The organism is Phenylobacterium sp. (genome assembly GCF_037968635.1).
Taxonomy (GTDB): Bacteria; Pseudomonadota; Alphaproteobacteria; order Caulobacterales; family Caulobacteraceae; genus Phenylobacterium.
The window spans coordinates 1-55,292 of record NZ_JBBKVV010000077.1; the positions used below are offsets into that span (position 1 = coordinate 1).

Annotated in this window: 53 protein-coding genes and 1 tRNA gene; 22 read left to right on the top strand and 32 right to left on the bottom strand. The window is 64.3% G+C overall.

The window, feature by feature from the left end; all coding sequences use genetic code 11:
* A partial coding sequence (locus AAC997_RS09130) for an outer membrane beta-barrel protein (protein WP_340645380.1) occupies positions 1 to 917 on the top strand: 917 nt, incomplete at its 5' end.
* A 64-nt stretch (positions 918 to 981) separates the two neighbouring features.
* Here the strand turns inward: AAC997_RS09130 and AAC997_RS09135 are convergent.
* Entirely contained in the window at positions 982 to 1,449 is a 468-nt protein-coding gene (locus tag AAC997_RS09135) for a 2TM domain-containing protein (RefSeq protein ID WP_340645381.1), read from the bottom strand.
* Positions 1,450 to 1,596: 147 nt separating this feature from the next.
* Here AAC997_RS09135 and AAC997_RS09140 point away from each other — a divergent pair, with 147 nt between their 5' ends.
* Positions 1,597 to 2,283 (top strand): HAD-IA family hydrolase, encoded by a 687-nt coding sequence (locus AAC997_RS09140; RefSeq protein ID WP_340645382.1) that lies wholly within the window; start codon positions 1,597 to 1,599, stop codon positions 2,281 to 2,283.
* On the opposite strand, the gene AAC997_RS09145 is transcribed toward AAC997_RS09140, so the two are convergent.
* Complete coding sequence (locus tag AAC997_RS09145; RefSeq protein WP_340645383.1) at positions 2,280 to 2,768, bottom strand: YdcF family protein; 489 nt, start codon at positions 2,766 to 2,768, stop codon at positions 2,280 to 2,282. The genes AAC997_RS09140 and AAC997_RS09145 overlap by 4 nt on opposite strands.
* Before the next feature lie 32 nt (positions 2,769 to 2,800).
* Positions 2,801 to 3,115 carry a hypothetical protein gene (locus tag AAC997_RS09150; protein ID WP_340645384.1) on the bottom strand — a complete coding sequence of 105 codons (315 nt, stop codon included), beginning with the start codon at positions 3,113 to 3,115 and terminating at the stop codon, positions 2,801 to 2,803.
* A gap of 254 nt (positions 3,116 to 3,369) precedes the next feature.
* Between AAC997_RS09150 and AAC997_RS09155 the strand changes: the two genes are divergently transcribed.
* From AAC997_RS09155 to AAC997_RS09170, 4 genes are read left to right on the top strand one after another with little or no spacing between them, the layout of a single operon-like run.
* On the top strand, positions 3,370 to 4,485 hold the full coding sequence (locus tag AAC997_RS09155) for an ABC transporter permease (protein ID WP_340645385.1): 1,116 nt from the start codon (positions 3,370 to 3,372) through the stop codon (positions 4,483 to 4,485).
* Between the two features lie 23 nt (positions 4,486 to 4,508).
* On the top strand, positions 4,509 to 5,315 hold the full coding sequence (locus tag AAC997_RS09160) for an ABC transporter ATP-binding protein (protein ID WP_340645435.1): 807 nt from the start codon (positions 4,509 to 4,511) through the stop codon (positions 5,313 to 5,315).
* Positions 5,315 to 6,253, top strand: coding sequence for an MlaD family protein (locus AAC997_RS09165; protein WP_340645386.1), 939 nt, complete (start codon positions 5,315 to 5,317; stop codon positions 6,251 to 6,253). The genes AAC997_RS09160 and AAC997_RS09165 overlap by 1 nt, the downstream gene beginning before the upstream one ends.
* The gene (locus AAC997_RS09170; protein WP_340645387.1) at positions 6,250 to 6,882 is read left to right on the top strand and encodes an ABC-type transport auxiliary lipoprotein family protein; all 633 of its coding nucleotides are present in this window, start codon (positions 6,250 to 6,252) and stop codon (positions 6,880 to 6,882) included. Before AAC997_RS09165 ends, AAC997_RS09170 begins: the two co-directional genes overlap by 4 nt.
* Before the next feature lie 12 nt (positions 6,883 to 6,894).
* Here the strand turns inward: AAC997_RS09170 and folD are convergent, their stop codons facing one another.
* Positions 6,895 to 7,791: a bifunctional methylenetetrahydrofolate dehydrogenase/methenyltetrahydrofolate cyclohydrolase FolD gene (gene folD, locus AAC997_RS09175; RefSeq protein ID WP_340645388.1), complete on the bottom strand. Its 897-nt coding sequence runs from the start codon at positions 7,789 to 7,791 to the stop codon at positions 6,895 to 6,897.
* An 81-nt stretch (positions 7,792 to 7,872) separates the two neighbouring features.
* Between folD and AAC997_RS09180 the strand changes: the two genes are divergently transcribed.
* The gene (locus AAC997_RS09180) at positions 7,873 to 8,355 is read left to right on the top strand and encodes a low affinity iron permease family protein (RefSeq protein ID WP_340645389.1); all 483 of its coding nucleotides are present in this window, start codon (positions 7,873 to 7,875) and stop codon (positions 8,353 to 8,355) included.
* On the opposite strand, the gene AAC997_RS09185 is transcribed toward AAC997_RS09180, so the two are convergent.
* Together AAC997_RS09185 and AAC997_RS09190 are read right to left on the bottom strand one after the other, a co-directional pair.
* Positions 8,352 to 9,365 carry a S1/P1 Nuclease gene (locus AAC997_RS09185; protein WP_340645390.1) on the bottom strand — a complete coding sequence of 338 codons (1,014 nt, stop codon included), beginning with the start codon at positions 9,363 to 9,365 and terminating at the stop codon, positions 8,352 to 8,354. The genes AAC997_RS09180 and AAC997_RS09185 overlap by 4 nt on opposite strands.
* Positions 9,366 to 9,405: 40 nt before the next feature.
* Positions 9,406 to 9,987 (bottom strand): glutathione S-transferase family protein, encoded by a 582-nt coding sequence (locus tag AAC997_RS09190; protein ID WP_340645391.1) that lies wholly within the window; start codon positions 9,985 to 9,987, stop codon positions 9,406 to 9,408.
* A 166-nt stretch (positions 9,988 to 10,153) separates the two neighbouring features.
* Here AAC997_RS09190 and AAC997_RS09195 point away from each other — a divergent pair, with 166 nt between their 5' ends.
* Positions 10,154 to 10,633 carry a 3D domain-containing protein gene (locus tag AAC997_RS09195; protein ID WP_340645392.1) on the top strand — a complete coding sequence of 160 codons (480 nt, stop codon included), beginning with the start codon at positions 10,154 to 10,156 and terminating at the stop codon, positions 10,631 to 10,633.
* Between the two features lie 29 nt (positions 10,634 to 10,662).
* Here AAC997_RS09195 and AAC997_RS09200 read toward each other — a convergent pair whose 3' ends face one another.
* Genes AAC997_RS09200 through cobA form a run of 6 tightly spaced genes read right to left on the bottom strand, consistent with a single transcriptional unit; the run spans position 10,663 to position 15,596 of the window.
* Positions 10,663 to 11,472 (bottom strand): ferredoxin--NADP reductase, encoded by an 810-nt coding sequence (locus AAC997_RS09200; protein WP_340645393.1) that lies wholly within the window; start codon positions 11,470 to 11,472, stop codon positions 10,663 to 10,665.
* Positions 11,473 to 11,503: 31 nt separating this feature from the next.
* Complete coding sequence (locus AAC997_RS09205) at positions 11,504 to 12,241, bottom strand: phosphoadenylyl-sulfate reductase (RefSeq protein ID WP_340645394.1); 738 nt, start codon at positions 12,239 to 12,241, stop codon at positions 11,504 to 11,506.
* Between the two features lie 2 nt (positions 12,242 to 12,243).
* Positions 12,244 to 12,747, bottom strand: coding sequence for a DUF934 domain-containing protein (locus tag AAC997_RS09210; RefSeq protein WP_340645395.1), 504 nt, complete (start codon positions 12,745 to 12,747; stop codon positions 12,244 to 12,246).
* The gene (locus AAC997_RS09215; protein ID WP_340645396.1) at positions 12,731 to 14,386 is read right to left on the bottom strand and encodes a nitrite/sulfite reductase; all 1,656 of its coding nucleotides are present in this window, start codon (positions 14,384 to 14,386) and stop codon (positions 12,731 to 12,733) included. Before AAC997_RS09215 ends, AAC997_RS09210 begins: the two co-directional genes overlap by 17 nt.
* A gap of 5 nt (positions 14,387 to 14,391) precedes the next feature.
* Complete coding sequence (locus AAC997_RS09220; RefSeq protein WP_340645397.1) at positions 14,392 to 14,751, bottom strand: DUF2849 domain-containing protein; 360 nt, start codon at positions 14,749 to 14,751, stop codon at positions 14,392 to 14,394.
* Positions 14,748 to 15,596: a uroporphyrinogen-III C-methyltransferase gene (gene cobA / locus AAC997_RS09225; RefSeq protein ID WP_340645398.1), complete on the bottom strand. Its 849-nt coding sequence runs from the start codon at positions 15,594 to 15,596 to the stop codon at positions 14,748 to 14,750. The genes AAC997_RS09220 and cobA overlap by 4 nt, the downstream gene beginning before the upstream one ends.
* A gap of 177 nt (positions 15,597 to 15,773) precedes the next feature.
* Here cobA and gcvA point away from each other — a divergent pair, with 177 nt between their 5' ends.
* Positions 15,774 to 16,730: a transcriptional regulator GcvA gene (gene gcvA / locus AAC997_RS09230; protein WP_340645399.1), complete on the top strand. Its 957-nt coding sequence runs from the start codon at positions 15,774 to 15,776 to the stop codon at positions 16,728 to 16,730.
* 107 nt (positions 16,731 to 16,837) lie between these two features.
* Here gcvA and AAC997_RS09235 read toward each other — a convergent pair whose 3' ends face one another.
* Positions 16,838 to 18,640: an NAD(P)/FAD-dependent oxidoreductase gene (locus tag AAC997_RS09235; RefSeq protein ID WP_340645400.1), complete on the bottom strand. Its 1,803-nt coding sequence runs from the start codon at positions 18,638 to 18,640 to the stop codon at positions 16,838 to 16,840.
* Between the two features lie 664 nt (positions 18,641 to 19,304).
* Here AAC997_RS09235 and AAC997_RS09240 point away from each other — a divergent pair.
* The 3 genes from AAC997_RS09240 (at position 19,305) to AAC997_RS09250 (ending at position 23,186) form a co-directional block, all read left to right on the top strand.
* A complete protein-coding gene (locus tag AAC997_RS09240; RefSeq protein ID WP_340645401.1) occupies positions 19,305 to 20,465 on the top strand; it encodes a tyrosine-type recombinase/integrase in 1,161 nt (386 codons plus the stop codon).
* A complete protein-coding gene (locus AAC997_RS09245) occupies positions 20,443 to 21,072 on the top strand; it encodes a hypothetical protein (RefSeq protein ID WP_340645402.1) in 630 nt (209 codons plus the stop codon). The genes AAC997_RS09240 and AAC997_RS09245 overlap by 23 nt, the downstream gene beginning before the upstream one ends.
* 392 nt (positions 21,073 to 21,464) lie before the next feature.
* A complete protein-coding gene (locus AAC997_RS09250) occupies positions 21,465 to 23,186 on the top strand; it encodes an AAA family ATPase (RefSeq protein WP_340645403.1) in 1,722 nt (573 codons plus the stop codon).
* A gap of 27 nt (positions 23,187 to 23,213) precedes the next feature.
* Here the strand turns inward: AAC997_RS09250 and AAC997_RS09255 are convergent, their stop codons facing one another.
* Positions 23,214 to 23,438: a hypothetical protein gene (locus AAC997_RS09255; protein WP_340645404.1), complete on the bottom strand. Its 225-nt coding sequence runs from the start codon at positions 23,436 to 23,438 to the stop codon at positions 23,214 to 23,216.
* Positions 23,439 to 23,513: 75 nt separating this feature from the next.
* Here AAC997_RS09255 and AAC997_RS09260 point away from each other — a divergent pair, with 75 nt between their 5' ends.
* Positions 23,514 to 24,002, top strand: a complete 489-nt coding sequence (locus tag AAC997_RS09260) for a hypothetical protein (RefSeq protein ID WP_340645405.1) — start codon at positions 23,514 to 23,516, stop codon at positions 24,000 to 24,002.
* Positions 24,003 to 24,007: 5 nt separating this feature from the next.
* Here AAC997_RS09260 and AAC997_RS09265 read toward each other — a convergent pair whose 3' ends face one another.
* Both AAC997_RS09265 and AAC997_RS09270 read right to left on the bottom strand, forming a co-directional pair.
* Positions 24,008 to 24,694 carry a hypothetical protein gene (locus tag AAC997_RS09265; protein WP_340645407.1) on the bottom strand — a complete coding sequence of 229 codons (687 nt, stop codon included), beginning with the start codon at positions 24,692 to 24,694 and terminating at the stop codon, positions 24,008 to 24,010.
* A gap of 825 nt (positions 24,695 to 25,519) precedes the next feature.
* A complete protein-coding gene (locus AAC997_RS09270) occupies positions 25,520 to 25,723 on the bottom strand; it encodes a helix-turn-helix transcriptional regulator (protein WP_340645408.1) in 204 nt (67 codons plus the stop codon).
* 128 nt (positions 25,724 to 25,851) lie between these two features.
* Between AAC997_RS09270 and AAC997_RS09275 the strand changes: the two genes are divergently transcribed.
* Complete coding sequence (locus AAC997_RS09275) at positions 25,852 to 26,298, top strand: hypothetical protein (protein WP_340645409.1); 447 nt, start codon at positions 25,852 to 25,854, stop codon at positions 26,296 to 26,298.
* Positions 26,299 to 26,334: 36 nt separating this feature from the next.
* Here the strand turns inward: AAC997_RS09275 and AAC997_RS09280 are convergent, their stop codons facing one another.
* From AAC997_RS09280 to AAC997_RS09305, 6 genes are all read right to left on the bottom strand, one after another.
* Positions 26,335 to 26,709, bottom strand: a complete 375-nt coding sequence (locus tag AAC997_RS09280; RefSeq protein WP_340645410.1) for a phospholipase D-like domain-containing protein — start codon at positions 26,707 to 26,709, stop codon at positions 26,335 to 26,337.
* Between the two features lie 179 nt (positions 26,710 to 26,888).
* Entirely contained in the window at positions 26,889 to 29,105 is a 2,217-nt protein-coding gene (locus AAC997_RS09285) for a hypothetical protein (protein WP_340645411.1), read from the bottom strand.
* A complete protein-coding gene (locus tag AAC997_RS09290; protein ID WP_340645413.1) occupies positions 29,098 to 33,447 on the bottom strand; it encodes a DEAD/DEAH box helicase family protein in 4,350 nt (1,449 codons plus the stop codon). The genes AAC997_RS09285 and AAC997_RS09290 overlap by 8 nt, the downstream gene beginning before the upstream one ends.
* Complete coding sequence (locus AAC997_RS09295; RefSeq protein WP_340645414.1) at positions 33,444 to 36,200, bottom strand: hypothetical protein; 2,757 nt, start codon at positions 36,198 to 36,200, stop codon at positions 33,444 to 33,446. The genes AAC997_RS09290 and AAC997_RS09295 overlap by 4 nt, the downstream gene beginning before the upstream one ends.
* Positions 36,193 to 37,716, bottom strand: coding sequence for an N-6 DNA methylase (locus AAC997_RS09300; protein ID WP_340645415.1), 1,524 nt, complete (start codon positions 37,714 to 37,716; stop codon positions 36,193 to 36,195). The genes AAC997_RS09295 and AAC997_RS09300 overlap by 8 nt, the downstream gene beginning before the upstream one ends.
* A 485-nt stretch (positions 37,717 to 38,201) precedes the next feature.
* Positions 38,202 to 38,277: transfer RNA gene (locus tag AAC997_RS09305), tRNA-Lys, on the bottom strand.
* Between the two features lie 92 nt (positions 38,278 to 38,369).
* Here AAC997_RS09305 and AAC997_RS09310 point away from each other — a divergent pair.
* Positions 38,370 to 38,720 (top strand): Hpt domain-containing protein, encoded by a 351-nt coding sequence (locus AAC997_RS09310; protein WP_340645416.1) that lies wholly within the window; start codon positions 38,370 to 38,372, stop codon positions 38,718 to 38,720.
* On the opposite strand, the gene AAC997_RS09315 is transcribed toward AAC997_RS09310, so the two are convergent.
* The 6 genes from AAC997_RS09315 to AAC997_RS09340 all read right to left on the bottom strand — a co-directional run bounded on the left by AAC997_RS09315 (position 38,717) and on the right by AAC997_RS09340 (position 43,594).
* Positions 38,717 to 40,150: a coniferyl aldehyde dehydrogenase gene (locus AAC997_RS09315; RefSeq protein ID WP_340645417.1), complete on the bottom strand. Its 1,434-nt coding sequence runs from the start codon at positions 40,148 to 40,150 to the stop codon at positions 38,717 to 38,719. The two genes, AAC997_RS09310 and AAC997_RS09315, sit on opposite strands and share 4 nt — an antisense overlap.
* An 83-nt stretch (positions 40,151 to 40,233) precedes the next feature.
* Complete coding sequence (locus tag AAC997_RS09320) at positions 40,234 to 40,833, bottom strand: glutathione S-transferase N-terminal domain-containing protein (RefSeq protein WP_340645418.1); 600 nt, start codon at positions 40,831 to 40,833, stop codon at positions 40,234 to 40,236.
* Entirely contained in the window at positions 40,830 to 41,876 is a 1,047-nt protein-coding gene (locus AAC997_RS09325) for a hypothetical protein (RefSeq protein WP_340645419.1), read from the bottom strand. Before AAC997_RS09325 ends, AAC997_RS09320 begins: the two co-directional genes overlap by 4 nt.
* A 71-nt stretch (positions 41,877 to 41,947) precedes the next feature.
* Positions 41,948 to 42,733, bottom strand: coding sequence for a sulfite exporter TauE/SafE family protein (locus AAC997_RS09330; RefSeq protein ID WP_340645420.1), 786 nt, complete (start codon positions 42,731 to 42,733; stop codon positions 41,948 to 41,950).
* Complete coding sequence (locus AAC997_RS09335) at positions 42,733 to 43,266, bottom strand: rhodanese family protein (protein WP_340645421.1); 534 nt, start codon at positions 43,264 to 43,266, stop codon at positions 42,733 to 42,735. Before AAC997_RS09335 ends, AAC997_RS09330 begins: the two co-directional genes overlap by 1 nt.
* Entirely contained in the window at positions 43,223 to 43,594 is a 372-nt protein-coding gene (locus tag AAC997_RS09340; RefSeq protein WP_340645422.1) for a metalloregulator ArsR/SmtB family transcription factor, read from the bottom strand. The genes AAC997_RS09335 and AAC997_RS09340 overlap by 44 nt, the downstream gene beginning before the upstream one ends.
* 72 nt (positions 43,595 to 43,666) lie before the next feature.
* Here AAC997_RS09340 and AAC997_RS09345 point away from each other — a divergent pair, with 72 nt between their 5' ends.
* Complete coding sequence (locus tag AAC997_RS09345) at positions 43,667 to 44,530, top strand: MBL fold metallo-hydrolase (protein WP_340645423.1); 864 nt, start codon at positions 43,667 to 43,669, stop codon at positions 44,528 to 44,530.
* Between the two features lie 7 nt (positions 44,531 to 44,537).
* On the opposite strand, the gene AAC997_RS09350 is transcribed toward AAC997_RS09345, so the two are convergent.
* Positions 44,538 to 45,563 carry a hypothetical protein gene (locus AAC997_RS09350; RefSeq protein WP_340645424.1) on the bottom strand — a complete coding sequence of 342 codons (1,026 nt, stop codon included), beginning with the start codon at positions 45,561 to 45,563 and terminating at the stop codon, positions 44,538 to 44,540.
* Positions 45,564 to 45,760: 197 nt separating this feature from the next.
* On the opposite strand from AAC997_RS09350, the gene AAC997_RS09355 reads away from it, so the two are divergent.
* The 4 genes from AAC997_RS09355 (at position 45,761) to AAC997_RS09370 (ending at position 49,631) form a co-directional block, all read left to right on the top strand.
* Positions 45,761 to 46,246, top strand: a complete 486-nt coding sequence (locus AAC997_RS09355) for an AAA family ATPase (protein ID WP_340645425.1) — start codon at positions 45,761 to 45,763, stop codon at positions 46,244 to 46,246.
* Positions 46,247 to 46,694: 448 nt separating this feature from the next.
* A complete protein-coding gene (locus tag AAC997_RS09360) occupies positions 46,695 to 47,756 on the top strand; it encodes a glycine zipper 2TM domain-containing protein (protein ID WP_340645426.1) in 1,062 nt (353 codons plus the stop codon).
* 157 nt (positions 47,757 to 47,913) lie between these two features.
* Positions 47,914 to 48,639 (top strand): glutathione S-transferase N-terminal domain-containing protein, encoded by a 726-nt coding sequence (locus AAC997_RS09365; protein ID WP_340645427.1) that lies wholly within the window; start codon positions 47,914 to 47,916, stop codon positions 48,637 to 48,639.
* Entirely contained in the window at positions 48,639 to 49,631 is a 993-nt protein-coding gene (locus tag AAC997_RS09370) for a 2-oxoglutarate and iron-dependent oxygenase domain-containing protein (RefSeq protein ID WP_340645428.1), read from the top strand. Before AAC997_RS09365 ends, AAC997_RS09370 begins: the two co-directional genes overlap by 1 nt.
* Before the next feature lie 96 nt (positions 49,632 to 49,727).
* On the opposite strand, the gene AAC997_RS09375 is transcribed toward AAC997_RS09370, so the two are convergent.
* On the bottom strand, positions 49,728 to 50,930 hold the full coding sequence (locus AAC997_RS09375) for an aspartyl protease family protein (protein WP_340645429.1): 1,203 nt from the start codon (positions 50,928 to 50,930) through the stop codon (positions 49,728 to 49,730).
* A 96-nt stretch (positions 50,931 to 51,026) separates the two neighbouring features.
* Entirely contained in the window at positions 51,027 to 52,679 is a 1,653-nt protein-coding gene (locus tag AAC997_RS09380) for an amidohydrolase (RefSeq protein WP_340645436.1), read from the bottom strand.
* Positions 52,680 to 52,892: 213 nt separating this feature from the next.
* Between AAC997_RS09380 and AAC997_RS09385 the strand changes: the two genes are divergently transcribed.
* Together AAC997_RS09385 and AAC997_RS09390 are read left to right on the top strand one after the other, a co-directional pair.
* Positions 52,893 to 53,537 (top strand): DUF47 domain-containing protein, encoded by a 645-nt coding sequence (locus AAC997_RS09385; protein ID WP_340645430.1) that lies wholly within the window; start codon positions 52,893 to 52,895, stop codon positions 53,535 to 53,537.
* A 4-nt stretch (positions 53,538 to 53,541) separates the two neighbouring features.
* The gene (locus AAC997_RS09390; protein WP_340645431.1) at positions 53,542 to 54,555 is read left to right on the top strand and encodes an inorganic phosphate transporter; all 1,014 of its coding nucleotides are present in this window, start codon (positions 53,542 to 53,544) and stop codon (positions 54,553 to 54,555) included.
* A 6-nt stretch (positions 54,556 to 54,561) separates the two neighbouring features.
* On the opposite strand, the gene AAC997_RS09395 is transcribed toward AAC997_RS09390, so the two are convergent.
* The gene (locus AAC997_RS09395) at positions 54,562 to 55,281 is read right to left on the bottom strand and encodes a sulfotransferase (RefSeq protein WP_340645437.1); all 720 of its coding nucleotides are present in this window, start codon (positions 55,279 to 55,281) and stop codon (positions 54,562 to 54,564) included.
* Positions 55,282 to 55,292: the final 11 nt, after the last annotated feature.

Consider the following 55,292-nt stretch of genomic DNA (forward strand, 5'->3'; position numbering starts at 1 on the left):
TTTATCGCATCTGCTCGCATCCGGTCTCCGTCGCGGCGCGTAGAGCCGTCTACAGCCGCCGGGTCCTCTGGCAGCGAAAGCTTGAGCGCAACGTCATGAAAAACCTCGTCTTCGCCACAGCCGCCCTGGCCGTGCTGAGCACCGCCGCGACCGCCCATGCCCAGGACAGCGACTGGACCGGCGCCTATGTCGGAGCCCACGCCGGCTGGGGCTGGCAGACCAAGAACGACAGCGAGACGATCACCTTCGACAACAATCTCGACGGAAACTTCAACAACACGGTCAACACCTCGACCGGCGCCAACGCTTTCTCACCGGGCTTCTGCGGCGGCGCGGCGGCGAGCTCCGTCCCGGCGGGCGGCTGTTCGGAAGAGGATGGCGGCTTCGAGTTTGGCGGCCGGCTCGGCTATGACTGGCAGTTCGGCCCCTTCGTCGTGGGCGCCCTGATCGAGGGTAGCCGCACAAATGTCGAGGACTCCGTCGCGGGCTTTTCCACCACGCCGGCCCAATACACCATGACCCGCAAGCTGAAGACCCTGGGCGCCATCCGCGCACGCGGCGGCTACGCCTTCGGCGACAATCTGATCTACGCCACCGGCGGCGTCGCGCAGGGTGAGGTCAAGCACAGCTTCAACACCACCAACACCGCCAACACCTTCCGTCTGACAGACGACGACAAGGCTTCGGGCTATCAGTGGGGCGGCGGCTTCGAGCGCAAGATCACGCCGGAGGTCACCCTTGGCGTCGAATACCTCTACACCAACCTCGAGGACGACGGCTTCGTGGTCCGGGCCGCCGGCCCGGCGGCCGCCACCAATCCTTTCCTGATCGCGAACGGCAACGGCGCCGACTTCCGCCGCGGCGAGGAAGACTTCGAAGTCCACAGCGTGCGTGTCACCGCCAGCTATCGCTTCTAGGCCCCAAGGGAGGCCGGCGATCCGCCGGTCTCCCACTTGGCTCGGCCGCCGCGCAGTTTCGAACTCAGAGCTTCCGGCCGAGGTGCTTCTCGACCTGACGCCGCTCCCAGCCGCCGTCGAGGAACGGGACGAACCCGAACACCGAGGCGCCGTGGGCCAGGACCCCCAGGCCCCAGCCCAGGGCGGGCCAGACGAACCAGAGGTACTGGGAGTACCCCACCAGATTGACGCCTGCGAGAATGGGGATGACGATCAGGTACTGGGTCAGGTGAATGTAGAAGCCCTTCACCTTGCGGACGTGGGCGAGGGCCAGGGCTTCGTCGGGTCGGATTTCGGATTGTCGGGCGTCCATGGAAGGCTCCTTGAGGCGGTTGAGATCAATCTCGAAGACGGCCGCCAGGGCCTTCATCGACTCAAGACTGCCGGGTTGGCCGCGCTCAAGACGCTGAACGGTGCGCACGCTGAGACCGGAGACTTCCGCCAGCTGTTCCTGGGACCAACCCCGTTGCAGCCGCAGCTTCTGGATCAACATGTGCGTCCTCCTTCAAGATCGCTCCAAACCTGGACCGACGCGCCATTCCGCCGCCACGTCAGCAACCCGTCAACTTGGCGACAGCACACCGACGTTCAGCCGACAGCAAGGCGACAGTGAGGGGCGCATGCCCTGCGGATGCATCAGATGCAGGCTTCCCCGGGGTTCACCCTTCCAGCGCCGCGCGCCACGGGCTACGAACCTGTCGTGGTTTATCGACTCGCAATATTCGACTTCGACGGCACGCTCGCGGATTCCTATCCGTGGTTCACCAGCGTCCTCGATCACATGGCGGTCCGGCATAAATTCCGGTCCATCGACGCCGAGGAGCGGGAATCGCTACGCGGGGCCAGCGCGCGCGTGATCATGAAGAGCGTGGGTGTTTCCACCTGGAAGCTGGCGCGGATCGCCAAGGATTTCCGGGCGATGAAGAAGCAGGCCTCTTCCGGCATCCCGTTGTTCCCAGGCATTCCCGAGTTGCTGCGGGAGTTGCATGCCAAGGGGGTGATCCTGGCGTTGGTGAGTTCCGACACGGAAGCCAGCGTGCGCATCGGCCTGGGGCCTGAGCTGGCGGATCTGTTTGTTCACTTCGACTGCGGCGCCTCGCTGTTCGGCAAGGCGCGGAAATTCCGCCGGGTGCTGCGCAAGCTGTCCATGACCAAGGCCAACACCATCTGCATCGGCGATGAGGACCGCGACGCGCGGGCCGCCGACAAGGCCGGGATCGACTTTGGCGCGGTGACCTGGGGCTATTCGACCCCGGAGAGCCTGATCGCCCACAACCCCAAGCTCACCTTCGCCGCTGTTCAGGACATCGCCGCCATCGCGGGCTAGCGTCGGGCGATCCGCGTCAGCGCCCAGTCATAGGGATAGGCCAGCACCTCGCGCGCCACCATCCGCAGCCGGTGGGAGCGGGTTCCAACGTACCCCTTGCTGATCGGCCCGGTCCGGCTGGCGACGCCCAGGGCGCGCAGCAGCATGCGGCAGCGGGGCGCATGATAGCCGTCGGTGCAAACCACTGCGCCCTCCAGGCCCTCAGCGCGGATGAACGCGGCGGCCGCGACGACATTTTCCATTGTGTCGCGGCTACGCTGATCGAGGGCGATGCGCGTGGGCGCGATTCCCGCCTCGATCAGCAAGTCGGCCATGAGGCTGGCTTCCGAGGGCCCGTATCGCCCGACCCCGCCGGAGCAGAAAATCAAAGCATGAGGATCGTCCAAGGCTGCCTGTCGGCCATACGCGACGCGCCGACGCAGAGCGGGGCTTGGTCCGCCGTCAGGCCAGACCGCCGCCCCGAAGATCACGATCGCCCATGCCATGACACCAGGATGACGGACGGCGAGGCGGCGAGCTAGTCAGCGTTCATCGGCGGACTGTGTTCCTCGATCAGGTCCTCGCGCTCGGCTTTGCGGACCGCCCCACGCACGTTCAGGCGCGTCAGCACCTCGGTGACGCCATAGCGGGCGTGAGCCTCATCCAGAGCAGCCTGCCAGTCGCGAGCCGACAGGCACTCGGTCTCGCCGGCATAGAGGATGTTCGCGCCCTTGGGCGTCACCTGGGCGATGACATAGTTGGCGCCGACCGGCGGCAAGGTGCGCTCCTCTTCCAGGGAGGAGTAGCGGTAGACCGAACCGGACTTGCCGGCGAAATCGATCTGGCGGGTCAACGGGACGCTCCCGGCAGCTGGACGACTGAACATCGCCCCCTGATACCCGACCGAATTGGGCAAAAGATAGGCTTCGCGCGTATTCGGCGATCACCAGAGCGCGAGCGGACCCGCGATCTCCCGCGGAGCAACGGAACAACCGGCGCCATAAGGCGTTCGGCGTGTGGGGTGGGCTCTGCTAGGCTCAGCATCTGATCCAGGCTCGACTCAATATCCGAGTGAGCCGCTCCAGGAAGGCGCAGACCAACCAGTCTATGGAACGACCGGCCGACTTCACCGTCAAGGATGCCCGCCACCAGGGTGTCATAGAGCTGACCGGCGACTGGACCGCTGGCCAGATCGGGCCGGCCGCCAGCGGCCTGCGCGACGAGTTGTCCGGCCGCAGCGCCGTGGAGCTCGATCTCACCAAGATTGGCCGCATGGACACCGCCGGAGCCTATGCCGTCATCCAGGCGTCGGGCGACAAATACGATGCCGCCCGAGTAAAGGCACGGCCCGAAACCCAGCGCCTGATCGAGTTGGTCAGCCATGCGGCCCTGCCCAAACCGGCGCCCAAGGCCAAGCCCCGCGGCTTCCACGAGCTGACCATTCGCATCGGCAAGGGCGTCGTCGATCTGGCCCAGGAAATCTTCGACACCCTGGTGTTCGCCGGTCATCTGCTGGTGGTGCTGTTCCGGGCGATCCTCAATCCCCGTCGTATCCGCTGGGCCGCCTGTGTGTCGCTCGCCGAGCGCGCGGGCCTTGACGCCATTCCGATCGTCGCCACCACCACCTTCTTCATCGGCGCGGTGGTGGGTCTGCTAGGCGCCAACATGTTGCGTCAGTTCGGAGCCGAGGTGTTCGCCGTCGAGCTTATCGGCATCGCCGTGCTGCGCGAATTCAACATCCTGATCACCGCCGTGCTGCTGGCAGGGCGCTCCGCCTCCTCGTTCGCCGCCGAACTCGGTTCGATGAAGATGAACCAGGAGATAGACGCCATGAAGGTCATGGGAGTCGATCCCTTCGAAGCTCTGGTCTTCCCCCGGTTCGCGGCCCTGCTTTTCACCATTCCGCTGCTCACCTTCGTGGCCACGCTGGCGGGGCTGGCGGGCGGCCTGCTGATCACCTGGTCGGTGCTCGACCTGGGGCCGTCGTTCTTCCTCCAGCGCATCGTCGACAATGTGGGCATCAGTCAGTTCTGGATCGGGCTTTCCAAGGCGCCCGTGATGGCTGCGGTGATCGCCGGGATCGGCTGCCGCCAGGGCCTTGAGGTCGGCGGTGACGTCGAGTCCCTCGGGCGGCGTGTCACGGCGGCGGTGGTGCACGCCATCTTCGCCATCATCCTGATCGATGCCGTGTTCGCGCTGGTCTATATGGAGTTCAACATTTGAGCGTCGAGGCCGAAGATCAGGTCCTGACGGAGGACGAACTGCCCGAAACCGGGCCCGCTATTGTGGTGAAGGGTCTGGTGTCGCGGTTCGGCGACAACGTCATCCACGACGACCTGGACCTGGTGGTCCAGCGCGGCGACGTGCAGGGGGTCGTGGGCGGATCCGGCACGGGGAAGTCGGTGCTGCTCAACACCATCATCGGCCTGAAGTCTCCCGACGGAGGCACGGTCCAAGTGTTTGGCCAGAACATCCAGAACGCCTCGCGCCGCAAGTGGTCGGCCGTCGAGCGCAGCTGGGGTGTGATGTTTCAGCAGGGCGCCCTGTTCTCCAACCTGACCGTGCGCGAGAACGTGGCGGCGCCCATGTACGAACACACCAACATGCCAAAACGGGTGATCATGGAGCTGGCTGAGCTGAAGATCGCCCTAGTGGGTCTGCAGCCCGAAGCCGCCAACCTGAAACCCTCCGAGCTCTCAGGCGGCATGCGCAAGCGCGCGGGGCTGGCCCGGGCGCTCGCCCTGGACCCCGAACTGCTGTTCCTCGACGAACCCACAGCCGGCCTCGATCCCATTGGCGCTGCAGCGTTCGACGAACTGATCAAGGACCTGTCGGACAGTCTGGATCTGACGGTCTTCATGATCACCCACGACCTGGACAGCCTCTATGCGATCACCGATCGCGTGGCCGTGCTGGCTGACAAACAGGTGGTGGCCAACGCCCCGGTGAAGGACCTCGAGAAGTCCGATCATCCGTGGATTCGTGAGTATTTCCTGGGACCCCGCGGCCGCGCCGCGACGGACTCGGCGAAGAGATCCAAGACGGTAGGCTGATGGAAAAAGACGCCAACTACGCCCTGGTGGGCCTTTCGACCCTGATCCTGTTCCTGGGCATGGTGATCTTTGGCGTCTGGCTGGCCAAGGTCCAGTTCAGCCGCGATTACCAACTCTACGACATCGTGTTCCAGGGACCCATCAACGGCCTGACCCAGGGCGGTGAAGTGCGGTTCAACGGCATTAAGGTGGGCGAGGTCACCAAGATCGAGCTGGCGCGAGACAATCCAAAGAACGTGGTCGCGCGCGCGCGCGTGACCTCCGACGTGCCGATCCGTATCGACTCCGTGGCTACCCTGGAGCCTCAGGGCATCACAGGTGTGAACTACGTGCAGATCAGCGCCGGAACGCCATCCAAGCCGCTGCTGCAGGATGTCACCGCCGAGGGCAAGGTGCCGGTGATCCGCAGCCAACGCAGCACTCTTTCGGACCTCCTTGAAGGCGGCGGAACGGTGCTGAGCCGAACCGTCGAGGCCCTGGACCGGGTCAACAAGGTGCTGTCAGACCAGAACGTGAAAATCTTCTCCGCCGCGCTCAGCGACACCCAGGCGGTGACCGCCGAACTGCGCGAGCGAAAGGCGGTGATCGCCGACGCCCAGAAGGCCCTTCAGAGCATCGACTCCGCAGCCCAGTCCATCGCTCAACTTGGCCAGTCGAGCCAGAATCTAGTGGATGGTGACGGCAAGCGGACCATGAAGAACGTTGCCGACGCCGCCGAGGAGGCCAAGGCGGCCGCCAAGGACCTGCGGCAGATCATGGGCAAGCTGGAGGGGCCCACCAGCGACTTCGCCACCACCGGCCTGCCGCAGCTGACCGCTGCGGCCGTGCAACTGCAGTCCACCGCCGAGGCGCTGGAGCGCCTGGCCAATGAAATCCAGACCAATCCCCGCGGCGCCGTCAGCAAGCCGGCCGCCAAGGAAATCGAGGTGAAGCCATGACCCGCCTGCAGCGCCTGATCCGGCTCTCGGCCGTGGCCCTGACCGCCGTGGCCTTGTCCGGCTGCATCTCGCTCTTCCCCAAGAGCAAGCCGGCCCAACTCTATCAGTTCGCATACACCGCGCCGACCGAGGCCTCTGACGCGACGGTGTCGCGGTCGGTGGGCGTCCTGAAGCTCTCCAGCAGCTTCGTGAAGGCTGCGGCCGGCGATCGGATCATGACGGTCACCGGAGCCAGCGACGTGGCCTATATCGCTGAGGCTCGCTGGGCCTCCCCGGCCTCGGTGTTGTTCGAGGAGGCCGTGAACGGGGCCTTCGACCGGGAAAACAGCGCCGTCCGCCTGATCAGCCGCGGCGAGATCGGCCAATCGAACCACATCCTGAAGCTCGACGTCACGGATTTCGAGGTCGTCTACACCTCGCCCAAGGCCCGCCCCCAAGTGCTGGTGACCGTGCACGCGACCCTGACCCGTTCGGGCGACCGGACCGTCGCCGCCGAGCGCACCTTCACGGAGAGGGTTCAGGCCGGCGAGGATCGCCAGGGCGCCATCGTCGGCGCCTTCAACGCCGCCACCAGCCAGGTGCTGAGCGACCTCGTCGCGTGGACGGCCAGCAGCACGGCAGACCGTTAGGAACGCTCTGCCCTAGCCGTCCAGGCCATTGATGCGCTTGGCCGCCGTCACGGTGTTGGCCAGCAAGCAGGCGACGGTCATCGGGCCGATGCCGCCGGGAACCGGGGTGATGTAGGCGGCGACTTTCTCGGCCTCCTTGAAAGCCACGTCCCCGACAAGCTTGGTCTTGCCGGCCGCGGCCTTGACCGGATCGCGGAACGGCACGCGGTTGATGCCGACATCGATCACTGTTGCTCCCGGCTTAATCCAATCCCCCTTGATCATCTGCGGGCGACCCACGGCGGCCACCAGGATGTCGGCCTCACGGCAGACGCCGGGCAGGTCCACGGTACGCGAGTGGGCGATTGTCACGGTGCAGTCGGCCTGCAGCAGCAACTGAGCGATGGGGCGGCCCACCAGAACCGAGCGGCCCACAACCACGGCGCGCTTGCCGGCCAGATCGCCGAGGGTTTGACGCAGCACCAGCATGCAGCCGAGGGGCGTGCAGGGAATGAGCGCGGGCATGCCGCTGGCCAGCAGGCCCGCGTTCACGACGTGCAGTCCGTCGACGTCCTTGTTGGGGTCGATGGCGGCCAGGATCATCTTCTCGTTGATGTGCCGGGGCAGCGGCATCTGAACAAGAATGCCATGGATCTTGGGGTCTTCGTTCAGCTGTTCCACCAGGGCAAGCAAGTCCTCCTGAGCGGTGTCGGCCGGCAGCAGATGAGTCTCGGAATGCATCCCGGCTTCGCGGGATTGCTCGCCCTTGGAGCGGACATAGACCTGACTGGCCGGATCCTCGCCCACGAGCACCACCGCCAGGCCAGGTTGGATGCCATGCTCGGCCTTCAGTTGGGCCACCTCGCCGGCGGCCTGGGCGCGCACCGCCTGGGCCAGGGCCTTGGTATCGATGACTTCAGCTAGGGACATGGGCGCTCCTCGGCGGTCCGGAACTCGCGCGTCCGACTATCCGTTCAGGCTGCGCCGCGCAATGCGGGCTGGAGCGTATGCATGTCCGGGTACACGGCTTTCTTCACCAAGTTCTCCACGGCGGTGTCCAAATGGACCGGTCGCCCGGTGGTCTTCGCCGTCTGCTGCGGCCTGGTGATCCTTTGGGCGCTGTCGGGTCCCCTGTTCGGTTTCTCAGACACCTGGCAGTTGGTGATCAACACCTCCACAACCATCATCACCTTCCTGATGGTGTTCCTGATTCAGAATACCCAGAACCGCGACAGCAACGCCCTGCACGCCAAGCTCGATGAGCTGATCCGCGTCTCGGACGGCGAGAACGGATTTATCGGCATCGAGAACCTCAGCGACGAGGAACTGGAGGCGATCCTGGCTGAGTGCGACAAGAACGCCACCGAGCTGCGGATGGAGGCCAAGAAGCGCGGCCGTAGCGGTGAGCTGCCCTCGCTGCATGCCAGCAAGGGCAGCGCCAAACGCGCGAAGCCCGTGGCCAAGGCCCCGGCGCGGAAGAAGACCGCCGCTTAGTCTGTCAGCTTGCCGTACAGTGAAGGATAGGGATCGACCTTTCCACTGATCACCTCGGCGACGCTGGCGGGAGGCCAGCCGATCTTGGTCTTGGCGCTGTCGATCCAGGCAAGCGCGATCAGGTCACGCAGCTCCGCAGCGCCGGCAGCCATTCGGGTCCGCGCGAATTCGACGCCCCGGGGATCGGCGGGCGCGAAGCCACCGGCCTTCTCAAGTTCATAGAACGGCACCACCTGCTGACCGCTCACCAGCAGATAGGCAGCCACTCGCGCCTCGATGGCGCAGTTGCAAGATGTGGCCCCCGGCATGCCCGATCGGATCATCTCGGTGGTCACGTACCTGGGCGCAAAAACATCCTCGAAGGGCCCGTGGACCCTGGCCGCGCTATAGCCCTGCGGATTGGGGTAGGCGCCCCAGCCGTTGTAGTGGGCGCTGACATGCAGGGGTTGGGCCCCGTCACCCACATAGTGACCCAGATAGCCGATGGTCATCAGCGCCTGCTGTTCACGGCGCAGGCGATCGGCCTGCAGCCAAGCCTTGCGGGTCGCGTCCTTCTCGCGCGGTTCGGCGGCCATCGCCATGCGCCAATACCCGAAATCGGTCACCAGTTGCTGGTACTGGTCGACGATGGCGTAGGGCAGATAGCCCGCCTTCCAGCTGTCCTGACCCGCGGCCTGCAGCGCGGCCTCGTACAGAGCGCGGGTGGGCGGCAGGGCGTCCAGGCGCGGACCGCCCAGGATGCGACCGTCCTCCTCGTAGTCGACGAAGTGGGCGGGATCACGGTTGCTGTCGTGGATCTTGCCCGACCCCTTGGACCGGTCTGGTTCCCGGGACAGTTCACCGATCGCCGCGATTCCAGCCGGTCCACGCACGAAGGACGGCAAGGTGTCAGGCAGCGCTCGGGCCGCCTCCTGACCGATCATGCGGTGGCCGTGGTTGCTCCAGGCCAGGGCCGGGGCCGGGGTGGCGACGAGCAGGACGGCGACGAGGTTCAGGGCAAGACGTTTCATGCCTCCGATTTGAAGCCCACCCCCGCCGAAGGCAAGCCGGCTAGATGATCTTGAGCGCCTTTTCAACTCGCCCGATCCAGGCCTGCACCTTCGGATAGTCCGCGAGGCGGAAGCCACCGTCCTCGGCTTCCCGCGTATAGGCCACCAGGGCGACATCGGCGAGGCTGACATGGTCGCCTACCAGGAAGGACGAGGCCGCCAGGCCGTCCTCGATCCGCCGCAGGGCCGCCTTGCCGCGCTCGACAATGCGGGGCTCCAGATCCGCCACCGACTTGCCCTGGAAGCGCACCTGGAAGCGGGCCACCGCCACATACGGTTCGTGGCTGTACTGTTCCCAGAACATCCACTCCAGCATCCGCGCCCGTTCATAGGCGTCGGCCGGGATCAGGGCCGAGCCCTCGGCCAGATACAGGATGATGGCGTTGGACTGCGCCAACGGCCGACCGCCCTCCAAGATTATGGCAGGGACCTGTCCTGCGGGGTTCATGGCCAGGAATTCCGCGGTGCGGGTGGCGGCCTTCAGGACATCGGTCTCGACCCAGTCATAGGTCAGGCCGAGATGATCGGCCGTCCACTTCACCTTCAAGCAGTTGCCCGAGATCGAGTCGCCAAAGATGCGCATGCGCCGTAACCCTGTTGTTGCAGGCGGCTTCATAGACCAAAGGTCCACAGGCGCAATGGATGCTGTCCACGGGGTTTTGCGACCCAGGCTATTCCCGGGGTTGCCCTGATGTCGGAGTCCCGCTACTCAGGCCCTCGCTGACAGATCAACGACGTAGGATCCCCATATGGGACGCCACCTCGCCGCCCTGGCCGCCCTTCCCCTTCTGGCTTTCGGAGGTGGAGCGCACGCCGCTCCTTCCGACCCCATCGGGGATCTTCTGATGAACGCTCTGACCGGCACTGTGCCCGGCTCGGCGGACTACCGCCTGCGCGCCACCCTCTATCATGCCGGGGCCAAGGGTGTGGGCGGGCTGGACTCACTCGGCTGCAAGGTGGTGGCCATGCGCACCGCCGCCATCGACAAAAGCCTGATCCCGCGCCGCACGATCCTGTTCATCAAGGAGACGGTCGGACTCTCGATGCCCGACGGTTCGGCGCATGATGGCTATTGGTACGCCTCCGACGTCGGCGGCGCGATCAAGGGCCAGCGGATCGACCTGTTCACGGGGTCCGGCTCCGGCTCGATGAAGCCCCTGCGGCCGCTGAACCTGTCCCACCTGACGGTGAAGAAGGCCGGCCAGTTCAAGGGCTGCCCCCCGAGCTGAGGCCCAGCCTTCCCGTCAGGGAGGAGAGATCACGTCTCGACGAAGGCCCGCTCAAGCACGTAGTCGCCGGGACTGGCCAGCGAGCCTTCCACATAGCCGCGGGCTTCCAGCAGGGTCTTCAGGTCAGCCAAGACCGAGGGGCCGCCGCAAAGCATCAGGCGGTCGACCGCCGGGTCGAGCGGTGGAAGACCCAGGTCCTCGAAGATCTTGCCGGAGGCGATCAGGTCGGTGATCCGGCCCTGGTGCTTGAACGGCTCGCGGGTGACGGTGGGGTAATAGCGCAGCTTGGGCGCGACGATCTCGCCCAGGATTTCATCCTGCGGCAGTTCGGTCTCAAACAGCTCGCGATAGTTCAGATCGGCCACATTGCGCACGGTGTGGGTGACGATCACCTCGTCGAAGCGGTCATAGACCTCCGGATCGCGGGCGAGGCTGAGCCAGGGGGCCAGGCCTGTTCCGGTGCCCAGCATGTAGAGCCGCTTGCCGGGCTTCAGGCCGTCCAGCACAAGGGTGCCGGTGGGCTTCTTGCCGATCAGCACCTTGTCGCCCACCGTGATCTTCTGCAGGCGCGAGGTGAGCGGCCCGCTCTCTACCTTGATGGAATAGAACTCCAGCTCGTCGTGCCAGGACGGCGAGGCGATGGAATAGGCGCGCAGCAGCGGCTTGCCGTCGACCTCCAAGCCCACCATCACGAACTGCCCGCTCTGGAAACGGAAGGCCGGATCGCGGGTGGTGCGGAACGAGAACAGGCTGTCGGTCCAGTGCTGGACCCAGGTCACGGTCTCATAGAGGAAGGCGCCGGCCTTCTTGGCCGGGGCGGCGGCGGTCACATCGGTCATGATCGGTCTGCTTAAGTTTTTAGGTCGCGGACTAGATATCGCCGCCGACGTTCGTCACGGCGTCGGGCGCGCGGGCGACATGTATGCCGCATTCGGTCTTTTCGGAACCCGCCCAGCGACCGGCGCGCACATCCTCACCCTCCTCCACGGCCTTGGTGCAGGGCCAGCAGCCGATGGAGGGGAAGCCCTGGGCCACCAGCGGGTGGGCCGGCAGATCATGCTGCGCCATATAGGCGTCGAGTTCGGTCTTGCCCCAGTTGGCCAGGGGATTGAACTTCACCTGGCCATCGGACGGCTCCACCACCGGCAGGGACAGGCGGTCGCCGCCGTGGAAGCGTTTGCGGCCGGTGATCCAGGCGTCGAAGTCCTTCAAGGCGCTGTCGAGCGGGATCACCTTGCGGATGTTGCAGCAGGCGTCGGTGTCGGTCTGCCAGAGGTTGGCCTTGGGATCGACGGTGGCCAGGTCGGTATAGAGCGGCCGCAGATCGCGCACGTCGGTCAGGCCCAGCTTGGCGGCGAGGTTGCGACGGTAGTCCAGCGTCTGGCCAAACAGCATGCCGGTGTCGAGGAACATGATCGGCATGTCCGGCTTGATCCTGGACACCATGTGCAGCAGCACCGCCGACTCCGCCCCGAAGGACGAGACCAGAGCCAGCTTGTCGCCGAAGGTCTCGACGGCCGATTCCAGCACCGTCACCGGGTGGGCGTGGCGCAGTTCGGCGTCGAGCCGCAGGGCGACGTTGGGACGTTCCAGGTTATCAAAGGCCATACTCAGGACTCCGCACGCTCGGTGAAGGCCGGGGTGCGGCCGTCAGGGGCGCGTTGATAGACGTGACGATGACGATTGGCGGCGTGGGCCCACTGTTCCGGGCTCGAGCCGTCGGCGGTTTCGAAAGAGTCGCAGCCGCAACGGGTGAGGAAGTTGGCCTCCTCGCGGAGAACCTCGCCCACGGCGCGGATCTCGCCCTTGAAGCCGAAGCGTTCGCGGACGAGGTGGGCTGAGGAGAAACCGCGGCCGTCGCGGTATTTCGGGAAGGCGATGACCACCACCGCCAGCTTGGGCAGGTCATAGGCAAGCGCCTCGACCTCCTCGTCCGGCTCGATGCGCACACCCACGGCGCGGCCCTGGGAGATCAGGGCGTCGCCTTCCGCAGAGAACCGGGTCAGCGAGATGATCACGTCGCCCAGGGGCATGCCCTCGTCATCGGCGACGTGGGTGAAGGGGTCGTCGGCCGAAACGAACTGGCCGTCGATGATCCTAATGAGCTTCGGCATAGACAGCCTCCTTGAAGGGGGCCGCGCCCGTGCGGCGGAAAGTGTCGAGGAAGCGCTCCCCGTCGGCGCGTTCGCGCAGATAGACCTCCACGATGGTGTCGATGGCGTCGGTCACGCGGTCGGCGGGCAGGGCCGGGCCCAACATCTTGCCGACCTCGGCGTCCTCGGCCCCGGAGCCACCCAGGGTGAGCTGGTAGAACTCCTCACCCTTCTTATCGACGCCCAGGATGCCGATGTGGCCGACATGGTGGTGGCCGCAGGCGTTGATGCAGCCGCTGATCTTGATCTTCAGCTCCCCCACCAGCTCGGCACGGTCCTGATCAGCGAAGCGGTGGGCGATGTCCTGGGCGATCGGGATGGCCCGCGCATTGGCCAGGGCGCAGTAGTCAAGGCCCGGGCAGGCGATGATGTCGGTGATCAGATTGATGTTCGGTGTCGCCAGGCCTGCGGCGGCAAGCGCCGTAAAGACCGCATGGGCGTCGTCCAGCTTCACGTGCGGCAGGACCAGGTTCTGCTCGTGGGTGATGCGGATATCGTTCTGGCCGTAGCGCTCGCCCAACTCGGCCACCACGTCCATCTGATCGGAAGTGGCGTCGCCGGGCGTGTCGCCGATCGCCTTCAGGGAGATCTCGACGATGGTGTAGCCGGGCCGCTTGTGGGGTTTCAGGTTGTTGCGGGCGAAGCGCGCGAAAGCCGGATCGGCGGCCTTGGCGGTCTCGAAGGCTTCCGACCGGTTCACCAGGGTGTCGAAGGTCTTGGGCGCGAAGGCCGCGCGGATGCGGGCGATCTCGGTGTCGGGCATGTCGGCGCCCGTACCCACCTTCTCCCACTCTTCCTCGACCTGACGGCGGAACTCGTCGGCGCCCAGGGCCGCCACCAGGATCTTGATGCGCGCCTTGTAGCTGTTGTCCCGGCGACCGTGGCGGTTGTAGACTCGCAGGGTCGCGTCCAGGTACGAGAACAGCCGGTTGGCCGGCAGGAATTCCTTGATGGTCGGGCCGACATAGGGCGTGCGCCCCATCCCGCCGCCGACGATCACCTCAAAGCCCATCGTGCCGTCACGGGCGCGGCGAACCACCAGGCCGATGTCGTGGACGCGGGCCGCCGTGCGGTCCTTCGGCGAGGCGGTGACCGCGAACTTGAATTTGCGCGGCAGGTGGCTGAACTCGGGGTGCAGCATCGACCACTGGCGGATCGCCTCGGACCAGACGCGCGGGTCGTCGATCTCTTCGGCGGTGGCGCCGGCATAGGGATCGGAGGTGACGTTGCGGATGCAGTTGCCGCTGGTCTGGATGGCGTGCAGGTCGACGGTGGCCAGTTCCTCCAGGATCGCCGGGGTTTCCCGCAGCTTGATCCAGTGGAACTGCAGGTTGGTCCGTGTGGTGAAGTGGCCGTAGCCCTTGTCGTAGCGGCGGCCGATATCGGCCAGCTTGCGCAGCTGTGTGGCGTTCAGCGAGCCATAGGGGATGGCCACCCGCAGCATGTAGGCGTGCAACTGCAGATACAAACCGTTGCGAAGGCGCAGCATCTTGAACTGGTCTTCGGTGATCTCACCGGCCAGGCGGCGGGCCACCTGTTCCTTGAACTCCGCGGCCCGGTCGGCGAGGAATTCCCTGTCGATGGTGTCGTACTGATACATCGGCCCTACTTACGCTTGATCAGGTTGACGCGGCCCGTGGACCGCGAGGCGCCGGTGGCGTGCATCAGGGCCTCGATGGCCGCTCCGCCTTCGGCCTGCTTGCCGTGCCCCGGGTGGTTGGGCGGACCGAGCGCCCGGATGCGCTCGCGATAGCTCAGCGGCGCCCAGAGGCCTTCGCTCTCGATCAGGTCGATTAGATAGACGTCGATGACGGTGTTGGGCTGGGACTTGCCCCGGCCCTCGGCGGCCTCGCCGCTGGCGTCGTCGGCGAACAACTCGGCGTCGGCGAGCCGTTCCACCCACTGTCCGGTTTTCCAGAAAACGACCTCGCCGTCGTCCAGTCGATTGGCGGTCAGCGCCTTCATGATCCCACTCCCCGCTCGAGACCCCGAGCTTCGATACTTTGGACAAACCGTGCGGTCCCCGCCTGAGCCAGGGCCATGGCCTCGCCCACGATCAGCAGGGCGGGACCGGAAACATTCGCTGCGGCGTCGGCCAGGCCGGCCAGATCGGTGACGACGCGGCGCTCATCGGCGCGGCTGGCGTTCTCGACGATCAGGGCCGGGGTCGAACCCGCGCGGCCAGCGGCCGTCAGGCGCTCGGCGATCTCGGCGGCGGTGGAGACGCCCATGTAGATCACCACGGTGTGGTTCGGCTTGGCCAGGCTCGCCCAATCCAGGTCCGGGGTCTCGCCCGTGGCCGCATGGCCGGTGACGAAGGTGACCGCCTGGGCCGCGCCGCGATGGGTCAGGGGCGCGCCGGCGTTAGCCGCCGAGGCCAGGGCGGCGGTGACGCCAGGCACCACGTGGCAGGCGACGCCGGCCTCGCGGCAGGCTTCCAGCTCCTCGCCGCCACGGCCGAAGATGAACGGGTCGCCCCCCTTCAGCCGGATGACCGTCAGGCCCTCCAGGGCGAAGGCGACGAGCATCTTGTTGATCTCACCTTGCGCGTAGGAGTGCCGCGACTTGCGCTTGGCCACAGAGATGCGGCGCGCGGCGACCGGCGCAAGATCCAGGATCTCGTCGCTGACCAGCCCGTCGTGAACCACCACGTCAGCGGTCGCCAACACCTTGAAAGCCTTCAGGGTCAGCAGTTCCGGGTCACCGGGGCCCGCGCCCACCAGCCACACCGATCCGGCCGCGCGCGCGCCCTCGCCGCCCAGAACGACCAGGCGGTTGGCGGTGGGGGCCTTGGGCGCGCGATGCGACATGGGCTTTAGGTTCTCTAACGACTAGACTTGAGGTTTGAGGCGGAAGGGGCTCCACGCCCGCCCCGCCCGATGTCCACCGATGAAAAGGGCCTATACACCGCCGGACGCTTGCAAACTGGCCTCGGAGGGCCCAATTCGCAAGCCAAGGACTTCTGCCGGGGCTGTCAGGAAAACTCCATGGAACGCGACGCGCCGCGCCGCAGGTTGCCGCCACTGAACGCCCTTCGCGCGTTTGAGGCCGCCGCCCGCCACTTGAACTTCTCGCGCGCCGCCGACGAGCTGTCGGTGACGCCTGGCGCGGTGAGCCAGCAGATCCAAAACCTCGAAGACTATGTGGGGGCGGCCCTCTTCAAGCGCACGCCCAAGGGCCTGCTGCTGACCGACGCGGCCCAGACCGCCCTGCCCGCCCTGCGCGAGGCCTTCGACCGGCTGGCCGAGGCCGCCTCCATGCTGACCGCCGCCGTGGATGGCCGTCGCCTGACCCTGACCGCCGCCCCCTCCTTCGCCGCCAAGTGGCTGGTTCCCAGGCTGGGCAAGTTCGAGGAACTGCATCCGCAGGTGGACGTCTGGCTGTCGGCCGGGCTGGAACTTGTGGACCTCACCGCCGGCGAGGTGGACGTGGCCATCCGATATGGCGCAGGCCGCTATCCTGGCCTGGAGGTCCGCCGGCTGATCGGCGAGACCGTGGTGCCGGTGTTGAGCCCCGAGCTCCAGGCCGCCAACCCGCTGAACTCGCCCGCCGACCTGACCGGCCACATCCTGCTGCACGACGGCTCGCCGGAGCCCGACGACAGCTGCCCCGACTGGACCATGTGGCTGGCCGCCCGCGGGGTGAAGGGCGTCGACGGCACGCGGGGCCCCCGCTTCAACCAGTCCAGCATGGTGATCGAGGCCGCCGCCAACGGTCGTGGCGTGGCGCTCGCCAAACGCACCCTGGCCCAGGCCGACCTGGACGCCGGTCGCCTGGTCTCACCGCTGCAGATCTCGACCGCCGTGGACTTCGCCTATTACGTCGTCCACCCCAAGGCCAAGGGCCGCCTGCCCCAGGTGAAGGCCTTCATCAACTGGATCACCGCCGAGGCCGAGGCCCACGAGCTGGCGCTGCAGGCGCTCGACAACGGCGCGGGGATCTAACTCAACGTCATCCCGGCCGCAGCGCAGCGGAGAGCCGGGATCCAGGGCCGCGATCAATCCCCCTGGGTCGCGGATCGCCTATCGGCGTCCGGGATGACGGGAGTTGTTTACCTGAAACTCAGCCCCTCGAACTGCCCCGACGTCCGCCAGGCTTCGATGTACTGGAAGAAGGCCGTGGCGCCCTGCGGGTAGCCGACATTGTACTTGGCCGCCGGGCCGGGGCTCTGGCCCTCGTTGTTGTAGTAGCCGGGCGTGCAGTCCGGAGCGCCCATCATGCGGCCGGCGCCGGTCAGCAGCAGGTCGACCCAGGCCTTCTGCGCCTCGGGCGTGACTTCCACTTCCTTGGCCCCCATGTCGAGGGCGTGCTTCACCGTCAGCGCAATGGTGCGGCCCGATTCCGTCAGGTTGTGCGGCACGTTGGAGATCAGGTTCGCCCCTTGCGTCGGCTGCACGAAGAAGGCGTTGGGGAAGCCGAGCACGTGGATGCCGTGCTTGGACTGCATGCCCTCCGCCCAGGCGTCCGACAGTTTCAGGCCATCGACGCCGGTCAGGTCGAAGCCCGCGCGGCGCTTGTACTCGGTGCCGACCTCGAAGCCCGAGGCGTAGATGATGCAGTCGACCTCGTACTCGACGCCGGCCACCACGAAGCCCTTTTCGGTGATGCGCTCGACGCCCTTGCCGTCGGTGTCGATCAGGTGAGCGGCGGGTTCGTTGAAGGCCTGCAGATAGGCGTCGTGGAAGCACGGGCGCTTGCAGAGCTGACGATACCAGGCCTTCAGCTTCTCGGCGGTGTCGCGGTCCTCGACGATGGAGACGGCGCGGGCGCGGATTTCCTCCATCTTCTCGAAATCTGAGTCCTCATAGGCGGCCAGCATCTTCAGCGGGGTCATGTCCTCGCGGGGCAGTTGCGAGATCTTGGCGCGGATGCGGCGCGAGAGGTCGGTCCAGCCGTCCATCACCAGGTCCTCCTCGGCGTTGCCGCCGGCTTGGTTGGCGGTGAAGTTTTCCAGCCAGCGCTTCTGCCAGCCGGGGGTGGAGATGGAGGCGAACCATTCCGGATCGATGGGCTTGTTGGCGCGCACGTCCACCGAGGAGGGCGTGCGCTGGACGACGTAGAGGTCCTTGCAGGCCTTGGCGAGATGCGGGACGGCCTGGACCGAGGTCGCGCCGGTGCCGATGATGGCCACTCGCTTGTCGGCGAGCTTCTCCATCTTGCCGCCCTTGGGATCGCCACCGGTATAGTCGTAATCCCACCGGCTGGTGTGGAACGAGTGGCCCTTGAAGGTCTCGATCCCCGGAATACCCGGCAGTTTCGGCACGTGCAGCGGTCCGGTGCCCAGGCCGATGAAGCTGGCGGTGAATTCATCGCCGCGGTTGGTCTTGATCACCCAGCGAGAGTTGGCGGCGTCCCAGCTCAGGTCCTCGACCTCGGTGTGGAACAGCGCGTTCTCATAGAGGCCATACTGCGTGCCGATCCGCTGGCACTGCTCGAGGATTTCCGGAGCGTGGGCGTACTTCTCGGTGGGCATGTGGCCGGTTTCTTCGAGCAGCGGCATGTAGATCATCGAGGCGGTGTCGCACTGGGCGCCCGGATAACGGTTCCAGTACCAGGTGCCGCCGAAGTCGCCGCCTTTCTCGATGATACGCACGTCGGTGACGCCCTGCTCCACCAGGCGGGCCCCGGTCACCAGGCCGGCGAATCCACCGCCCACGAAGGCGAAGGTGACGTGGTCGGTCTTCGGCGCGCGCTCCACGCGGGGCGTGTACGGATCTTCGAGATAGTGGGAGAGGTTTCCCTTCACCTCCAGGTACTGCGAATTGCCGTCGGCCCGCAGCCGCTTGTCACGCTCGGCGATGTACTTGGCCAGCAGGGCCTTCTTGTCGATCGCGGTCACAGCCTCGGTAGTCATCTCAATGGCCTCAGTCTTAAATTCAAGAAAAACAAACACCTGAGCCACCAGGGCCGGGGTCGTGGTTTCGAAGATAGAGTATGGGAACCTTCCGCGCTAGTTGCGGCGTGAGCAATGATGACGTTTCCACACGCGGCAAGCAGCGGCGGCGATGTCGTGAAGGTCTGGAAAAGTCCGGCCACCAAGCGAATGGTGGGTGCAGTAGGATTCGAACCTACGACCCGCTGATTAAGAGCGCGGCTAAATGTCTGATTATATTGCTTTATATCGCTTCATTTCGTTCCCCGGGCATTCAATCAGCGGGTCTTTGGCTCGCTGATATCGTATCAGGACCTAGCATATCCATTCATACAATTCTGGGCATCCGATACCCCCGTGTTCCCCGCCGGATGGACGCCGCGAAGGTGGGGTAACAGATCGATTGGAAAGTTCGGGCGCGGCGTCACGTAATTTCGTGAGAGCCGAAATCCAGAATGCACACGACGCTGGTTGGTACGTGTGCGTCGCTGAGGAGGCGGTCTGAACGACCCCCCGGTCACACTCGCATAAATCGCAATCCACGTCAGGATAAACCTTTCTGCTTCAGAAGGTTGTCGCTCAGAGTTCTTCTTTGAGATGCCGGAAAACTTGTGATTATTGGAATGCCATCAGCTTTGGATGGCACATGCGCAAGGCGCTTACCGACAAGACCCTCGATGCCTTGAAACCGGCGGCGCAGCGATATGAGGTCCACGATCTCCACTGTCCCGGCCTCAGCGTCCGGGTCTCTCCCGAGGGCCGGAAGACCTTCACGATCAAGTACCGCTACGGCGTGAAGCAGAAGCGCCAGACCATCGGCGTCTATCCCCGCTACACGCTGGCCGAAGCACGCGCCAAGGCGATGGCTGCCCTTCGTCAAGTAGATGACGGCATTGATCCGCAAAGCCGCCGGCGTCAGCCTGATCTTCGCGTTGAGGCGATCTGCCGTTCGTTTATCGAGCAGTACGCCAAACCCAGGAACCGTAACTGGCGTGAGACCGAACGCGTTCTGGAGCGCGAGCTCATCCCTCGCTGTGGTCAGATGGAGATAGGAGAAATCCACCGCGCCGACGTGCTGGAGGCGTTGGATGCGGCCATCGCGCGGGGGGCCGGCTATCAGGCGAACCGGATTCTCGCCACTGTCCGCAAGCTGTTCAGCTGGTGCATAGAACGGGGGATTCTGGAGGTCAGCCCGATCAATGGCCTGAAGGCTCCCGTCAAGGAACAGTCGCGAGACCGTGTTCTGAAGGACGAGGAGATTAAGCGGGTGCTGGCCGCGTGCAGCAACGAGGCCTACCCGTTCCGGCACTATGTTCCGCTTCTGCTCGCGACCGCCCAACGGCGCGCCGAGACTGCGGCGATGCGGTGGAACGAGGTCGACCTCGAAGTCGGAACCTGGGTGATCCCAGCAGACAACGCCAAGAACGGTAAGCCCCATGTGGTGCCGCTCAGCGACTTTGCCGTCCGCATTCTTAAGGACGTGCCCCGGTTCGCGAACTCGCCCTACGTCTTCACGACCACGCGGCAGTCGCCGATCAGTGGATTCACCAAGGCGTTGAAGCGCGTTTCTGAAGCCTCCGGCACCGCGAGCTGGCGTTTCCACGATCTGCGCCGCACAGCAGCATCAGGCATGGCGCGGGCAGGCATAGCGCCTCACGTGGTGGAGAAAGTACTGAACCACATCAGCGGCACGATTTCTGGCGTGGCGGCGGTTTATAATCGCTACGGCTACGATACTGAGAAGCGCGAGGCGCTGGACAAGTGGGGAGATTTTCTTAGTGGGCTTGGACAATCCACCGAAGACTAACCTTGTCCCGCTTGTCGAGGCCTTCGACATGATTGGGCGTTCTCAATCACCCGAATGGGACGGCAACGAAGCGAAGGCGATCAGAGTCGGGCAGCGCTCAACCGATCCTGCAGCGTGGGAGCGCGGTCGCGCTGCCGAGAAGATAATGCGCATGTGGCTGGAGAACGGTTGGCTCAGCCTTGTCTATACCGACCAGGAGGGACATCGGGTCCGATATCCAGAGCAGTTCAGCCATTGGGTAACCACCATCTACCCGCAGCCCGCCGATGACTCGTCCGGAATGATCGAACTGGCCTCTGGCGCAATTTACCCTGCGGTCGCGGATGTCCGTGAACTTCGCCGCCTTATTTCCCGATCTTTCACCCGCCCTGTGAAGCGCGGACCTAAGCGGATGTATGCGGAATACCGAACCTCCGTGGAGGAGTTCTTCGCGTCCCACCACCTCGAAGCCACCCACGATGACGTCCGCGCCTTCATCAAGGCAAAGCACCTGTCCGACGATCAGTGGCCTCGAAAGTCGCAGGAAAACGCGATCATTCTGGAGGTTCGGACGAGGTTGAAGAACGATCGCATGAATGCCGGTCGGCCGCCGGTCGGCACATTGTAGCACCCTGCCAGCCACGGACTATTCATGCAGGCCTTCTCAACGGAGGCTTCATGAACCAGCTCCTTTACGACCGTTCCGATTTGCGCCGGCGCGGCATCAAAATCTCAAATAGCACTTTGCTTCGCCTAGAGGCCCTCGGTCGCTTCCCACGGCGTGTCCGCATTGGTGCGCACTCGGTCGCTTGGCTCGCCAACGAGATCGACGAGTATGTTGGTCTGCTGGGCGCTGCCCGGGGGGCAAACCGATGATGCCCCGCCTTTCACTTGTCAAACTGCGCACTTCCAAGGGCAAGAAAGTGAAGAAGGTCGTCCTCACAATCGAGGGCAAGAGCGTCGACGACATTCGACCAATGGTGACGTTGATTGCGGCGGCATTGGGCGTGGAGCGAAGTCGTGGGTAAGCGCTCAGTCCTCTCACCACGCGCAGTGCGCAAACTGGACGTCGCACGGGCCACCATATCGGCAGGCATGGGTGTGATCGCCATCGAGCCAAAGTCGAAGCGTCCAGACACGCGCTTCTCACCGCAAGGCAGTAAGAGCGCCACTGATGACGTGACGCAGGTGCGTTCTTGGTTGCTGGATGACCCAAAGATCAATTTAGCTGCCACCGTGCGCGAGACCCCGTTCCTCGTGATCGACATCGACGGACCGGATGGCGAGGACGCACTCGCAAAGCTCGGTCCGCTCCCCTCGACACGCCAAACCCAAACCCGTGACGGCCGCCACCTGTTCTTCAGGCACCATGGGAAGGTGAAGGGAAGCCGCATCGGCTTCTCGCCGAAACTTGACCTCATCGTCTCCGGTTATGTCCTGCTGCCCGAGAGCCTTCATCCAGAGGGCGGGCGTTACAAGTCGCACGCTTTTGATGCCCCGATTGCGGACCTGCCTCACGCAGCGATCAAGGCAATCAACGCCGGGAAGAAGGATGATCGCGTACCGCAGCAGACAGGAGGCATCTCAGCGGGGCACCGGGACAATCGGCTGACTAGTTTGGCCGGAGCCTTTCGCCGCCAAGGGTTTGAGGCCGAGGTGATCGACACCGCGCTTCAGGCAGTCAACGAAGCGCATTGCCGGCCTCCGCTCTCGGAAACTCAGGTCGGCAAGATCGTCCGCAGTGTCACTCGGTATAACCCGGAAGACGATGGCCTCTTCGAAGCGATGTCCAACGTCACACCCCGAGAAGTGGACTTTCTCTGGGAGCCGTTCTTCGTTCGCGGTGCGATCAATCTTTTGGAGGGCGATCCCAACGTCGGAAAGACCTATCTCCTCTGCGAGATCGCCGCTGCGATATCGGCAGGGCGCGGTCTGCCGGATCAAGAGGAATCCGAGCCTCGCAACGTGCTGTTCATGAGCGCGGAGGACGATCCGGAAACTACGCTCGTTCGTCGCCTCATGCGGATGGGCGCTGATTTAAAGCGGATCACCTTCTCGACCAAGTTTTTCCGGTTGGAAGAGGAGGCACTGGGATGGATCGAGAAGCACATCGCGGACAAGCAGGTCGAGTTGCTGATCCTCGATCCGCTGCTGGCCTACATGCAGGGCGGCATTGATATGAATAAGGCGAACGAGACCCGGCCCTTCATGGCGCGCTTAGCTGAACTGGCGAAGGCAAAGAACGTCACCATCATCGCGCTGCGCCATCTGACAAAAGGCGAAAAGGACAAGGCCATCTTTCGCGGCTTAGGGTCGATCGACATCACCGCCTCCGCACGCTCGGCTGTGCTGATCGGGGAACACCCGGAGGAGCCAGGAGTCCGCGCCATGGTGCACATCAAGCACAACCTTTCTGAACGCGGCCGCACGCAGCTCTACGAGTTGACCGGCGGCGATCGGGCCAAGGGCAAAGTGCCGCGGGTCACATGGCGAGGAGGAAGCGACTTGGGGCCTGACGATTTCTTGCGTCAGCCGGGGAAGCCGGGCCGGCCAGATACGGTGATTAGCGACGCCAAGGATTTCCTGAAGCGAGCGCTCGCGGGTCAAGCGCGCCCAATCAAAGCCGTGTTGGCCGAGGGCGAGAAGCGCGGCCACTCAGCACGCACTTTGCGGCGCGCGGCGCAGGATTTAGGTGTCGTCAGCGAACACCGAAGTTGGAAACTGGCCAAAATGTCCCTGTAGGGGAGTTCTGGCCAATTGCCGGGGAGATCAAGTGGAGGGAGCGGCCGTCAGCGCCGTGCGCGCTTCCTCCAAGCCCTTCGATCCAGTTGCCCATTCCCACGGCTGCCGGGCCACATGGTCCTTGCAAAGGTTGGGGAATTCCTTCGCCTTCTTGCTCGCAAGCCGCAGCACCATACGTGCGTCGCGCGGGTCGATCTTCAACTCCTTGCAGAGGTCGATCAGCGTCACCTTGTTTTCGATCGGAGTCGTCATGATGGTCTCTCCTGTTGTTGACTATCGAGACCACTAAGAGAGCTTCAGAGACCGTGTCAGGAGAATTCCCAGTCGATGCTTGATACGCACTTCCTAGTCGGCACCTCCTTCTCCTCATACGACACCGGTTCGTATGCGCGGGTGTTCGTCAATCAGGAGCGTCTGAGGGCGATCAAGGTTTTCTATCGGGGGAAAAATCGGGCGCACTTGGTCGAGGTCTTCGAGTCGGAATTCAACGCCTATGAGCTCGTTCAAAGTGCGCCGGACCTCGTGGGGATGACACCTCGATTTTATGGGTGCCCTTCAATTTCAGGCGTGGTCGATCGGAACGGATCGGACGTTTCTCAGCTCTACGAGCTCGATCTAGCTATCGAACTGGACTTCGTGCCTGAGCGCTTCGACAAGATTACGGAGTACGGCGAGCGTGGGGTTGAAGCGTGTCGCGCCTTCGAGAAGCAAGGCATCCATTACACACGAGACGCTTCAGCCGCTGTCCGGATCGATGGCTCGCTTCGATTGATCGATTTTGCCACGCATTGGGTTGAGCCGTTTCACGACGACTAACTCGTCTACTCGGCAGCTAGCGCTGAATGAGTCCCAGACGCTTTCAGCCAGGCCACCCAGCGTTCAAGGAAGCGGAGATAGTCGACCTCCGCGATCGAAACGAAATTCAGGCGCTCGAGTTCGTCGGACCCGCGCGTGTATTTGCCGCTTCCGAACGCCAGCTTCTCCGCCTTACGACCGACAGTTTGTCGTCCTTCGTGATCCAAGTAAAAGACCCCGCCGTGGGAAAGAGCATTCCGGAGGCAACTTGCCCACTGGCTCGCTGGCATTCGTTCAGCTGCCAGGAGCCCACCCTTGCTGGCGAGATCAGTGAGCGCCTCTTCGGGGATTTCTCGCGCTAGGTTCACTCCCCGCCGGTACGAAACGCTCGCGAACGCCCACGTTCCAGCCTCAAAAAACGGCGCTTGCCCCAGGGCGTCCCTTCGGAGGGTTTGCCTAATTGCTTCGGATTCCTGCGGCGCGAGGAACCTGTCGTCAACGTACCCCTCGTCGAGGTTAGACAGGTGGCGCTCCAGTCGCTCCACCGGCAGCGTGATCATGGGCGCGGACATGGCTAGCAAGAAAGTCGTGGTTAGGGGACCAAGGTCCTCCTGGCCTGCCACGTAGGATTTGGCAGCCTCGGGCAACAGGTCTCGAATTAGCTGCAGGCACCGTTCGGGTAGGTCTAGCGAGTACCGGTACGGAATTCCCATGTGCAGCTCCGTTGGGTGAGAGGCCAGTCATTTGATGGCGAGTGCAATCGTCGATTTGCGATCCGCTGATTTAGAAACAGACCACCCCGCTCCGCAGAAGATTGATTTTGCGGGTCTTGGAGCTGCCGAACGGGCCGGCGGGGTACCGTGTGGGGACCAGACCTATTCCAGAAGCCCCGTCCGCCCCCGCAAGGACTGCGCGAACAGCGCTCGTTCCGTCATGGTTGCCCAGCGAAGACGGTCGACTAGCTCGTAGCGGTGTCGTCCACGTGCGCGCGGCTGTAAGCCCTGGCCGTCCAGGCGCGCTTTGAGTTTACATCGTCGTTTCCGCGCTCGCGCGAGTTTATCCATGCCCTGGGTCGCATAGCTCAGCCTGTGGGCCTGTCGGCACGCGAACCGACCGTCGTGCCAACATAGGACCTCACACCGCCGCCCCTGCTCTGGACACGTAAAATAGAAGCGATGCCCCCCATAGCGGCATGGCACGCCCTCAACGGTGATGGTCTGGGCCACCCGTGATTGCCCCACCACCGTCAGCGTGATCGTTCCGGCCTCTGGGTTCGATAAATCGACACGCACACGCGCTTCAGTGACGGTGAGGCCCCTCTGGGACCAGCGCACCGTATCGATGACGCATTCGCCGGACTTCACGAGCCCCAGGCGGCGCAAATCACGCATGCTGAGCGCCGGTGCATCCTCGACCACCCCTTCGTGGGTTGTGGATCGTCGTCCTGAGCCTATCCCGCCCATGCGGTCTCTCGCTGCTTCACCGTGGTGATTTTACGAAATTCCTTGCGCTAAGGCAGGCGAAAGCCCGCTGCTCGGCTAGTCGAGTAGTGCAGAAGCCGTGACACCAAGGGGCTTTGCGAGCTTCTCGACTACCGTGATCGTAGGGTTGCGCGATCCGCGCTCGATATCGCTCACATAGGTTCTGTGGAGTCCGGCCTCATGGGCGTACGCCTCCTGCGATAGGCCCTTCTCCGTGCGGAGCCTTTTGATGTTTCGGCCGAGGCGCAGGCGAATATCCACCTGCCGACGAAGCCGGGCATGTCGCTTATCGGTCTACAGACGATCAGTGACAAACGCTTTGACGCGGATTCCCGCGCTCAATACAAATGTCACTCATCGGCCACATTCGATCTGTGAGGAAAACGGCCATGACAAAGAAGGCAGGCCTGTTGTTGGGGGTAGCTGGATTGCTGGTATATTCAGCGAACTGTTTTGCGGCCGACAAGAACACTGTCCCGCTCGACGCGGGCGCTCGCCCCACGCAAACGGAGGCTGTGCGCACGGGCGAGCAAGCCATCCGCCAACAAATGTTTGATCCAGATGCGGCAAAGATTGAATGGCCCTACCTGTTTAAGAGCGGGACACTGAAGCCGACGTTTGGGAAGCCGACCGCAGGTTTTTGGACGTGCGGTCTGATCAACGGCAAGAACCGCTACGGTGCCTATAGCGGCCAGACGTGGTTCTTAATCATGATCAACAACGGGGTCGTCAACGCACTCGACGTAGGAACACCAGGTGAGATTGGTATGGCGACCGCCAGCTGCCCGGATTTTCTTGAGAAGGGGGTTTTGCAGCCTGTGCCCGCTGTAAATTGACCACTCGCCTCTAGGCAGGTTCCCAAGCAGCCAATTTTAAGGTTTGGAGAACGTGGAGATCACCGCGTCCACCACTACTTTGATCGCTCTAACGGCTGGTCCTTCAACCAACATACCGCACTCAAGGTTTGCGCCCTTGGAACGCCAAAGCAGGTTGGCTGATCCGACATAGGCGGCGACGCCGTCAGCGAGGACGATCTTCGCGTGGAAGGTTTCGTCCGAATCTCCTTCAGGACGCCCCTCAGGGGCATAGTCGTAAACAGTCGCAATCTTTTGCAGCCGACGGCCTGCGAGGCCGCAGGCGAGAAGTTGACTTGCATCCCGCAGCACGAGCAGGCGATCCGTCGCATCGGTCAGTTCGAACAGCTCGAGCGCCCACTTTGCACCGGTCCCGTCGATGTAAGGGATCATAATGACCAACCGCACCTTCGCCCTCATAGCGAGGTGCCGGAAAGCGTCGGTCGTGTCGGTGAGCGACGAGAATTTCGAAGCAATGTCACTTCTCAGGGCCTCACCAAGTTTGCTTGGTTCCGGAGGGAGCGTGACAACGAACCGGGCGGTCGCCGCAGGCGACACAAGAGAGTCCTGACTCATTCGTCCAACACCGGATCGAAATAGCCGATCAGGTCAGGCGCGATAGCCGCTTCCCATTCGGGCTTTGATCCGCCCTTGAGAGCAGAGCGCGACAGCAGGAGGTTGGATGCGATGCAGCTCACCTCGCTCACCATGACGCAAGCCGGGCATGCTCCGCCGCGCGCGTCACACAGGCTACCGGACCCGCAGCGAAGCATCCGTTGGTCGATATTTCGGCGCAGGAATTCCAGCGCGTGATTGCGCCACATGGCTGAGACATTTCCGAGGTCTGGCGTCATCCCCTTTCGGTAGACGACGAAAGCGAGGTCGGCGGGGAAGATGTGTTCGCCAATTCCGTCGCGATCGAGCCCCGAGACTTCGGCTAGCGAGTGCATGAGCTGGTGGGATAGGGTGTGCAGCAGCAGATAGACATACGCGGGAAGTCGCCGGTCCGAACTGCCTCGCTCACGATCCTTGTAGGCCTCCAGGAAGGGCCCAAAATCTTCGTAGGATTCTAGATAGGCGCGACCGATGCTGACTTCCGGAGCCGGCATGTCTGCGATGCCGTTGCGCTCAAGCCAGCGACGCACGCGCCCCTCGTCGAGTTTGACATACAGCGCTTCATTGTTCTGCTCGGTAACGTAGATCGGATGCTTACCTCCCGTGTTCGGCAAGGTATCGAAAGCGTTCAACCTCACCGGCATCGCGAGAGACTGGCCGTTGTGTTCACGCTGATAGATTGGGGTCGAGGAGACCCGTGTGAATCCAAAGCTGAATTCGCAGATCGGCAGGCCGCGGATCAGCACCATCCGGTCGATACCAGAGTGCTCAAGCAGGCCTCCGATTTCCCCCCGATAGCGCTCAAGGGCCTGCTGCTCGTTCACCACTGCGCTGAGGGTGATATCCGGCTTGAGCACATCGACGGCGGCGTGCCGCGTCATTGCATCGACGATGTGCTCTCGTTCGAAGACGTCATGCTGGATCGTAAGCCGGATGGGATCGAAGCGTCTGGCCCAAGTCTGACGGGCGAGGACGGCTTGCATCAAGGTCGGGCTGGCTAGTTTGCCTCGACTGACTAGCTCGTCTGAGAACCACTGTTCACGTATCGCCTCCGCTTGATCCAGATAGCGGCGCGATCTGGCCTCTCCACCTGGTGCAGATGCGGCGCGTTCCGCAAGGCCCTCTAGGTCTTCGAATTCTTGCCATTCGCCTTCCCGCCCCGAGACTTTCACCGCAGTCGCGACTTCATCACGGGAGGGCTCATCGAATGGGATGCGGTGGATGCGCGCGAGGGTACGCAGCAGGTCGCTCGTTCGCTCTCCCGTCATCAGATCAACGACGGAGGAGTCGTTGAATTTTATGAATGAGCTGCGCTGCGGGTAGAAGGCGGAATTGGCCCGATACGAGACCGGGATCATGTTCACTTCGAGGTATTGGAACTGCCGCCCGCCGGCTTGCTGCTCGCCGTAGAGGCGCTCCAGAACTTCGCGGTCCGCCTTTTTGAGGGGCCGCGATTCCTTGCAGCCTTCGCAAACGAACCGCCATTCGGCGAAGACCGGAGCCTTGTTGTGCAGGATGAACCGGTCGCTTCCACATGTGCAGACACGAATCTGGTTCACTTGGCCGGTGTTGGGGTCGGGGTTGTAGTTGAAAGGGCTAAGCGGCTCGACATTCCCTGACCAGTGGACGTAGACAACGTCGATCTGCGTCCACCGAGCCTGGTGTCCGTGGCAAGTCTTAGGCAGCGGCGAGCGAGCCTGTTCTTCGACGCTTTGGAATTCACGAACCCTGCCGCAAGTCCCGCAGCGGTAGATGAGCGGATAGGGAACGTAGCCGACGACATCAGGGCTTACTGTGCGGAACTTCCCCGCGTCGATCTGCACCCGACCGCTGTAGGCGTCGAAGAAGGATCGGTCGATTGAAAGATCGTCCAGCGCCTCTGGAATGGCAGCTGCGATGCGTGTCCGCCAGTTGGAGATGAACTCCCTCATGCTGTCGAAGATTAGCGCGCGCGTCGTGCTATCGACCTTCAGCTCACGGTCAACAGGAACTGACCGGCAGATGCCTTTGCCCCCCTCCCACGTGAAGAGCACGCCGGGGGCGTAGGAGGTGGCGAGTTGGGTCCGCGAACGCGACATGACCGGCGGCTTCGGGAGATCGTCCTTCGTCCGACGCCCCCCCATAGTCGTCGGGCGGCGATAGCGATCCGGGGAGTTGTCGCGAGGTTCACTCATTGCGCGCCGCATCCGCGTCAGTCTCAGCGGCTTCGCCTTTTTGGGTCCGTATTGCACGCATGACGGAGGTCAGGTCTCCGATATCGACATGCTTGCTCCGTCCGGTCGCCCTCGGATCATAGCCGGAGGCAACGAGATAGCCCGCTTCGTCAACGTCGCGCAGCGACGTCATGGGCTTCTGAAAAACCGTATCCACGCCTTCCCAATACTCAGCCAGACGACCTGAGGTCGACTGTCGTGACATCGAGTCAGCGAAACGGCCCATCTCGTGATCGACCATCCCCGCGTAGTGTTCGCGATAGGGAGGTTCGCCGAACTTTCCGGCACCCCTTCCCTCGTAGCCTGCGGATCGCAGCGCGAAACTTCCCAGTTCATTGCGGAACCGGACCATGTCGTTGGTTCGTAGTCGAAGCCGGCTGAGCGAGTCACCGGCTTGAATTGTCGCTTTCCTGTCGTCTGGAAGGCGGGCGAATTCCTCGGCTTCGCGGAGCATCGCCCAGGACTGGATATACGAAGCCAAGACCCGTCGAACAGCATTCTCGGCCCAACGCTCCACCGCAGGCGGAGCAATCATCCGCTCAAGGAAGCGATGGAAAATATCGTGGGTCTCGACGACATAACGATCACGGCGGCTTTGCGGTGTGGGAATGAGCATGACGAAGCCGACGTGAGTACGACCGACGCGGCTGGAGGCTTGGATGTACTCTGCGACGTCTGAAGGAAGACCCGCGAAGAACATGCTGTTGAAGCGGTCGACGTCGACGCCGTGACTTATAGCGGCCGTCGCGACGATGTTGCGAACCGTCTGGGCGATAGGCGGGTAGTCCTTCCCGTCAAAGGATACGCCAGCGTCGTTCATCACCTGCTGGATCGCCCTCATGTCGACGCCGCCGGAAATCAAGCGACTGTCGAACGACTCGAACGGAAGACCTGCGCGGCCGTGATGCTGCTGCACGGAAGCGCTCAGCGCGTCCATGATCTGGTCACCACCCTTCTTGTTGGTGACATAAGCCAGAGCGATCCGATGTAGGTCGACGAGAGCCATCACGTCGGACTCGCGCCCTTCGGCGAGCGCACGTTCAAGCGCACGGCGTCGCCAAAGTCCGTCCTGTGTCGACGGAATCGCGGCCTTCAGTTCGTCGATCGCTGCCGCGCGAAGGGCTGGATCAAGAAGGGATGTCCACAGCCTCGTGATAATGGTGTGGAAGGCGCTCAGGACGTGGACCGCTGTAACGGTGTGGGTCGCGTCGTTCGTCATCAGTGAGACGTAGAGGCGCATCCATGGGGCGGTCTCTTCAGGCGCACGGTGAGCGGGCAGCGTAGAAGCGAGTTCGATCCGCTCAGCATTGCCTTCGGGTGGGGCTTCAGGCTCCGCGAAGAATGATCGGTAAATGTCGGGGCCAGGATACGGGAACCGAAGGGGCCGGCGCTGATAGAGCGTCTCCAGCTGGCGCTCTGGGTTCGAGATCGTAGCAGTAGCCGCAATGATCTTCGGCATACGCAAGCCGCGCCATTCATCGCCAGTCCAGACCCGTGCGACGTTGAGGTCATCGCCCGCCAGCCCGTCGATTCGCGCGAATACGTTCTCGAGCAGGGTGTCGAAGAGGCCACTGAACGTGCCGAGACTCTCCTCAAGAAGGTGAGCCTCGTCCTGAATGATGAGGGAGGGGAACGGGTCGGAAAAGACGCGTGTTCCGTGATGGTAGGCGGGGAAAATTGGCTGACAGCCGTCGGCCTCCGGCCCAGCAGCCAACTTCTCCGAATTCCGCTCCACGAAGATATGGCCGCTAGGTTCGATCCAGCGGGCTAAGCCGAACATTCCGAGGACACGCGAAACGGTGTTTGTGTGCTGGCCCAGCATCGCTAGCTTGTCGACGGTGCCTAAGACGATAGACGGCGCGCGTTCGTAGATCGTGTCGTCGGTGAGGAGGAAAGGAAGGGGGCGAATGCCACCATGGCCAGTGTTCCAGGCGCACCCGTCGTTGAAGCAGACGATCGCAGCGCGCTTCGCTCTAGGCCCATCTGATTCATAGCGGCGGAGACCCGTGGCCCGCTTGCAGATAGGGCATTCGGGTACCTTGTTGTAGGCGTCGCGGATGTCGCGATAGCGACGGGCCCGGGCGGCCTCGTCCTCGCTTGCCTGGGCGCCCTCTTCTAGCGAGAGGTCATTCTGACGAGCTGGATCACCGAACAGCGGAACGTCCGCGCGGATGCCGCTGTAGCTGTTCGGCGTGTTCGCCGAGCCGACCCAGAAGCCCATTTCAAACGGCCAAGTCCCAGCCTTGTTTTCCCTGCGAACAAGCTCGGCCCAGGACAGGAGTTTGAGAAGGCGTTGAGCTTGCTGGAGGGTGAGCAGCCGGAGAGGATAGCGGATCATCGCTGTGATTCCGCGGTTCTTTCCTCGCAGCCGATCAACGAACAGCGCGAAAAGCAGGGCACCATAGAAGGCCTCCGACTTACCGCCGCCGGTCGGGAAATACAGAAGGCTCGCAGTGTCCTCGTCGAGCTTTGCGTTAGAGAAATCCCGATACTCGTCCATGCGGGAGACGAACGTCGGGATGTGCGCCAGGATGAATGCCAGCTGGAATAATCGCCATCGGCGTTTCGGGTCGTTGCGGTCCCGCCTGAAGAATGTCTCGTTCGTCATGCACCAGGCGCGCCATGGGATTGCCCGCCGTTCCAGTCGCTCGCGTTCTGCCGGATTGGCGGCGGAAGGAATGCCCTTTGCAGCTGCAGCGGACTCGATAAGGACCTCGACACCTTTTGCGATAAAGTCGGCTTCGTCCCTCTGGCCCTTCGTGTCCTGTTTAAGGCGCTCTGTTTCACGGTCTGCTTCCGTGACGTTCAAGCCTGATCGAACCGCGTCCCTAAGGGTCTCCTCGTTGTTTGCGATCCAGGCGACATAGGCCTTGGGTAGACCGGCGAGATCTTCCGCCCTGAAGTCGGCGCGGGCAAGTTCGCCGAAGCGGGTTTCGATATCCGCCTGGGTGGGGCGGATGCGGGGTTGGACGAAACGTGGTGCCCACGTCGTCGACAAGAGCACCTGTTCATCCTGCTCATTCAGATCGATGCCGCAGTTGAGACCGATGGCGGGATATTCGAGGTAGTGCCTGAACCGGTATGAAGGTTCGACGCGGTCCAGCTGCAACATGCGATGAGCGATCTTCGGCAGGGCAACAGAGAGGCCGGTGCCGAAAACAGCGTTGCATCGGACCGCGGCGTCGGCCGACCTCAGTTTCTGGCACTGATTGTCGAGGAGGACGCGATATGAAACCCGCGATCGGTCGATGAAATCGACCTGACGTTCTACCTTCAGGACGATGGAGCTAAGGTCGGGAATTAGCCTCGATTGATCAGGCGCGACTTCCCTGGTAGCCGCGATGAAGGCTTCCCAAGTCTCGCGGCTTTCGGCGTGCTCGGGTCTGACGCGTAGATTGCGCCAGGCCTCCTGTTTGCCGTCGCCGTTGAGCCAGGCGGCAAGTTGTTCGCGGACGCTAGCCGCGAGTCTTTCATTGTACGTGGCGATCAGCGAACCAAGAGCCGGACCTTCGGCATCGGCCGCCCACTCAAACACGGGCAACTTCAGATCAAGCCGCCGCCACTTCGGCGGGATCGGAGAGGGATCAATCAGGGAGTGGGGAATCTCTCGGCCTTCCCGAACCATTTTGGCAACGGGTGCTACAGGCGGTTCTGTAACCTCGGGTGTGTTCTGATCGGCCTCATCCGAAGGAACTTCTTCGACCACCGCTACCGCGTCGTCCAACGTACTGAGATCGTCGGCGTTTAGCCGGATACCCCGCCTTGCGTACGCGCCGAGGCGCACCTCTTCTTGTATCTTAGCGCGCCGTTGCCGCATCTCGGCCCTGGCGGCTTCGTCCATCGCTCGCCAAGCTGGTTTTTCAACGCCGGCAGCGATGAAGGCTGCAATGCGGGCCTTCTTAATCTCGTCGTCGATCTCGCGTTGAACATCGGCGTTGAGTCGGAAGTCAAACTCCAACGGACCCCGCTTCGGATCAAGGTCATCCCACGTCGGCAAGATCCTCACATAGACCGAGAATGCCGGTGCCGCCTGCAACGTCGCCGACGAGTCGGCCGCGAGGTAGAAGTCCATCCCGAGAGCGGCAATCGCGATGTCAGACGTGTCGTCCTCACCCTGCATGCCGAAGCGCGGCAGGAGCTGGCCCGAAACGATTGCGCGGCGTGGGGACCGACCGTAGATGAACTGGCCTTCGTCGTCGGTCGCTGCGACGCGGTTGACTATCGTGTTTACGATTGCATCGCAGACCGCTTCCTTGAGTTCGACATCTATCGCACTCAGTTCGCTCTCGCCGAGCCCGTTCATCGGGCACCTGCCGGCCGCACTTTGGCTACCCTGGCAACGAACTCATGAGACACAGCGCGAAGCGCCCGAATATCAGCGTCGCGCTCGCGATTTTCAGCGAGCACGGCGTGCGGGTCCGTGAGTATCCCTCGGTAGGCATCGTGGAATGCGGCTCCTGCACGATGCCGACTCGAACGCTGGGCGATTACCGCCCATATCCAGAAGCGCTTCGTGATCGTTGGCCCGATCTCAAGAGCGGCTGTAAATCTCCGGAAAGTGTTCTCGTCCTGCGGAGCGTGAGGAATAACCTCATACAGCGGTTTGTGCGCTTCGCGTTCCAAGTCGATCCAGTAATGCGCGCGCGTCGGCAAGATGTCTGGAGCGCTCATTCGCTGACAAAGCTCGCGCAAGCGTCCACCTTGATTTCCACCAGGCAGGGCGTTGAACTTCTGCAGGACCAGCTGATGGTAGTCACGAATTTCCTCGGCGGCCGCCGCAGTGAGGTTGAGCAGGCCGCGGGCTTTTTCGATGAAAGCTGGACCGATCACGCAGAGCTCGTCGCCGGCCTGTACGTCCTTCGCGGCGACCTCAACAAAGCGCGCCACGGCACGATCGCTATCCTTGCTGACGAGCAGGGTTCCAGGCCGCGCGATGATACGCTGGCCGTTTTCCATGACGAGTTCGAGGAGCGTGGTGTCAGTGCGCCGGTTCGGACCAGCTAGATCGATGATAGAGCCAGCAGGGAATTCGACATCTTCCGTTGGGGCGATCGTTCGATCGAGTTCAACTTGATGGTCGCCCAGCTCACGGAGGCGAGTGGCCGCTTTCGCAGAGAAGGTTCGTAGCCTGCGGACTAGTTCGTCTTCCTGCAGCTGGTCCGCCAGCCTCGCGGCATCCCGCGCCGCGAACTTTAGCGTGTCGCCGTCGGCAAGGAAGGAAAGTTGGTGAGGAAGCCAAACCTGGGCGAGCAGTTGAAGGATCGTGTGGCGCGTTGGCGCGACGAAAACGGCGCGCTTGTAGTGGTTTTTCACCGTAGGTTCGAGCGCCGCTAGATCGAGAAAGCCCTGTTTGGTCGTGAAGCGTACGAACCCGTTCTCGAGCCGCTCGTGAAGCTTAGGATGGTCACGACCGAGCAGATACGCGCAGAAGTCCGCCATCGCCTCGGTTCGGAATAGTACGACCGTCCTCGAACTGGCGCGCTCGGCGGGCAGGACTGCCTCTTCGACTAGAGTGGACATCGACGTCGCCGTTTCGGCCTTCTCCAGTAGAGTGCGGGCCTTTGAAATGGCATTCTCAAGCTCATCCGCAGCGACGAGCGACGCACCATTTCGAACGTCGAGAAGCGCGGCCACTTCTGGCTCGATGCGGTAGGCGGCCAGATTGTCAGCTGCAATCGCTTCCCCGGCTTCGCGCTCAAGGAAAGACGAGAAGTCTGCAAGACTTCCAGGGAGACATGCTGATCGCCTAAGCTTCGCGACAACATCTCCGGCCGCCTCAGCGCCAAGCCGGTTTCCGCGATCACGAAGTTTAGCTCCAATCGCTCTGAACGATCCGATTACCTCACTCAGCTGTCCGACAAAGCCATCAACTTCCATGGACGCCGCTCCACGCCAGCTCACATCGCCGGCGTCGTTGGAAGATGCCAGAATGCCCTCATCGCGCATCAACAGCGCTTGGCCGGCGGCGGGTGTCATGTGGGTCCGCTTCGGATGTGTCTTGCGCCCCAGAAGGTCGAACCGCACCGCGTCGTAGGTCCAGGGATCGTCCGTAAGCGCCAGGATTCCAGTCTTGGGGTAGGCGGCCCGGATGCTCTCGACGGCAGTTTTTGCTGCGGGAAGCCAGTCAAAGCCGAACCGCGCTCTTCCTGCCTTCGAAAGGTCTAGGATAACGATGTCGGGCGCCGTTTTGATCGCGCGTAGTTCCCGCTCAAGCGGATCGTTAGCCCGGATACCGAAGAGGTAGAATTTGGCGCTCTCCGGCTTGTCCGCCGCACCCGAACGGCTGTGCTTTTTGAGGTCTGTTTTCGTTCGCGTGTACCAGAGCAGCTCGCCGTTCGCCGCACATCCAGAGAGCGCTGTGCCGTGAGGCACAATCTCGTCCAGTATGGGATGTGTCAGTTCAACGTAGTCGTTGCCGTCACTACCCCGGCCAGTGATTTTCGAGGCCCGTGTCAGTACCTGATGATAATCCTTGAGTGCCGCGTCGTCATCGCCGCCGATGGACCGCGACAAGTGCTGCATATGAAGTTTGCCGAGGGCGTTTCGGTCTACGTGGACTTCCCGCGCCAATGCGTGGGCGGTGCGCGCATACGGATAAAGGATTGCCCGCAAAGCAGTTGGCCGCTCTGCGATTTTCGTCTTCGCTCCCTGTACGTCGGCAACATAACGAGGCACTGCGGTCGTTTCGCAAATCGCAAGGAGCGCGACCAACGCCGAGAGGCAGGGTTGATGAGCGGGCCAACAGAGCAAGACCTCGGGCTCACCGCCATTCATCGCGCGCAACGCGGCGCGCATTAAAGCGCTGTAGTTGTTTGAAACGCTGCGGGTAGTTGAATCTCCAACCTGGTAGAGCGGGATTTCCTGCGCCGCGCTAAGGTAGTGGTCGATGTCGCGCTGATGCCTCTGTGAAGCGGCATTCTGTGCGGCTGTACGCTCCTGCGCCTGCTGGGCAATCGATGCAGCGAGCCTCTTGCGATGAAGGTCATTCGCGCCCCGTTGCTGGAGACGGTCCGCAAAGTCGGAGCCTGGTGCGCGCGAACCTGGATGCCTATTCATTCGCACCGCCCGACAAACTAGGTCGTGCGTAGGCCGAGCGCGCGGCCCCTTCGGCGTCGCCAGTGTGGCTACGAAGCTCTTCTCGGAATATCGCCGGTCGCGGTAAATCGAGGTCCCGCAGCAACTTCACCGAGACGGCGGCGGTGCCGGAAACGCGGCGATACCTTTCGTCAGCCGCTGCCGTGTTCAGGAGCCGGACGGCGAGGGCAAGGTTGTCGGCACTCTCGCAGGTGAGGACGATGGTGTGGTTCTCAGTGACAAAGCCGCCCCATTTTTCCACCACGTCTGGGGCCACGACTGCCGCTATGAGCCGTCGCGCCTGCTTGTCATTCGTCGTACGCTGCATGACCGCAGCAGATGACGTGATGATCGCGGTACTCGGTCCTTTGAAGTCGACGAAATCGGTCCCGACGTTCTTTTTTCCGGCGGGCCGACAAAGCTCGCCAGCCTTGACGTTTGCGGCCCAAACCAGGGGAAATGCCGTCCTGCGGGCACGCTTCAGAAGGCGATGCCCTTCACGGTTCCAGACGAAATACCCCGACCGCGCCTCGACGCCATAGTCTGCGAGAGTTGCCCCGCCCACCTGATCCGCCTCAGTGGCCGGCAGCGGCCAAGGGTCACCGCTCACGGCCGAAAGTGGGAGACGCGCCGCCTGAACATCAGCCTCAGCGCTGAGGACGGGGAAATCGACGAGTGCAGCGGCTGGATGTGGCTCCCCTTTGCGAATGAGCAGGACGCTAATGTCCTGCTGAACGTCTGCGAACACGCTCTTCCGTTCAGGCACGAAACCGATGGCGAGTATTTGCCCTTGCGATCGGAGATATGACCTCATCCGATCGTAGAGCGGCCCAGACCTGAAGCTTGAGGGCAATACCAAGGCTACAAGCCCACCTGGCTTAGCGTAGCGAATGCAAAGGTCGGCGAAGACCGCATACTTATTGATGTGGCCGCTGTAGGCGATCTCCTTCCAGCGTTCATCGGGAAGGTCGGCGGCTGTGACTCGACCGTAGGGAGGGTTGGCCACGACTAGGTCGTAGAGCTCCCGCGTGCGCTGCAGAAGCGCGTCTCCAACGATGATCAGCTTGGGTGCCTTGGACAGACCAAGGCGATCGCCGACTAAGGCTTCCGACACCCGCGCCAGGCCCGCATCGATCTCGATCCCATGAAGGCGGCTTACAGCCGCTTTCGCATCCACGCCGTCAGCGGATGCCCGCGCGGCGATGTTCGACAAAAACGCAGCGCCACCGGCAGCCGGGTCGAGAACACGGTGCTGACGAACGTCAAATCCGGCCGATATGGCTAGGTCTAGGACCGCTTCAGCCAAGTAGGGAGGCGTGAAGTATGTAGCCTGCTGCCGCCGTATTTTTTGAGAGAGCAGAAGGGTATAAAACGTGCCGATCCAGTAATGCTGCTCTTCGAGGGAGGCTGCTGCAAGCTCCCTGGCGAAGGTGACGAGCGACTTCGTGGGTTGTTGGTCGGACAGGAGTGAAAGGGTTAGATCGACCCGCTGCTTCAATGTAGATGCGGCGCTGACGCTTGCTGCCGCGGCTCTCGCCGAACTAAGTAAAGATGCCCTCTTCTTGGACAAATCAGGAACCGCCGAACCACCTGCGGCATTTAAATCAAGAGACAATCTGATAGATTCGGCCGGAATTCGCCCAGCCCCAGAATTACGACGCGGCCGTATCTCAACGATACCTTCGCTATCTTGGGATGGCCAAGTATTCATGCGCATAATTTATGATACAATTTAACGTATTGAGGTGGCGTGGTTCGTGGCGACACCTCGCTGCGTAAAAATTTTCCCCTGCCCGACCCTACCTTCGGTTGAAGGCTCTCAGCCGTCAATGCGGCCGGGCACCTAAGCGAGATGTCACGCTTGGTCTGCGAGGTCGCAGCCATCTTCCGACGGACCTCAAGGTCAGCGAGGCGGGCTGATACCCCAGTGGGACCCACCAGCATTGTGCCGGGGACCAAACTACCACCAAGTCTTTGAAAGAATGGTGGGTGCAGTAGGATTCGAACCTACGACCCGCTGATTAAGAGTCAGCTGCTCTACCAACTGAGCTATGCACCCGTACCGTTCGAAGCCCGCGAGGGCCTAGCGGCAAGGGCGCGGAACATACTTGAAGCCTCGCTGAAAGCAAGGCGGCTAAGGGGACGAATTTTTTGGCCAGGCGAGACCTCACCGGCGCGGTGGATTTTGCGTACCTCGAAGACTTCGCGGCCGGCGATACGGGCGTCGTGGACGAGGTCCTGGCCCTGTTCCGCGAGCAGGCCAATCTGTGGTCGGCGATGCTCGATTCCACCAGCGAGGGCTGGCTCGACGCGGTCCACACCATCAAGGGCGCGGCGCGCGGCGTCGGGGCCTTCCAGCTGGGCGACGCCTGCGAGGTGGCCGAGCAACAGGGCGCGGTGCGCCTGGAAAGCGTGCGGGTCGCCCTCCAGGCCGCGCTGAGCGACGTCGCCGCCTATGCCCACGAACGGGCGCTGCAGTCCCTCAAGACCCCCAGGGGTTAGCGCTTCATCGCCCCGTCGAGATACTTGCGGATGCCGGGGCCGTAGGGCGGGCGCATCTGCACCAGGGGCCCGATGTCCTTCTTGATCTGGGTGTAGACGGCCTTGCGGTGACTGAACTCGCGGAAACCGTCGACCCCGTGATAGCTGCCCATGCCGGAGGGCCCGACGCCGCCGAAGGGCAGTTCCTCCTGGGCCACGTGGAAGACCACATCGTTGATGGTCACACCGCCGGCCGTGGTGCCGTTCAGCACCTTTTCCTTCTCGGCCGCGTCGTCGCCGAAATAGTAGAGGCCGAGCGGGCGGTCGTGGGCGTTGACGTAGGCGATGGCCTCATCGACCCCGCCATAGGTCTTCACCGGCAGGACCGGGCCGAAGATTTCCTCCTGCATCACCTTCATATCGTCGGTGGGGTCGATGATCAGGGTCGGCGCGATCTTCCGGTGCTCCTGCTGGCTCAGGTCCTCGCCCTCGGGCTTCATCTCGATGATCCGCGCGCCCTTGGCTCGGGCGTCGTCCACATAGCCCTTGATGCGGTCATAGTGCCGATCCGCCACGATGGCGGTGTAGTCGGGATTGTCGCGGATCGTCGGGAACATCTTGGCGACCGCCCCCTGGGCGTGGCCGATGAAGTCCTCGAGTTGGTCGCGCGGGGCCATGACGTAGTCGGGCGCCAGGCAGATCTGGCCGGCGTTCAGCGTCTTGCCGTTCATCACCCGCGCCGCGGCCGTGGCCATGTCGGCCGACTTGCCCAGGATCACCGGACTCTTGCCGCCCAGTTCCAGAGTCAGGGGCACGAGGTTGGCCGAGGCGGCCTTCATCACATGGCGGGCGATGGCCGTGGCGCCGGTGAAGATCAGGTGGTCGAAGGCCAGCTCCGAGAAGGCCTGCCCCACCTCCGGCCCGCCGGTGATCACCGCGATCTCCTCGTCGGAGAAGACGCTGGAGAACATCACCGCCATCAGTTCGGAGGTCGCGGGCGTGAACTCCGACGGCTTGATCATCGCCCGGTTGCCGGCGGCCAACACCCCAGCCAGGGGCGCGAAGGTCAGGTTCACCGGGAAGTTCCAGGGGCTGATGATGCCGATCACCCCCTTGGGCTGGAAGCGCACCTCGGCCTTGGCGCCGAACAGGCCCAGGATCGCCGGGGTGGTCTTGCGCTTCTCGGGCTTCATCCACTTGGTCAGGCTGTCGCGGGCATGCTTCAGCGGCCCGATGGAGGCGGCGATGTCGGTGAAGGCGGTGGCCTCCCGCGAGCGGGAGCCGAAGTCGGTGTTGAGCGCCTCCTCGATGGCCTTGCGGTTGTCGATGAGCAGGCCGATGCAGCGGTCGATCCGCGCGATCCGCTGCTGCGCGGTGGGCGCGCCGTCGCGCAGGTGGGCGGCCTTCTGCTTGGCCAGCAGGGCGTTCATCGTGGCGTCGTCGTGGGCCATGGTCGTCTGTCCTCCGGGCGTCGGCGGGCTCTTGTGTCGGCCGCCGTGACGCGAGCCTAGCAGGCTTTCCGCTTGCCGTGGGGTCAGGCCGGGACGGTGCTTTTCAGCGACGGCCGCTCGGAGATCGCGGCGAAGAACACCGCCAGTTGCGGATGCGTCGCGCGCCAGCCGTTGTCGGGGAAGCGCAGGTCCAGATAGCCCAGGGCGCAGGCCACGCAGATATCGCCGAGGCCCGGGTTGGCGGCGTCTCTGGCCGAGGTTTCCAGCAGGTCCAGCGCGCGTTCGATCTTGGCCGACTGCCCCGCCAGCCATTCGGACCAGCGCAGCCCCTCCGGTCGCATGGCCAGCTCGTAGCGGCTGAGCAAGGCCGCATCGAGGATACCGTCGCAGGCGGCCTGTTCCACCAGCACCGCCCAACGGGCGTCGCCAGAGCGAGGCGCCATCGCCCTGTCGGTCAGGTTGTCGAGATAGTCGACAATCACCCGGCTGTCATAGATCGCCCGACCGTCCTTGAGCACAAGCGTGGGGATCTTGGCCAGGGGGTTTGCGGCCGCCAGCACGGGATCGGCGGCCTGTGACGGATTGGCGCCGACCATCACCGCCTCGAGGGCGATCCCCAGCTCCTGGGCGCAGATCCGGACTTTCCGCGCATAGGGCGAGGTCGGAGAGAAGAGAAGTTTCATGCCAAGGCTCCTCGGGCGGTTGCATCAACGTCGACGCTCCCGGAACGGCGCCATCGTGTCGGGTCGGCCAGCAGATCGAGATACGCTGTCCGGATCGCCTCAACGGGCGCGTCCCACATATTGGGCGGCGGGACTGAGCGCGCCAGCAAGTTCATGCAGGCGTTGGCCTCGAACAGCAGCATCCGGCCGTCCTCATCGAGGTGGCAGTCAATGCCGAAGACGTCGAGCCCGAGGCGCCGGGCGATCTCAAGCACCGCGGGCGCGACCCTGGGCAGCAGATCGGCCTCGAAGCTCGCCAGCCGCGCCTCTTCATCGGCCTCCGTGCCCGACGCCTGGCTATCTGCGTGGAGCAGCCAAGTGTCGCCGATGATGACATGACGCAGGATGATCTGCTCCCCGATCACGGCGAGGCGATACTTACGATGCACGCCATCTGGGTCGGCGAAGGGCCGAAACTCGGTGACGTAGACCTGGGCATGGCAAATCCAGGCGGCGCCGAGCCGCTGAAGGGCACAAGGGCTCTCAACCCGCAGCAGGTCCTTGCCGCCGTGGGCGCCGACCGGGCGGAACAGCAACGGATAGGTCATGCCCCTATCCGCGATCATTCGGGCCAGCTCCGGCGGTCCGGATGCCATCAGGCGCGCCGTTCTGGGAACCACCACCCCGGGTATGCCCTCCAAAGCCGCGGCGACCATCTCGCGACCTGAGCGCAGGACAGCCTCCGGAGAGTTCAGGCAGGGCCGCCCCATGGCGGAAACGACACGTTCGGCCTTGGCCAGGGCGACGCTGTAGATGTCGGGGTCGGCGAGGTAGTTGACCAGTGGGGCGGCTTCGATCCGCAGATTCATCGGTCCGGCCGGCGGGCCAAACCAGATTTCCCGAGCGCCGGCGAACTGCTCACCTAGGTAATCCAGATAGCTGCAGGTCCCGGAATAGACATAGGTGGGCCGCCGAAGCAGGCCGCGTCCCTGGGCCTGCACCATCCCATCATCAGGGATCCCCATGAGCAGGATGTAGGTTCCAAACGCCGCATCGGTTCGCAATTTACTGAGACTCTTCAATGAAACACGGGGCGCCGATGGCCTTGCCCGGCACGAAAGTCCAGGCGCCAGACCTAGCCCAGAACATGTAAGGCGCGGGCGGCTACATAAGCTGCGGTGGCGATGACGAAGAGCGCGAAGACCTGGCGCGCGACCGTGGCCCGCGACTCCAGGGCCCGGGCGACGGGACCGCCGGCCAGCGCGCCGAGACCACCGCCCGCGACCAGGGCCACGAAGACCGGCAGGTCGATCTGGCCGGAGACCGCGTAGCTGGCGCTGGTGGCGCCGCCGAAGACCACTACCGAGAGCAGGGAAGAGGCAGCGGCGTGGGCCATGGTCATGCCGGTCGCCGCCATCAGCCCCGGTACGATCAGGAATCCTCCGCCGATGCCGAAGAAGCCCGCCGCCAACCCGACCAGGAGGCCGAGCGGCGCCAGCTTGGCGGTGAGGGCGGGAGTCAGGGTGACGAAGGGATCGCCCGTCCCCTTGCGCGGGACCAGCATCGAACCACCCACCACGGCCATGGCCGCGGCGAACCATAGGATGAGTTGCTCGCCCGGCGCCTGCTTGGCCAGGTGTGCGCCGACAAGTGAGCCGACAATGCCCGCCGCGGCGAACACGCTGGCGCAGCGCCACTTCACCCGCCCGGCGCGGGCTTGGGCGCTCAGGCCCACCAGGGCGTTCACCGCCACGGCGGCGGCCGAGGTGCCGATGGCCACGTGAGGGTCGCGGACGCCGACCACATAGATCAGCAGCGGGGTCGCCAGGACCGACCCCCCGCCCCCGAACACCGAGAGCAGCAGGCCGATCACCGCCCCGCCCACCGCCGCGAGACCGAGACTGAGAAGTGGCACGTCCATCAGGTCGCCGCGCGACGGTTCCAGGGCGCGAGAGCCAGCAGGTTGGCCATGCCGCAGAAGCCGGTGGCCCCGGCGAAGGTCAGGCCCGCGCCCACGAAGGCCGAGAGCGCGAGGAAGCCCGGGTGGACGCTCACGCCAAGGACGACCCCGATCACCACCAGCGATCCGGCGGCGATCTGCACCTGCCGCATGATCTCCAGGGGCGCCTTCTCGTCGGTTTCCACCGGCAGGCCGGCGGCGGCCCAGCCGTCCACCCCGCCTTCCAGCACGAAGGCTTCGCCATCGACGGTGTCGGCGAGCCGGGCGCAATTGGCCCCGGTGCGCATGCCCGAGCGACAGGTGAACACCACATCGCGGCCGGGTTCGATCTTCAGGTGGGCCGCTTCGAGGGACGAGAGCGGGCGGGACAGGGCGCCCTTGATATGACGGCGGGCGAACTCGTCGGGTTCGCGGATGTCCACCAGCATGGCGGCCCGGCGGCTCAGGCGGTCAGCGAGGGTTTCGGGGGAGAGGTTCGTCAGGGTGGCGGTCATGGATCAACTTCATGTCTGGAGGACAGAATATCTCCGCGAGCGTCGCCACCACCGCGATCGCGGCCGGGTCGTCGATCCGATACCAGATGGTCTGACCGTCGCGGCGGGTGGCCACGACGCCCTCTTCCCGCAACACCGCGAGGTGCTGGGACAGAGCCGATTGAGAGAGGCCCACCAGGGGCTGTAGCTCCCCGACAGACCGCTCACCGCCGGTGAGCTGGCACAGGATCATCAGACGCCGCTCGTTGCCCAGGGCCCTCAGCAGCTTGGCCGCTTCGGAGGCCCGGGCCTCGAACAGGGTGATGTCGAAGTTCGTGAGATCGAACATGACGCCTTTATATCAGTTGATTCTAATTTAGCAATATCTTATATATCGAACCTCAAGAGGAAGGCTCCGATCATGACCCCCAAGGTTCAAGCGTTTTTCGACCCCGCGACCTCGACGGCCACCTATCTGGTGTCAGATCCCACGTCACAGGCATGCGCGATCATCGACCCTGTGCTGGACTTCGAACCCAAGGGCGCGCGCCTTTCCACCGCCTCGGCCGACGCCGTGCTGGCGGCCGTCGCCGAGCAGGGCCTGACGCTCACCTATGTCCTGGAAACCCACGCCCACGCCGATCACCTTACGGCCGCCCACCACATCCGCCACCTGACCGGGACACCGGTGGTGATCGGCGCCGAGATCACTCAGGTCCAGAAGGCCTTCGGGCCGCTGTTCGAGGTGGAGGACCTGAAGGCCGCCGGCGGGGACTTCGACCGTCTGGTCCGCGAAGGCGACGTCCTGCCCCTGGGGGACCTGAGCATCGAGGTGATGCACACCCCCGGTCACACTCCGGCCTGCGTCACCTACAGGATCGGCGACGCGGCCTTTGTCGGCGACACCCTGTTCATGCCCGACTACGGAACCGCGCGGGCCGACTTCCCCGGCGGCGACGCCGCCACCCTCTATCGCTCGATCCAGAAGATCCTCGCCCTGCCGCCCCAAACCCGTGTCTTCGTCGGCCACGACTATCTGCCTGCCGGCCGCGGCGAGATCCGGTGGGAGACCACCGTGGCCGAAGAGAAGGCGCACAATGTCCACGTCCATGAGGGTGTCGACGAGGCGGCCTTCGTGGCCATGCGCCATGCCCGGGACGCCACTCTGGACCCGCCGACCCTGATCCTGCCTGCCCTGCAGGTGAACATCCACGCCGGCGCCCTGCCCGCCCCCTCAGCGGCGGGCCGTGTGTTCCTGAGGCTGCCGGTCACGATGGCGGAGTAGCCGGCGGTCACCCGGTCGGGAACCGTTCGCCCTGGCGCCTCCAGCGCTCCGGGTGGGCCAGAAGGTCCAGGAGGGCCGTTCGCACGGCGGCCACCGGCGCCTCCCACATGTTGGGGGGCGGCATGGTGCGCAGCAGCAGGCTCATGCAGGCGTTAGCCTCGAAGATCAGAAGGCGGCCATCGGCGTCGAGGTGGCAGTCGATACCGAAGAGATCCAGCGAGAGCCGCCGGGCGATTTCCGCGACCGCCGGGGCGATCCTCGGCAGGACTTCGCTCTCGAAGGCGGCAAGGCGCGCGGCCTCGTCGGCTCGGGTCGCCTCGGACTGGCGGGCGGCGTGCAGCAGCCAGTCATCGCCGATGACCACAGAGCGCAGAACGACCTTGTCACCCACCACCGCCAGACGGTGTTTACGATAGACTCCGTCTGGGTCGGCGAAGTCGTGGAATTCCGTCACATAGACCGGGGCGTCGAACATCCAGGCCGCGACCCGGTCGGCAAGTCCCTCCGAGGTGTCGATCCGCAGCAGCCGCTGGCCGCCGTGGGCGCCGACGGGTCGAATGAGCAACGGGTAGGTCAGGCTCAGGTCCCGGAGCATCACGGTCAGCGACCGGAGATCGGAGGGCGCCAGCCGGACGGTTCTCGGCGCGACAACGCCGTCGAGCCCCGACAGGGCCTCAGCCACCCGGTCACGGCCATTGGCGAGCACAGCGTCCGGAGCGTTGAAGCAGGGACCGCCAAGGGCGTCAGCCACCCGACGCGCCTTGTCCAGGGCTACGCCATAGAGATCGGGATCGGCCAGGTGATTGACCATCGGCCCTGAGGGAATGTTCAGGCTGATCGGCCCCGACGGCGGGCCGAACCACAGTTGCTGGGCGCCGTTGAGGCGGCCATCGAGATAGTTCAGAAAGCTTGCGGTGCCCGGAAAATTGTAGCTGGGCCGATTCAACAACCCCTCCCCCACCGCCATGACCATGCGGTCATCAGGGATGCCCATGAAGACGATGTAGTTCGAGAAATCGACCTCGGGCGGCAAGGCGCGAAACTCCTCAGGGTGCAGGCGCGGCGGGTGAACTGCCCGTAGATGAAGGTCGTGTCCAGGCCTGGAGCCGGAGGGCTTCCCTCGCAGCCTGAATCCGGCTCCAAATTTTGAAATTGAGTACGATGCGTTCCGGCAATTCCGCCTGAACGCATCGTACTCCAGCCGGCTTTCGATGGATCGCGTTTCAGACCATGCTGGCGCCCGTGACCCGCATCATCCTCCTGGGCTGCGCCGGCAGCGGCAAGACCACCCTGGCGCGGCGGCTGGCGGAGCAGACCGGCGCGCCGGTGATCGACCTGGATGCGATCTGGCGCGGCAAGACCCAGGAGACGCCGGAGTTCCGCCAGACGCTGGCGACCCTGCATGCCGCTGACGCCTGGATCAGCGACGGCAATTTCGCGGTGGTGACCTTCGACTTGCGGATGCCGCGCGCAGACCTGGTGGTCTGGCTGGACCGCCCTCGTCTCACCTGCGCGTGGAGGGCCGTCGTGCGGGTGTTCCGGAAGGGCGAGATGCACAAGCCCCGCGATCTCCTCACCGTGCTGAGGTTCATCTCGGGCTTCGACCGCCAGAACCGCCCGCGCATCGAGGCGCTGCGCCTCCAATTCGGACCAGGCGTCCCTGTCGTCCGGCTGCGGACCGACGCCGACATTGCAGCCTTTGTGGCCGCACTCTGATCGTCACTTCCGCTTCGCGCGCCTACTGGCTCACTGGAACGAAGAAAAAGTGCGGCCGGTAGCGCCTCCGCCGTTCAGGAAGTAGGGACTGTGGCCGCGATCCCCGCCGTCGACCAGAAGACCGCCCAAGAGCCGCCTGGGGCCTGTCGCAGCGACCCGGCGTGACGGAGGTCTGGATCTAACCGCGCCCTCGATGGCCGGGTGATCGCCGATGCCATGCGCTGGACAAGGGCCATACTGAGGGCCGGGAGCCGAGGATTGCGGAGGAACTGCTCAGGCTGATGGTGTCGGCGCCCGGCGGGAAGGTTCCGACGGCGGGATAGGCTTTCGGCCCTCCCTCCAGGTGCGCGACCCCAGGGCTCAGCACGCGGGCCTGAGGAACCGCCACCATGCCACGGCGTTGGGTTGGGCAACGGACGGACACATGTCCCACCAAGGAGCTCCCCCAATGCGTAAGACCCTTCTCGCCGCCGGCATCGCCGCCGCCGCCCTGTTGCCGACCTTCGCGCTCGCCCAGCAGACCTGCGAACAACAGCAGCAAAACAATCGCATCGCTGGCACCGTGATCGGCGCCGGCCTCGGCGCCATCCTCGGCAGCCAGGTGTCCGGCAACGGCGCCCGCACCGAAGGTTCGGTGGTTGGCGCCCTGGCGGGCGGCTTCGCCGGCAACCAGATCGCCAAGTCCAAGACCAACTGCGCCAGCGCCAACGCCTATGGCTACTACGACACCAATGGCGCCTGGCATGCCAACAACGTCGATCGCGCCAGCGCCGCAGGCTACTATGACCGTGACGGTCGCTGGGTCGACGGCGCTCCGAACGGCTACTACGACAGCCAGAACCGCTGGATCGCCGCCAACACCAACGCCTCCGCCAGCGGCTATTATGACCGCAACGGCCGCTACGTGCCCGCCTCCGCCGGCGGCTACTACGACGCAAACGGCCAGTGGGTCGGCGCCTCGGCCAGCGGCTATTACAGCAACGGCCGCTGGATCGCCGGTCCCGCGACGGGCCGCTATGACGCAAATGGTCGCTGGATCGACGGTCAGCCTGCTGGTCACCGCGCCGCAAACGGCATGTGGGTGGCCGACGCCCAGACTGGCTACTACGACACCAACGGCCGCTGGCGCGCCGGACAGACCTACGGCTACTACGACGCCCAGGGCCGCTGGATCGCCACAGCCCCTTCGGCCTCCAACTACGGCCAGAACGCCAGCTATCAGGCCAACTCCGGTTGGGCGAGCGCCCCGCAGGACATCCAAGGCCGCATGGCCTGGCTTGAAGAGCGCGTCCGCATTGGCACGCAGGACGGCAGCCTTTCCCGCGCCGAGGCCCGAAACGCTCGGCAGTCGCTTGACCAGATCAGCCGCCAGGAACGTGGCATGCGCCACTACCGGAACGGCCAGCTGGGCAGCCGCGACAGCGCGATCATCCAGGCCAAGCTTGAGTTGGTGGCCAAGGGCATCCGCGCCGACCGTCGTGACAACAATGATCGGCCGCGCGGCTACTAGAATTCCGATTTCGGCCTGAACCGCCGATGATGCTGCAGGCCCCTGGCGATGCCGGGGGCCTGTTTGCGTTTGGGCTGAGCGGCTCGTCAGAATTTGTGGGTTGAGGCGTCGGTCCTCGGGCCTAGGCTGGGCTGATTGATTTCCCGCGAGGCTCCATATGTTCGATCTCCATTACTGGCCGACCCCGAACGGCAAGAAGGTCACCACCCTGCTGGAAGAGCTGGGGGTTCCCTACAACGTCGCGCCGGTGAACATCGGCCGCGGCGACCAGTTCACCGACGCCTATCTGAAGATCGGCCCCAACAACCGGATGCCGGTGCTGGTGGATCACGAGCCGACGGGCGGCGGCGAGCCGATCAGCGTGTTCGAGAGCGGCTCAATCATGATGTACCTGGCCGAGAAGTACGGGAAATTCTGGCCTCAGGACCAGCGCGGCAAGTACGAGGTCAACCAGTGGGTTGTCTGGCAGATGGCCAACCAGGGCCCCAAGACCGGCGAGCGCGGGCACTTCAGCCGCGTCGATCCCAAGCATGGCGACCAGTCCTACGCCCAGCGACGCTTCAACGACGAGGTTCACCGCATGTACGGGGTGCTGAACAACCGGCTCTATGACCGCCCGTGGATCGCCGGCGACGACTACTCGATCGCCGACATGATCTGCTACCCGTGGACCGCCAGCTGGGAACTGCAGGGCATCGACATGGCGGAGTTCAAGTATTTCAAGCGCTGGTTCGATGTGATGGCCGCCCGGCCCGCCGTGGTGAAGGGCATGGCGGTCACCGCCGGCCCGCCCGAAGACCCCTCCACGGTGACCCCGGAGGAGCGCGAGCGCCGCATGAAGCAGCTCTACAACCAGCGCGCCCGGCCAGCCCCCGCCGCCTGATGGAGACCCTTCCCGTCATCGAGATGAGCGCCCTGTTCGACCGCGCAGACGCGGCCGGTCGGGCCCGGGTGGCGGGGGAAATCGCCCGCGCCTGTGAGGCGCACGGGTTCTTCTACCTCACAGGGCACGGGATCAGTCTGGAGGTCCTGGCCAACCTGGAGACCCAGAGCCGCGCGTTCTTCGCCCTGCCGAAGGCCGAGAAACTGAAGATCGACATGGCGCGCGGAGGGCGGGCTTGGCGGGGGTTCTTCCCGGTGGGCGGAGAGCTGACCTCCGGCGTGCCGGACCTGAAGGAAGGACTCTATCTCGGGACCGACCTCCCGACGGACCATCCCCGTGTGAAGGCCCACCTGCCCATGCACGGCGCCAATCTTTGGCCCGACGCCCTGCCCGGCCTGAAGGTCGCCGCCGAGACCTATATGACCGGGGCGACCCGGGCCGCGACTGCGCTGATGGAGGGGTTCTCAATCAGCCTGGGCCTTGAGGACGACTACTTCCGCGACACCTATACCCACGAGCCGACGGTGCTGTTCCGTATCTTCAACTATCCCGCCCAGGGCCCGCATGCCGACGCTCGATCCTGGGGCGTGGGTGAGCATACCGACTATGGCCTGCTGACCCTGCTGGCGCAGGACCGGTTCGGCGGGTTGCAGGTCAAGGCGCCCGGGGGCTGGATCGAAGCGCCGCCGATCGAGGGCGCCCTGGTCTGCAACATCGGCGACATGCTGGAACGGCTGACCGGCGGCCGCTATCGCTCCACGCCCCATCGGGTGAAGAATGTGAGCGGGCATGACCGCCTGTCCTTCCCGCTGTTCTTCGATCCGGATTTCACCGCGAAGATGGCGCCCCTCCCCGGCGTGGCGGCGACCACCGGCGCGGAGGATCGCTGGGACGGCGCCAGTGTCCACGATTTCGACGGGACCTATGGCGAGTACCTGCTGAGCAAGGTCGTCAGGGTGTTCCCGAACCTGGTGGACGAGGCGCGGGGCTAGAAGAGGCGCTCCTGCTGGAGAAAGGCGCGAAGGGGGCCTCGGCTCTCTCTTTCCCGGGCCGCAGCGGACCCGACGTCAACTTCAGGCGGGCGCCCGCTAGATCACATCGGCCAGTATCACCGCCACCATCTGCCGCTTGCCATCTCGCTCCACCTGAATCTCGACGGTGGATCCCGGCGCGCCCCGCAGCGCCCAGGACAGGCCCTCAAGGCCGTCGGCGCCACGCCAGCCCGTCACCCGGTCGCCCAGTTTCAGGCCGGCGAGATCCGCAGGCCCACCGGGGTTCAGTTCCGTGACCCGGGGGACGCCTTCAATGAACCCGACCTCGGCTCCAGCGCGGTCATAGCGATAGCCGTCAGCGATGGCGGCATTGGGACGAATCCATAGTTTCCGCCGCTGTGGATCGCTGATGAAGTTGAGGCGGCGCAGAAACTCCATGCCGATCAACCCCACCTCGCTGCGCGACCCGTCGCGCCCGCTGTCGGCCGGATCACCCAAGGAGACAATGGGATTGGCGAAGACCAGCTTGCCGATTTTCAGCCGCTCGGCGCGAATGGTCCGGGTGTTGGCATGCCCCGCCAGAGTCCGGATCCCCCCAGGTTGGTGTTTGGGAAACTGATCCCACAACCCCATGCGCTTCACATAGTCGGGGAAAAGGAAAAGCCCCAAGCTCGCGCCGGTATCGACCAGCAACTTGACCCGCTCGCCGTTGAATTCGGCGTCGATCACCGGAGAGTGGTCCTTGATGAGTTGGTTGTTGTCGTCATTGGTGAAGGCGCCCAGCCGGTCGAGGCTCCCGGCGACGGCGCGCCCAGGGTCAAGATCGAGGGACTCGTAGCCCTCCAGGTCCTTCGGAAACCGGCTGGCGATCAAGACCTGCCGCTTGTCGAAATCCATCCCCATGACCCGGAAGCGCGCCAGGGGGATGATGCCCTGCATCGGCTGCGGCAGATAGGTCATCCCGGCGAGCGGCAGCCAGGGCTCCCGCACCGCGCCACCCAGCACGACGCTCGCGCCGTACACCTGCAAATTCATGCGGCCGATCGCGGCCTGGCCGCTGGACTTACCCTCGCGCCGAAGGCCGAGCTCGCGGGCCTTGGAGTCCAGCACCCCGAACCCGGAAGACCCGGTATCGATCAAGAAGGGCAGCGGCGGGTCCTTGCCATCCAGATGGACCGCGGCCCAGGCCATGTTGCGGGTGACGGCGAAAGGATAGGTGACCCCCTTGTCCGCCGCTGTGGCCACCCCAGGCGCAAAGAGCGCCCCAGCCGCCATCACGTCCCGCCGAGAAAGTCCCATACGCGCCCCCACTCCACTCAAGGTGAAGCTTCGACGCGGGCGACTGCGCCGTCAACCTATCCTTGCGCGGGTCAGGCGCGCACAGTGACGACCACCCTACCTGGCCCGATAGACCACCTTGCCCCCCACCACGGTCATCACGGCGTGGGCCTTGGCGATGTCTGGGAACGGGGCGGTCATTAGGTCCACAGAGAAGACCGAGATATCGGCGGCCTTGCCCACCGCCAGGTCGCCCAGATCCTTCTCCCGGAACACGGCATAGGCCGCGCCCCTGGTGATCATGGAGAGCGCCTGGGGCCGCGTCAGCACCTGGTCCAGGCCCCAGTCGGGACCAGCGAAGCCCTTCAGATCGTGGCGGTAGGTGGCGGCGTAGAACTCCACCAGCGGATCGCCCTTCTCGACGGGCGCATCGGTGCCCGCCGCCATGCGGGCGCCGCTGGCCCAAAGCTCCTGCCAGGCATATGCGCCTTTCAGCCGCGCCTCCCCCAGCCGGGCCGGGGCGAAATAGAGGTCCCCGATGGCATGGGACGGCTGCATTGAGGCGATGACACCCAGGTCGGCGAAGCGGGGGATGTCGGAGGGTGAAATCACCTGGGCATGCTCGATTCGCCATCGGGCGGCCCGCAGTTGCGCCGGGTCGCCGTCGAAGGCGGTCTCGAAGGCGTCCAGCACCAGACGGTTGCCTCGGTCGCCGATGGCGTGGATGGCGATCTGGGCGTGGGATTTTCGCGCCGCCTGCAGGGTCTTGGCGATCACATCGGGCGGCGTCAGCAGCAGACCTGTCCCCGGCGCGTCGTCATACGGCGCCAGCAGGGCCGCGCCCCGCGAGCCCAACGCCCCGTCCATGTAGAGCTTGATGCCGTCCACGCGCACCAGGCCGGTGGGGTCGGTCGACGGCCCGGTTGTCAGCAGGCCCCCCTGGCTGGCCAGGTCCATGAAGTTGTCCACGCGGATCGGCAGGGTCCCGGCAGCCGCCATGTCCTTCAGGATGGCCACGTCCCGGGCCGCGACGCTGACGTTGTGCAGTCCGGTCCAGCCGCGCGACGCGTAGAGGTCCACCGCGCGCTTTGCGGCCTCGCGCATCTGGGCTTCGGAGGTCGGGGGGACCTTGGAGGTCACCAGGGCCTTGGCGTTGTCCACAAGCATCCCTGTGGGCTCGCCCAAGGCGTCGCGCAGGATCTGGCCGCCCGCCGGATCGGGCGTGTCGCGGGTGATGCCGGCCAGGGCCAGCATCCTGGAATTGACCACAATGGCGTGGCCGTCAGCGCGGCCCAGCAGCACCGGGCGGTCGTCGACCACCGCGTCGAGATCCCCGCGGTTGGGGAAACGTTTCTCCGGATAGTGGGTCTCGATCCAGCCACGGCCCGACAGCACCTCGGGGCCCGGATGGGCCAGGGACCAAGCCTTCACCTTGGCGGTCATCTCAGAGATGGAGAGCGTGCCCTCCAGGTTCAGGGTCATCTCCCGCAGGCCGATGCCCATCAGGTGAGCGTGGGCGTCGACGAAGCCTGGATAGGCCGCGGCGCCCTTCAGATCGATGGTCTGGGCCTTGCCGGCCTGTTTGCGCGCCTGCGCCAGGGCCCCGGCAAAGGCCACCTTGCCATCCTTGACCACCAGGGCCTCGACCCTCGGCTGGGCGTCGAGCCCCGTATAGATCGGCCCCCCGAAGATCAGCAGATCGGCGGCCTGGGCGGCGCCGTTCAGGCTGAGCCCGATGATCAGGGCGAAGCAGGCGAGTTGGCGGCGCATGGTCGAGACGATTCCCCCGAATGGTTGCAGCATAGAGCCACGATCTTGTCCGCTCTGGAAACGCCGGAGGCCGAAATGCCGGGGCTTTTGCCGCAACTGCCGCGGGTTTGGCGTCGCGGCGTCATAAATCCATTTCAGCCGAAGCTGCTGACCGGCTATGAGCGCGCCAACGGGGGGCCATCCGGGCCCGGAACATCGGACGGCGGATCGACCATGATGACGTGGTTTCAGGCGATTATGCCGAAGGAACACAAGTTCTTCGATCTGTTCGAAGCCCACGCCGACACCCTGATCTCCGGCGCCCACGCGCTACGCGATGTGCTCAAGGGCGGCGACGCGGTTCTTTCGGACTGCGCACGCGTCATGCACTTCGAGGACCAGGCCGACCACATCACTCGCGACGTGCTGCTGGCGGTGCGACGCACCTTTATCACCCCCTTCGACCGGGGCGACATCAAGGACCTGATCACCTCTCTCGACGACGCCATCGACCAGATGCAGAAGACCGCCAAGGTCGTCATGCTGTTCGAGCTGAAGAGCTTCGAGGCGCCGATGCAAGAGATGGGCGACATCATTGTCCAGGCCGCCGAATTGACCCGTGAGGCCGTCGGCTTGATGGGCAAGATGCGCCAGAATGCTACGCGCCTGAACGAGATTACCGAGCAGATCACCCACATCGAGGACAAGTCCGACCTCCTGTACGACCAGGGCCGCAAGGCGCTGTTCGAGGCCCACCGCCAGGGCGACGCCATGGCCTTCATCGTCGGCGTCGATGTCTACAGCCACCTGGAGAAGGTGCTCGACCGGTTCGAGGATGTGGCCAACCGCATCAGCGGCATCGTGATCGAACAGGTCTGATCGCGTGGATATCGCCGGCTTCACGCCGCTCCTGATCATCCTGATCCTCACAGCGCTGGCGTTCGACTTTCTGAACGGGCTGCACGACGCGGCCAATTCCATCGCCACAATCGTCGCCACGCGGGTGCTGTCGGCCAAGTACGCGGTGATGTGGGCGGCCTTCTTCAACTTCATCGCCTTCCTGTTCTTCGGCCTGCATGTGGCCAAGACCATCGGATCGGGGATCATCGCCCCGGACCTGGTGTCGGACGGGCTGATCTTCGCGGCCCTGGTGGGCGCCATCGCCTGGAACCTGATCACCTGGTGGGCGGGCATCCCGTCCTCGTCGTCGCACGCTCTGGTGGGGGGTCTTGTGGGGGCAGGCCTCGCCAAGGCGGGGTTCAGTTCGGTGGTCTGGGCGGGCCTGAGCAAGACGGTGTTCGCCATCGTGTTGTCCCCCGGCACAGGCTTCCTGCTGGCCATCATCCTGGTGCTGATCGTCTCCTGGACCTTCGTGCGCTTCACACCCTTCGCGGTGGATTCCACCTTCCGGCGTCTGCAGTTCGTCTCGGCCTCGCTCTACTCCCTCGGCCACGGCGGCAACGACGCGCAGAAGACCATGGGGATTATCGCCGCCCTGCTGATCGCCCACGGCATGGGGCCGACAAGCGGCGAGTTCCACGTGCCCCTGTGGGTGGTGTTGTCCTGTCAGGCGGCCATGGCGCTCGGCACCCTGTTCGGCGGCTGGCGCATCGTCCACACCATGGGGTCGAAGATCACCCGCCTGTCGCCGATGCAGGGCTTCTGCGCCGAGACCGGCGGCGCGATCACCCTCTTCGCGGCCACGGCGCTGGGCGTGCCCGTCTCGACAACCCACACCATCACTGGTGCGATCGTCGGCGTCGGCGCGGCCCGGCGGGCGTCGGCGGTGAACTGGGGCGTCGCGCGCGGTATCGTCACCGCCTGGGTCCTGACCATGCCCGCCGCCGCCGCCATTTCCGGCGTGACCTTCTGGCTGGTCGGACGGTGGATGGGCTAGGACGTGTCAGGTCTGATTCACATGTGGGATGGGTAGCGCGCCGAATTCGGGCGGCAGGCCAAGGAAGTCGGTCACCTTCTGGATCGACTCTTCCTTCGTCAGGTCAATCTCAAGAAGCTGCTCAGGGCGCGCCTTGAAGTAGTCCCGGATCGCCGCGTTTCGGCGTTCATAGGCGGCGATATAGTGGTCGCGCTCGAAGAGCTTGTCCCACCGCACCACCTCGGACTGGGGCTCGCCAGGGCGATACGACGGCGGCTCAAGGAGATAGGCATGCACGTGCCCCTCGGCGACATAGCCAGGAAACAGGTAGCTGTCGCCTTCCACCAGAGCCTGGGTGATCGCGCCGGACGGAACTCCATGGCGTTTGGCGGTGAAGGTCTCCAGCGAACGAAACCACGCGGCGGACTCGCGCACGGTGAGAATGAACCGCGAATTCGGGAAGATCGCGTCCAGGGCGACATAGATACTGCCCTGCGCGAAAGGGCTGTCCTGGAAGGCGTCAGCGGTCTGACAGTAGTCGATCAGCGGCTGATATCGGCCGCGCCGCGCGTTGAAGCTCGTAAGCTCCCCAGTCGCCTGGTCCCCGACCTCCAGCCCGCAAAGATGGAAGATGCTCTGGAGACTGGTGGTCCCCGTCTTGTGCCCGCCGATTCCGAACACCTTGTTGAAGGCGCGGCGCGAGGACAGCGCGCGACGCACCGTCGCCAAGTACTGGTCAGGCCCCATTTGCACGTCAG

Excerpts from the sequence above, each read along its gene's own strand:
- AAC997_RS09140 (WP_340645382.1), top strand. The coding sequence starts at position 1,597 with ATGCAGGCTTCCCCGGGGTTCACCCTTCCAGCGCCGCGCGCCACGGGC.
- AAC997_RS09195 (WP_340645392.1), top strand. The coding sequence starts at position 10,154 with ATGGGACGCCACCTCGCCGCCCTGGCCGCCCTTCCCCTTCTGGCTTTC.
- AAC997_RS09240 (WP_340645401.1), top strand. The coding sequence starts at position 19,305 with ATGCGCAAGGCGCTTACCGACAAGACCCTCGATGCCTTGAAACCGGCG.
- AAC997_RS09260 (WP_340645405.1), top strand. The coding sequence starts at position 23,514 with ATGCTTGATACGCACTTCCTAGTCGGCACCTCCTTCTCCTCATACGAC.
- AAC997_RS09275 (WP_340645409.1), top strand. The coding sequence starts at position 25,852 with ATGACAAAGAAGGCAGGCCTGTTGTTGGGGGTAGCTGGATTGCTGGTA.
- gcvA (WP_340645399.1), top strand. The coding sequence starts at position 15,774 with ATGGAACGCGACGCGCCGCGCCGCAGGTTGCCGCCACTGAACGCCCTT.
- AAC997_RS09255 (WP_340645404.1), bottom strand. The coding sequence starts at position 23,438 with ATGACGACTCCGATCGAAAACAAGGTGACGCTGATCGACCTCTGCAAG.
- AAC997_RS09200 (WP_340645393.1), bottom strand. The coding sequence starts at position 11,472 with ATGACCGATGTGACCGCCGCCGCCCCGGCCAAGAAGGCCGGCGCCTTC.
- AAC997_RS09220 (WP_340645397.1), bottom strand. The coding sequence starts at position 14,751 with ATGAAGGCGCTGACCGCCAATCGACTGGACGACGGCGAGGTCGTTTTC.
- AAC997_RS09370 (WP_340645428.1), top strand. The coding sequence starts at position 48,639 with ATGGAGACCCTTCCCGTCATCGAGATGAGCGCCCTGTTCGACCGCGCA.
- AAC997_RS09330 (WP_340645420.1), bottom strand. The coding sequence starts at position 42,733 with ATGGACGTGCCACTTCTCAGTCTCGGTCTCGCGGCGGTGGGCGGGGCG.
- AAC997_RS09360 (WP_340645426.1), top strand. The coding sequence starts at position 46,695 with ATGCGTAAGACCCTTCTCGCCGCCGGCATCGCCGCCGCCGCCCTGTTG.
- AAC997_RS09380 (WP_340645436.1), bottom strand. The coding sequence starts at position 52,679 with ATGCGCCGCCAACTCGCCTGCTTCGCCCTGATCATCGGGCTCAGCCTG.
- AAC997_RS09180 (WP_340645389.1), top strand. The coding sequence starts at position 7,873 with ATGTCCGGGTACACGGCTTTCTTCACCAAGTTCTCCACGGCGGTGTCC.
- AAC997_RS09265 (WP_340645407.1), bottom strand. The coding sequence starts at position 24,694 with ATGGGAATTCCGTACCGGTACTCGCTAGACCTACCCGAACGGTGCCTG.
- AAC997_RS09215 (WP_340645396.1), bottom strand. The coding sequence starts at position 14,386 with ATGTATCAGTACGACACCATCGACAGGGAATTCCTCGCCGACCGGGCC.
- AAC997_RS09280 (WP_340645410.1), bottom strand. The coding sequence starts at position 26,709 with ATGATCCCTTACATCGACGGGACCGGTGCAAAGTGGGCGCTCGAGCTG.
- AAC997_RS09340 (WP_340645422.1), bottom strand. The coding sequence starts at position 43,594 with ATGTTCGATCTCACGAACTTCGACATCACCCTGTTCGAGGCCCGGGCC.
- AAC997_RS09395 (WP_340645437.1), bottom strand. The coding sequence starts at position 55,281 with ATGGGGCCTGACCAGTACTTGGCGACGGTGCGTCGCGCGCTGTCCTCG.
- cobA (WP_340645398.1), bottom strand. The coding sequence starts at position 15,596 with ATGTCGCATCGCGCGCCCAAGGCCCCCACCGCCAACCGCCTGGTCGTT.
- AAC997_RS09375 (WP_340645429.1), bottom strand. The coding sequence starts at position 50,930 with ATGGGACTTTCTCGGCGGGACGTGATGGCGGCTGGGGCGCTCTTTGCG.
- AAC997_RS09205 (WP_340645394.1), bottom strand. The coding sequence starts at position 12,241 with ATGGCCTTTGATAACCTGGAACGTCCCAACGTCGCCCTGCGGCTCGAC.
- AAC997_RS09365 (WP_340645427.1), top strand. The coding sequence starts at position 47,914 with ATGTTCGATCTCCATTACTGGCCGACCCCGAACGGCAAGAAGGTCACC.
- AAC997_RS09355 (WP_340645425.1), top strand. The coding sequence starts at position 45,761 with ATGCTGGCGCCCGTGACCCGCATCATCCTCCTGGGCTGCGCCGGCAGC.
- AAC997_RS09170 (WP_340645387.1), top strand. The coding sequence starts at position 6,250 with ATGACCCGCCTGCAGCGCCTGATCCGGCTCTCGGCCGTGGCCCTGACC.
- AAC997_RS09235 (WP_340645400.1), bottom strand. The coding sequence starts at position 18,640 with ATGACTACCGAGGCTGTGACCGCGATCGACAAGAAGGCCCTGCTGGCC.
- AAC997_RS09145 (WP_340645383.1), bottom strand. The coding sequence starts at position 2,768 with ATGGCATGGGCGATCGTGATCTTCGGGGCGGCGGTCTGGCCTGACGGC.
- AAC997_RS09345 (WP_340645423.1), top strand. The coding sequence starts at position 43,667 with ATGACCCCCAAGGTTCAAGCGTTTTTCGACCCCGCGACCTCGACGGCC.
- AAC997_RS09210 (WP_340645395.1), bottom strand. The coding sequence starts at position 12,747 with ATGCCGAAGCTCATTAGGATCATCGACGGCCAGTTCGTTTCGGCCGAC.
- AAC997_RS09165 (WP_340645386.1), top strand. The coding sequence starts at position 5,315 with ATGGAAAAAGACGCCAACTACGCCCTGGTGGGCCTTTCGACCCTGATC.
- AAC997_RS09185 (WP_340645390.1), bottom strand. The coding sequence starts at position 9,365 with ATGAAACGTCTTGCCCTGAACCTCGTCGCCGTCCTGCTCGTCGCCACC.
- AAC997_RS09335 (WP_340645421.1), bottom strand. The coding sequence starts at position 43,266 with ATGACCGCCACCCTGACGAACCTCTCCCCCGAAACCCTCGCTGACCGC.
- AAC997_RS09190 (WP_340645391.1), bottom strand. The coding sequence starts at position 9,987 with ATGCGCATCTTTGGCGACTCGATCTCGGGCAACTGCTTGAAGGTGAAG.
- AAC997_RS09285 (WP_340645411.1), bottom strand. The coding sequence starts at position 29,105 with ATGAGTGAACCTCGCGACAACTCCCCGGATCGCTATCGCCGCCCGACG.
- AAC997_RS09320 (WP_340645418.1), bottom strand. The coding sequence starts at position 40,833 with ATGAAACTTCTCTTCTCTCCGACCTCGCCCTATGCGCGGAAAGTCCGG.
- AAC997_RS09135 (WP_340645381.1), bottom strand. The coding sequence starts at position 1,449 with ATGTTGATCCAGAAGCTGCGGCTGCAACGGGGTTGGTCCCAGGAACAG.
- AAC997_RS09155 (WP_340645385.1), top strand. The coding sequence starts at position 3,370 with ATGGAACGACCGGCCGACTTCACCGTCAAGGATGCCCGCCACCAGGGT.
- AAC997_RS09290 (WP_340645413.1), bottom strand. The coding sequence starts at position 33,447 with ATGAACGGGCTCGGCGAGAGCGAACTGAGTGCGATAGATGTCGAACTC.
- AAC997_RS09385 (WP_340645430.1), top strand. The coding sequence starts at position 52,893 with ATGATGACGTGGTTTCAGGCGATTATGCCGAAGGAACACAAGTTCTTC.
- folD (WP_340645388.1), bottom strand. The coding sequence starts at position 7,791 with ATGTCCCTAGCTGAAGTCATCGATACCAAGGCCCTGGCCCAGGCGGTG.
- AAC997_RS09315 (WP_340645417.1), bottom strand. The coding sequence starts at position 40,150 with ATGGCCCACGACGACGCCACGATGAACGCCCTGCTGGCCAAGCAGAAG.
- AAC997_RS09295 (WP_340645414.1), bottom strand. The coding sequence starts at position 36,200 with ATGAATAGGCATCCAGGTTCGCGCGCACCAGGCTCCGACTTTGCGGAC.